General features: G+C 70.4%; 42 protein-coding genes (2 of these 42 only partly in view). 11 read left to right on the top strand and 31 right to left on the bottom strand.

Annotated features, from left to right (window positions below; all coding sequences use genetic code 11):
• The 7 genes from mycP (GFH49_RS21855) to eccB all read right to left on the bottom strand — a co-directional run.
• The coding region annotated (gene mycP, locus GFH49_RS21855) for a type VII secretion-associated serine protease mycosin (RefSeq protein ID WP_268867517.1) crosses the window boundary (this coding region is incomplete at its 3' end): on the bottom strand, positions 1–1,098 show 1,098 of its 1,301 nt. 203 nt of the annotated region lie to the left of the window's left edge.
• A 124-nt stretch (positions 1,099–1,222) separates the two neighbouring features.
• Entirely contained in the window at positions 1,223–2,662 is a 1,440-nt protein-coding gene (locus tag GFH49_RS21850) for a hypothetical protein (protein ID WP_155057788.1), read from the bottom strand.
• Positions 2,663–2,700: 38 nt separating this feature from the next.
• Positions 2,701–3,045, bottom strand: a complete 345-nt coding sequence (locus tag GFH49_RS21845; RefSeq protein ID WP_155057787.1) for a DUF2563 family protein — start codon at positions 3,043–3,045, stop codon at positions 2,701–2,703.
• A 93-nt stretch (positions 3,046–3,138) separates the two neighbouring features.
• Positions 3,139–4,413 (bottom strand): type VII secretion-associated serine protease mycosin, encoded by a 1,275-nt coding sequence (mycP, locus tag GFH49_RS21840; RefSeq protein ID WP_155057786.1) that lies wholly within the window; start codon positions 4,411–4,413, stop codon positions 3,139–3,141.
• 287 nt (positions 4,414–4,700) lie between these two features.
• Positions 4,701–4,985 (bottom strand): WXG100 family type VII secretion target, encoded by a 285-nt coding sequence (locus GFH49_RS21835; protein ID WP_155057785.1) that lies wholly within the window; start codon positions 4,983–4,985, stop codon positions 4,701–4,703.
• A gap of 97 nt (positions 4,986–5,082) precedes the next feature.
• Positions 5,083–5,394 (bottom strand): WXG100 family type VII secretion target, encoded by a 312-nt coding sequence (locus GFH49_RS21830; RefSeq protein ID WP_155057784.1) that lies wholly within the window; start codon positions 5,392–5,394, stop codon positions 5,083–5,085.
• A gap of 223 nt (positions 5,395–5,617) precedes the next feature.
• Positions 5,618–7,201 carry a type VII secretion protein EccB gene (gene eccB, locus GFH49_RS21825; protein ID WP_155057783.1) on the bottom strand — a complete coding sequence of 528 codons (1,584 nt, stop codon included), beginning with the start codon at positions 7,199–7,201 and terminating at the stop codon, positions 5,618–5,620.
• Between the two features lie 444 nt (positions 7,202–7,645).
• Here eccB and eccE point away from each other — a divergent pair, with 444 nt between their 5' ends.
• From eccE to GFH49_RS39450, 3 genes are all read left to right on the top strand, one after another.
• Complete coding sequence (gene eccE / locus GFH49_RS21820) at positions 7,646–8,959, top strand: type VII secretion protein EccE (RefSeq protein ID WP_155057782.1); 1,314 nt, start codon at positions 7,646–7,648, stop codon at positions 8,957–8,959.
• On the top strand, positions 8,959–9,789 hold the full coding sequence (locus GFH49_RS21815; RefSeq protein ID WP_155057781.1) for a hypothetical protein: 831 nt from the start codon (positions 8,959–8,961) through the stop codon (positions 9,787–9,789). The genes eccE and GFH49_RS21815 overlap by 1 nt, the downstream gene beginning before the upstream one ends.
• A 182-nt stretch (positions 9,790–9,971) precedes the next feature.
• Positions 9,972–12,920, top strand: coding sequence for an SCO5717 family growth-regulating ATPase (locus tag GFH49_RS39450; RefSeq protein ID WP_196218076.1), 2,949 nt, complete (start codon positions 9,972–9,974; stop codon positions 12,918–12,920).
• 154 nt (positions 12,921–13,074) lie between these two features.
• On the opposite strand, the gene GFH49_RS21805 is transcribed toward GFH49_RS39450, so the two are convergent.
• The 9 genes from GFH49_RS21805 to rimP all read right to left on the bottom strand — a co-directional run bounded on the left by GFH49_RS21805 (position 13,075) and on the right by rimP (position 25,336).
• The gene (locus GFH49_RS21805) at positions 13,075–14,034 is read right to left on the bottom strand and encodes a bifunctional riboflavin kinase/FAD synthetase (protein ID WP_155057780.1); all 960 of its coding nucleotides are present in this window, start codon (positions 14,032–14,034) and stop codon (positions 13,075–13,077) included.
• A gap of 130 nt (positions 14,035–14,164) precedes the next feature.
• Positions 14,165–17,860, bottom strand: a complete 3,696-nt coding sequence (locus GFH49_RS39445; protein ID WP_230396410.1) for a trypsin-like peptidase domain-containing protein — start codon at positions 17,858–17,860, stop codon at positions 14,165–14,167.
• A 254-nt stretch (positions 17,861–18,114) separates the two neighbouring features.
• A complete protein-coding gene (truB, locus tag GFH49_RS21785; RefSeq protein ID WP_155057779.1) occupies positions 18,115–19,020 on the bottom strand; it encodes a tRNA pseudouridine(55) synthase TruB in 906 nt (301 codons plus the stop codon).
• Entirely contained in the window at positions 19,017–19,463 is a 447-nt protein-coding gene (gene rbfA / locus GFH49_RS21780; protein ID WP_155057778.1) for a 30S ribosome-binding factor RbfA, read from the bottom strand. The genes truB and rbfA overlap by 4 nt, the downstream gene beginning before the upstream one ends.
• Before the next feature lie 39 nt (positions 19,464–19,502).
• Positions 19,503–19,796 carry a DUF503 domain-containing protein gene (locus GFH49_RS21775; RefSeq protein ID WP_155057777.1) on the bottom strand — a complete coding sequence of 98 codons (294 nt, stop codon included), beginning with the start codon at positions 19,794–19,796 and terminating at the stop codon, positions 19,503–19,505.
• Positions 19,797–20,113: 317 nt separating this feature from the next.
• Positions 20,114–23,254 carry a translation initiation factor IF-2 gene (infB, locus tag GFH49_RS21770; RefSeq protein ID WP_155057776.1) on the bottom strand — a complete coding sequence of 1,047 codons (3,141 nt, stop codon included), beginning with the start codon at positions 23,252–23,254 and terminating at the stop codon, positions 20,114–20,116.
• 146 nt (positions 23,255–23,400) lie between these two features.
• Positions 23,401–23,712, bottom strand: coding sequence for a YlxR family protein (locus tag GFH49_RS21765; protein WP_155057775.1), 312 nt, complete (start codon positions 23,710–23,712; stop codon positions 23,401–23,403).
• A gap of 101 nt (positions 23,713–23,813) precedes the next feature.
• Positions 23,814–24,824 (bottom strand): transcription termination factor NusA, encoded by a 1,011-nt coding sequence (nusA, locus tag GFH49_RS21760; RefSeq protein WP_155057774.1) that lies wholly within the window; start codon positions 24,822–24,824, stop codon positions 23,814–23,816.
• Between the two features lie 2 nt (positions 24,825–24,826).
• Positions 24,827–25,336, bottom strand: coding sequence for a ribosome maturation factor RimP (gene rimP / locus GFH49_RS21755; RefSeq protein ID WP_155057773.1), 510 nt, complete (start codon positions 25,334–25,336; stop codon positions 24,827–24,829).
• Positions 25,337–25,530: 194 nt separating this feature from the next.
• Here rimP and GFH49_RS21750 point away from each other — a divergent pair, with 194 nt between their 5' ends.
• From GFH49_RS21750 to GFH49_RS21740, 3 genes are all read left to right on the top strand, one after another.
• Positions 25,531–26,040 carry a hypothetical protein gene (locus GFH49_RS21750; RefSeq protein ID WP_155057772.1) on the top strand — a complete coding sequence of 170 codons (510 nt, stop codon included), beginning with the start codon at positions 25,531–25,533 and terminating at the stop codon, positions 26,038–26,040.
• Positions 26,037–26,498, top strand: coding sequence for a ferritin-like domain-containing protein (locus GFH49_RS21745; RefSeq protein ID WP_155057771.1), 462 nt, complete (start codon positions 26,037–26,039; stop codon positions 26,496–26,498). The genes GFH49_RS21750 and GFH49_RS21745 overlap by 4 nt, the downstream gene beginning before the upstream one ends.
• Positions 26,499–26,806: 308 nt before the next feature.
• Complete coding sequence (locus GFH49_RS21740; protein ID WP_155057770.1) at positions 26,807–27,697, top strand: aminoglycoside phosphotransferase family protein; 891 nt, start codon at positions 26,807–26,809, stop codon at positions 27,695–27,697.
• A gap of 109 nt (positions 27,698–27,806) precedes the next feature.
• On the opposite strand, the gene GFH49_RS21735 is transcribed toward GFH49_RS21740, so the two are convergent.
• From GFH49_RS21735 to dxr, 6 genes are all read right to left on the bottom strand, one after another.
• Positions 27,807–29,510 carry a proline--tRNA ligase gene (locus GFH49_RS21735; RefSeq protein ID WP_155057769.1) on the bottom strand — a complete coding sequence of 568 codons (1,704 nt, stop codon included), beginning with the start codon at positions 29,508–29,510 and terminating at the stop codon, positions 27,807–27,809.
• 72 nt (positions 29,511–29,582) lie between these two features.
• Entirely contained in the window at positions 29,583–30,149 is a 567-nt protein-coding gene (locus GFH49_RS21730) for a GNAT family N-acetyltransferase (RefSeq protein WP_155057768.1), read from the bottom strand.
• A 63-nt stretch (positions 30,150–30,212) separates the two neighbouring features.
• On the bottom strand, positions 30,213–31,061 hold the full coding sequence (locus GFH49_RS21725; protein ID WP_196218075.1) for a GNAT family N-acetyltransferase: 849 nt from the start codon (positions 31,059–31,061) through the stop codon (positions 30,213–30,215).
• Positions 31,062–31,274: 213 nt separating this feature from the next.
• The gene (ispG, locus tag GFH49_RS21720) at positions 31,275–32,432 is read right to left on the bottom strand and encodes a flavodoxin-dependent (E)-4-hydroxy-3-methylbut-2-enyl-diphosphate synthase (protein WP_155057766.1); all 1,158 of its coding nucleotides are present in this window, start codon (positions 32,430–32,432) and stop codon (positions 31,275–31,277) included.
• 203 nt (positions 32,433–32,635) lie between these two features.
• Positions 32,636–33,940, bottom strand: a complete 1,305-nt coding sequence (locus GFH49_RS21715; RefSeq protein WP_155057765.1) for a site-2 protease family protein — start codon at positions 33,938–33,940, stop codon at positions 32,636–32,638.
• Positions 33,937–35,196: a 1-deoxy-D-xylulose-5-phosphate reductoisomerase gene (gene dxr / locus GFH49_RS21710; protein WP_155057764.1), complete on the bottom strand. Its 1,260-nt coding sequence runs from the start codon at positions 35,194–35,196 to the stop codon at positions 33,937–33,939. Before dxr ends, GFH49_RS21715 begins: the two co-directional genes overlap by 4 nt.
• 188 nt (positions 35,197–35,384) lie before the next feature.
• On the opposite strand from dxr, the gene GFH49_RS21705 reads away from it, so the two are divergent.
• On the top strand, positions 35,385–35,840 hold the full coding sequence (locus GFH49_RS21705) for a lamin tail domain-containing protein (RefSeq protein WP_155057763.1): 456 nt from the start codon (positions 35,385–35,387) through the stop codon (positions 35,838–35,840).
• Between the two features lie 14 nt (positions 35,841–35,854).
• Here the strand turns inward: GFH49_RS21705 and GFH49_RS21700 are convergent, their stop codons facing one another.
• Positions 35,855–37,822 (bottom strand): acyl-CoA dehydrogenase family protein, encoded by a 1,968-nt coding sequence (locus tag GFH49_RS21700; protein ID WP_155057762.1) that lies wholly within the window; start codon positions 37,820–37,822, stop codon positions 35,855–35,857.
• A gap of 344 nt (positions 37,823–38,166) precedes the next feature.
• On the opposite strand from GFH49_RS21700, the gene GFH49_RS21695 reads away from it, so the two are divergent.
• The 3 genes from GFH49_RS21695 (at position 38,167) to GFH49_RS21685 (ending at position 42,793) form a co-directional block, all read left to right on the top strand.
• Positions 38,167–39,174, top strand: a complete 1,008-nt coding sequence (locus GFH49_RS21695) for a LacI family DNA-binding transcriptional regulator (RefSeq protein ID WP_155057761.1) — start codon at positions 38,167–38,169, stop codon at positions 39,172–39,174.
• A gap of 288 nt (positions 39,175–39,462) precedes the next feature.
• A complete protein-coding gene (locus GFH49_RS21690; protein ID WP_155057760.1) occupies positions 39,463–41,508 on the top strand; it encodes a glycoside hydrolase family 31 protein in 2,046 nt (681 codons plus the stop codon).
• Positions 41,509–41,605: 97 nt separating this feature from the next.
• Positions 41,606–42,793 (top strand): sulfotransferase family protein, encoded by a 1,188-nt coding sequence (locus GFH49_RS21685; RefSeq protein WP_155057759.1) that lies wholly within the window; start codon positions 41,606–41,608, stop codon positions 42,791–42,793.
• A gap of 30 nt (positions 42,794–42,823) precedes the next feature.
• On the opposite strand, the gene GFH49_RS21680 is transcribed toward GFH49_RS21685, so the two are convergent.
• From GFH49_RS21680 to GFH49_RS21650, 7 genes are all read right to left on the bottom strand, one after another.
• Entirely contained in the window at positions 42,824–43,540 is a 717-nt protein-coding gene (locus GFH49_RS21680; RefSeq protein ID WP_155057758.1) for a glycoside hydrolase family 12 protein, read from the bottom strand.
• Positions 43,541–43,578: 38 nt separating this feature from the next.
• Positions 43,579–45,906 carry a glycosyl hydrolase family 95 catalytic domain-containing protein gene (locus tag GFH49_RS21675; protein ID WP_155057757.1) on the bottom strand — a complete coding sequence of 776 codons (2,328 nt, stop codon included), beginning with the start codon at positions 45,904–45,906 and terminating at the stop codon, positions 43,579–43,581.
• The gene (locus GFH49_RS21670; RefSeq protein WP_155057756.1) at positions 45,903–47,867 is read right to left on the bottom strand and encodes a beta-galactosidase; all 1,965 of its coding nucleotides are present in this window, start codon (positions 47,865–47,867) and stop codon (positions 45,903–45,905) included. The genes GFH49_RS21675 and GFH49_RS21670 overlap by 4 nt, the downstream gene beginning before the upstream one ends.
• Entirely contained in the window at positions 47,867–50,050 is a 2,184-nt protein-coding gene (locus tag GFH49_RS21665) for a WD40/YVTN/BNR-like repeat-containing protein (protein ID WP_155057755.1), read from the bottom strand. Before GFH49_RS21665 ends, GFH49_RS21670 begins: the two co-directional genes overlap by 1 nt.
• A gap of 119 nt (positions 50,051–50,169) precedes the next feature.
• Positions 50,170–51,105 carry a carbohydrate ABC transporter permease gene (locus GFH49_RS21660; protein ID WP_155057754.1) on the bottom strand — a complete coding sequence of 312 codons (936 nt, stop codon included), beginning with the start codon at positions 51,103–51,105 and terminating at the stop codon, positions 50,170–50,172.
• Positions 51,102–52,136, bottom strand: coding sequence for an ABC transporter permease (locus tag GFH49_RS21655; protein ID WP_155057753.1), 1,035 nt, complete (start codon positions 52,134–52,136; stop codon positions 51,102–51,104). Before GFH49_RS21655 ends, GFH49_RS21660 begins: the two co-directional genes overlap by 4 nt.
• Before the next feature lie 27 nt (positions 52,137–52,163).
• Positions 52,164–53,846, bottom strand: a complete 1,683-nt coding sequence (locus GFH49_RS21650) for an extracellular solute-binding protein (protein WP_155057752.1) — start codon at positions 53,844–53,846, stop codon at positions 52,164–52,166.
• Positions 53,847–54,201: 355 nt separating this feature from the next.
• Here GFH49_RS21650 and GFH49_RS21645 point away from each other — a divergent pair, with 355 nt between their 5' ends.
• Positions 54,202–57,021: a glycoside hydrolase family 3 C-terminal domain-containing protein gene (locus GFH49_RS21645; protein ID WP_155057751.1), complete on the top strand. Its 2,820-nt coding sequence runs from the start codon at positions 54,202–54,204 to the stop codon at positions 57,019–57,021.
• Positions 57,022–57,157: 136 nt separating this feature from the next.
• Here the strand turns inward: GFH49_RS21645 and GFH49_RS21640 are convergent, their stop codons facing one another.
• A protein-coding gene (locus GFH49_RS21640; RefSeq protein ID WP_155057750.1) for an aldehyde dehydrogenase family protein crosses the window boundary here: on the bottom strand, positions 57,158–57,671 show its 3' end. 932 nt of this gene lie beyond the right edge of the window; only the last 514 of its 1,446 coding nucleotides appear in the window; its start codon lies beyond the right edge, outside the window; its stop codon occupies positions 57,158–57,160.

The following is a 57,671-nucleotide window of genomic DNA, read 5'->3' as shown; positions in this document are numbered from 1 at the left end:
CACCGCGAAGAAGATGGCCATGACGACCACGACGGCTGCGATGCCACCGGCGATGACGAGGACGTTGCTGGAGGAGGACTCCTCCTCTTCGGCCTGGTTTGAGGTGTCCGTTTCCCCAGAAGACGAGTCGGACGACTGGAGCTGGCCTAGAGGGTTCTCCTTGGGGCCGGCGGGGATGTCCATCGTGAGCGCCGAGTACGGCCGAACGATCCCGTAGCCGTACTCCTCGTCGGGTGCCTTCAAACCCTCGTGGTGCGCAAAGGTGGCCGACTTGATCAGGCGATTGATTACTTGGCCTGCGGAGAGGTCGGGGTACTTAGAGCGAACCAGGGCCGCAGCGGCAGATACGTAGGCAGTAGCATCTGAGGTTCCGTCAGAAAGGCTGTATCCCTGCGATGACTCGGGGTCTGCGGAAAGAACTTGGACGCCGGGGGCCATGAGGGTGAGCCCTTTGCCGCTATTGGAGCCAATCCACCGGTTTGCGTTTTCATCGATAGCACCGACAGAAATAACGCCGGGCAGTGCTGCTGGCTCCTCAACAGCAACAGCTCCATTATTTCCTGCGGCTGCAACAACCACGACATCGCGGGCTTGTGCGTATGCAATCGCCTCGCGACCTTCACTTGAAGTCTTGCCGCCATCAGCACCAAAGGACAAATTGATGACCTTCGCGCCCTGGTCGACCGCGTACCGAACAGCAGTACTCCACACGGCATCTGGATTCTTGTCGTTTTCCTTTTGATACGTGCGAAGCGGCAAGATCTTGGCCTTGGGTGCCAGTCCGATCATACCGGAGTCGCGTCCCGCACCATGACCATGTGCAGCGATAACGCTTGCCATAGCAGTCCCATGCCCGAAGACGTCCTCTTTGGCGCTCCCACCGCCAGTAAAGTCTCTTCCTTCGAGGACCTGGCCGCTGAGATCAGGGTGATCGGAATCGACTCCAGAGTCGACGACAGCAACCGTAACGCCCTCTCCTTGGGACTCAGCCCAAACGTCTTCTGCTGCGAATGCGTTCAGGGCCCATTGTTGATCTCTGACGTAGTCCGCCGATGCAGTTGGGGCCGTAGTGAGGAGCAGAGCTCCTGTCAGTGTCACGACTCCCGCCGTAGGCCAGACTCGCTTGAAACTCACTTCTTTGCTCCTCACTCAACCACGACTGGTTCCGCCAGTCATCATGCGAGTGAGCCGCACATTCGCTCCGTGCGGCTCACTCGTGCGCCTACTCGATGGTCCGCGGTACGTTCCGGTTGCGGTCCTCTTCCGAGATCCAGGTCTCTTCGTCCTCGACCAGGTAGTCGGGACGCTCGCCTTGGCTATTCTCGTCGTTGGTCCGTCGACCGTTGCGACCGCCCATACCGCCAGCCATTGCACCAGCTCCGCGCTGGGTTCCGCCGCGGCTGCCATGCAGACCAGCACCGCCACCGGCACCCTTGCCCGTGATGCCCTTGGCCGCTCCGACCACACCACCACGGGACTTCGCTAGGGCTCCACGCCCGCCAGCGCCAGCACCGCCTCGGCCAGCTGCGCCAGCTCCCGCGCCGCCCATGCCGCCCATACCGGCTCGGCCTCCGCCACCGCGGCCTGCTGCGGCACCAGTACCCGCTGCGCGACCGCCGCCCGCGACGCCGCTACCGCCCCGTGCGGGTGTACCACGCCCGACGCCAGTCCCTCCGCCAGGAGCCACGATGCCAGGGCTTTGAGCACCGCCGGTCCCAACGCCGCCCCCACCGACGCTGGTGCCCCCGGTGCCAGAGCTAGGCCCGGTCCCCGTCAGGCCGGGAGAAATGCTGTCCACCTTTGTCTTGGCGGTCGGGAGTTGCGTACCTCCTGTAATGCCTTGATCACGTGGCACCGTTGGGGCCGGCTTGACGCTCGTAGTCGGACCTGCGCTCCACGGCTTACTACCTGAGCCCGCGATTCCCGGTCGGGACGCACCAACTCCACCAGGTGTGACAGGTGGTGAGTACTCCACATCACCATTGGGCTCCTTGATATGGCCCTTGTCGTCCTGGTACGCGCGGTTGTTCTCCAAGTTCCGAGTGACTCGCATGTAGTTGGCCCCGAGAGTCTCCATCGCCCCGACGGCCTTCAGTTGCACGAACCTGCTGGAACCGATATCGCTCTCATATTCGTGGGCAATTTGCGCGGCGCTCATGTCGCCTCTCGCAAGCGCCTTGTCGGCGTTGGCTCCGGTGGTCGTAATCTCGGTCAGGTTATCAAGACCCTTTTCGAAGGCGCCGGGTTCCTCAAGGCCATCCACTTCAGTCTTCGCGATCCGCAACTGCGCACCCGCGTCAGCCATCTGGGACCTGTTGAGGTCAGCATGCCATGCTGCGTTTCGTAGGCTCTGCGAGATTTTGCGAGCCTGCTTCTCGAAACTGCTGGCTGCTTCACCCTCCCAGTGCTCCAAGACGTTATCGACTGCCTTGTCGAGCAGGCCAGCGACCCCTCCTCCCTCGCCACCGGCGAGAATTTCGTTGACCTTTCCCCAGTGGCGGCCGACCTCTTCGATCGCCCCCGGGTTGGCACCCTCAAGCATCTGCTTGAGCTCTTTGAGTGAGTGGTCGATGAATTGAGTCTTGGTCTGAGGCCGCCCCGGGTCCACAGCGCAGGTGGCATACTCGATCTCGGGCGCAGGCAGTTCCTTGTCACCGGCCATTTTGAACGCTTCCCCTCTCTAGGCGATTCTCGATCGGTCTACTTGGCAAAGTCACCGTTAGATCCTCCGGAATTATCGCCCATTTGTCGCTTGGTCGCGTACTCCTGCTCGGTGTACTTGTCTTTCACCTTGGAGGTGCTCGTGCCGAATGTTTCGATCAGGCTGTGAAGTCCCCCGATCGCGCCCTCAAGCTGAGTCTTCGCGTCATGGTGCGCTGCGTGCAGGTCGCCCGCCTCTTTGAACATGGCCCCGAACGCGCTGGCGGGGATCTCCGTGTTGTACCGCGACGTCTGCCCCGCCTTATCCATATCGTCCAGCAACGTCCACAGCTTCCGGATGACCTCATCCAGAGCGCTCAGATCGACCCGCATCCCGTTGCTCATACCCCGTTGTCCTCTCCCCTGTTCCTCAAGTTGTCAGCGCGCCCACTCGGCGCCCAAGCCATCGCCCAAGCCACCGCCCAACCCGAACTGCTCCTACCCACCAGCCCGACCACCCCGCCGCGCCCGCCAGTCCCGCACAGCCACTCCACTCCCAGCAACCACCAGCGCCAGCGCCGCGCCAATGCCCAAGACATACATGGCGATTCGGCGCTCCCGCTCAGCCTCGGTCTCTCCCATGGTCACTGCCATCGGGACCACCCCATCCCCGCCCGGGGTCGTCACCGGATCCGGTGACGGTGAGGTTCCTGGCGTGGAGTCGTCCGACAACGCGGCGACCGGGTCCACGACTCCCCAGCCGATGAAGCGGTTGGGTTCCCGGCCCGGTCGCTGGGCTGTTTCCTCAAGGTGGGTGGCGATTTGGGCCGCTGTCCAGTCCGGGTGTTTCTGCTTCAGCAGGGCGGCGACGCCCGCGACGTACGGTGCGGCGAAGCTCGTGCCGTCGGCGGTGCACTGGCCGCTCTTGGGGACGGTGGAGACCATGCCGACGCCGGGTGCGGCGATGTCGACGAAGTCGCCGGACTGGGAGAAGAAGGCCCGTTCGTCGTTGCGGTCGGAGGCCGCTACCGCCAGGACGCCGTCGTACGAGGCGGGGTACGTGTTCGCCGACTTGCCGTCCGCTCCGTCATTGCCGGCGGCCGCCACGATCAACGCGCCCTTGCTCACCGCGTTCGCCACGGAGTTCGCCAGGGGCAGGTTGTCTGACTTGTCCGCGGTGTCCGAGGAAATGTTGATGATCTCGGCGCCCGCGGCCACCGCGGCGTCGATGGCGGCTGCCATGGTGGCCGAGTTGCCCTGCTTGTTCTCCCCGCCCGTGTAGCGGTAGGACAGGATCTCGGCCTCCGGTGCGATACCCACGAAGCCTGTGCCCTTCAGGGGGCGCGCTGCGATGATGCCCGCCACCCTTGTGCCGTGGCCTTCGAGGTCATCGGTGGCGGAGCCGCCGACGTAGGACTTGCTGCCGGCCGCCACGGCGCCGCGGAGCTGGGGGTTGGAGTCGTCGACGCCGGTGTCGATCACCGCGACGGTGACACCCTTGCCCGTCGCCTGTTCGCGCAGCTGGTCCAGGAGGACGCGTTGAAGTGACCACGGCGTGGACTTGATGACGTCGCCGCCGAAGACGCACTCCGAGCTGGCCGCCAGGCCGAAGTCGGGATTGTCGGCACCGGCGGAGTCCGCGAGTGCCGGTGGAGCGGATGCCAGGCAGATTCCCATCGCCGCGAGCACACCAAAGGCCCGCTGCAGTGCGCGGGTTCCACCGTTACCGCTGCGCGGACGGGCTGTCAGGCCCTCCACGTCCAGGCCCCTCATGTCCAGGCTCCCAGGGCTTCCTTGCTCACTTGTGTGTGCTTGCTTGACTGCTTGCGGCTTGCTTGGGCTACTACGTCTGCGCCTTGCCGCTTCGTCGACTTCGAACGTTTCGAACACGTCGAAACTGACACATGCGCGGTCGGCAGCCCGTCCACTGCCGTGAAGGTTCGCTGGAGGTGTTGTGTGCGACCCCGTAGAAAGGGGCGGCCCAGCCGACGCCATGGCGCCTGCTGGGCCGATCCTGCGCATGTCATGCCCCTCCGGGCTCACACCCCTCCGGGCTCCGCTCAGCTCCAGGTGCTGGCGTTGCTCTTCTCCGTGGCCTGGTAGTTCTCGGCCGCGCTCTGCAGGGCCGTGGAGATCTTCAGCAGGGTCGCGTGCAGGTCGGCGGCGGTGCGGTCCCACTCGCGCTGCTTGCGCTGGTAGCCCTCCTGCGCCTCGCCTTCCCAGGTGTTGGCGACACGCTTGACCGCGGCCTCAAGGTCGTCAAGCTGCTGCTTGATGCGACCGGCGGTGGTCTGCACGTCGGTGGACGCGTTGGTGATGGTTGCGTAATTGACGAGAATCGACATCGTCGTTCCCTTTCAGGAAGAGTCAGAGGAAATCGGTGGAAAGCTGTGGAGATTGGGCAGAGCCAGGTGGAACCGGTCGGCCGCCCGCACGGCTCGATCAGCCGAAGTCCGACATGATCTTGCTGATCTCGGAGTTCTGCTGCTCTTCCGACGCGGAGTAGTTGCTCCGCGTGGAGTCCACGGCTTCCTTGATGTCGTTGAGGATGTCGCTCATCCTCTTCGCGTCCGCGTTCCAGCGCTCCTGCAGCTGGCGGTACGACGAGGCCGCCGTACCCTGCCAGCCGCCCGCGATCTGGTCGATCACTCCGTTGAGGCGGCGGATCTCGCCCTGCAGCTGACCGTTCACCGTGGTGATGTCGCCGGAGAGCTTGGTCAGTTCGTCCTCTGTTACCCGGAACTGGCCGGCCATGATGAACCTTCCCCCATGTCGTCGTTGATCCGGGAAACCCTTGACGGCCCCGGAGAGGCGTTCCGTTCGTGAACGCCGGAAGCACTCTATCTTCCGCCTGCCCCTTACCCACAGGCAAGGTCTTTCAGTTACAGCATTCACACACCTGCGCGATGCTCAGGCGCACGGCCGCCGTCAAGTCCCGTCGGCCGCAACCTCGTTGGGAAGCCCGCACGCCCGCACCTCACTGGCTCTGCGGCTGTGCCGCGCTACCGGTGTCCAGGGTGGGGCCCTTCGGGATGAACGTCGCCCAAGTCTGCGGCACGAACACGGGGTTGGACAGATCCTCGTAGCCCAGCCGCGTCCGCGCCTTGGCCGTCTCGCTCGCGTCGCCCGACTCGCCCTCCGACGACGAGGACGAGGACGAGGACGAACCGCTGCCGCCGCTTTCCGCCTCGCTGTCGTTGTTCGTCGGCAGCGAGTACCGCAGGCCCGTGTCCGTCAGCAGGTACGTCGCACCGCCGCCGCCCGCCGCACCGGTGACCTCCTGGAAGAGGAGCCCCGAGCCGGAGGAGACATAGGCGCTCAGCGATTCGGCGACGACCCTCTTGGGGTAGGCGGTTCCGGCCCAGGCGGCGAGCTGCGGCTTGCTGTCCGCGCCGATGGTGCCGTCGTAGACGCTGCACGAGGTGGTACGGGCCTCACCGGTCGCGGTGGCCGCGGGATTGGCCTGCCGCGGAACCGTCTCGGGCCAGCCCTTGTCCGCGTAGAACCTGTTCGCCGGGCCGCCGTTGGCCTCGATGACGTCGCGGGTGTCGACCTCGATGGGGTCGACCCCGTCCTTCACCTGGAGCAGAGCGGCGACGAACGGCGTGATGCGGGCGACCTCGTTCGCCAGGACGACGTAGTACTGGGGGCCTTGCGCCTCTTGTGCCGTGAGTACCTGGCCCACGGTGCTCGCCGCGGCGGGGAGTCCCTGGACCGCGGTCGTCGCGCCGGCGGACGGAACGGTCGGGAAGGTGATGTCCTCGCCCTCGTTGAGGGTGCGCAGCCACTCCTCGCTCACCGGCTGCGCCTCGGCCGTGGTGCCGATGACGGCGGCGCGCAGCTGCTCCATGGTGGTGTCGTCGAGACCTGACGAACCGCCCAGCAGGAAGCGGTTGCCCCTGCCGTCGACCAGGTACTCCTGCCCGGTACCGGGGTCCCTGACGTACAGGGCCTCGCGGGGGTCGACCTTCCCCGCGTCGTTCAGCGACTTCGCGTCGTCGGTGTCGAGGACGAAGACGGCACGGTCGATGGCGTCGTCCGTGCCGGAGCCGGAGGCCGGGCGCTCGCACACCGCCCAGGTCTTCGCCTTCTCCGCGTCGTCCTTGGCGGGCAGCCGGTCGGGGGCGTACGGGATACCGAGGGTCGCGCCGTGCGGGATGCCGCTCTTGTCGATCTCCTTGCCGGGGACCTCGATGACGCTGCCCTTGCCCTTGTCGAGGAGGAGCTTGGCGGAGGCGTAGTTGAGGACGGGGTGCAGCGTCCTGGTCTTCTTGCCGTTCGACGTCTCGTCGTTGAGGACGACGTACCGCGTCGTGGAGTCGCTGTCGACGATGATGTACTCGCCGGGAGTGTCCCAGCCCTTGGGCGCCGTGGGCCTGATCACGCCCCAGGCGATGAAGCCGATCACCAGCACCACGCCCACCGCCAGGCTGGGCATCACCGTACGAACGGGACGCGGCGCACCCTCTTCGGAGCCTCCCGGGGACGGCGCCAGAAACGCCGCGACGGTGCGCTTGCGAGCGAACGCGTAGGCGGCGAGCTCATCCCGACGCTTTGCCATGGTCCCCGTGTCTCCCGAATCCTGGTCCCCGTTGGTCCCCGATGGTGCTCGACCGTGCCCGGTCACGCCTGACCGCGCGTCCTGAGGCCGACCGTGAGGCAAACCCCTGAGTCCGACCGTGAGTCGTGAGGCCGCCGCTCCGGCCAAGAAGGCACCCACCGAGCAGGCACCCACTATGCACTGCGCCACGGCGCAGCGATCCATCAGGGTACGGCCGTCCCCGCATCTTCACAGATCATCTTCACAGAGCTTCACGACAGCGCTCCACCATGCGCCACCATGCGGCGCCGGTCCGTGCGAGGCTGGCCAGCCGGGGTCGGTGTCCCCTGCTCCGCTGTGCCGCCTGTGCCCGGCAGCGGGTACCGTGAGCCACTCGTATGGACGATGTGGGCCAATGGACGCCCGACGAACGGCCACCACTTCGCGAAAGGGATGTCCCGGGGGATGACCAGCGCTACGAGCACTCGGCGCGAACGACGCGCACAGCAGCAACCGGACGGTCCCGACCGCGGACGCGCGTCGGCTCCGGCCCCCGCCGCCGCGTCGCTGCGCACCTTGCCCACCCCCGGGGGGATGGGCCCGGTACGGCTGCAGCAGCTGATCCTGGTGGAGTTCGCGGCGGCCGTCATGCTCGTCGCCTGGGTCACCGACGTGTCCTGGCTGCTGGCCCCGGCGGGTGCCGTGGCGGCGTTGCTGCTGCTTCTCGCGGTCCTGCGCCGGGGTCGTCGGCCGCTGGCCGAGTGGTACGACACGGCGCGCGCCCTGAGGCGCCGTCAGCGCGAGGCCAAGCTGCCCGTGCCACCGGGTACGGACGCGATGCTGGCTCCGGTGGTGGAGTGCGATCCGGCGCTGCGGACCTACGACTTCATGTCCCGCGACGACCGTTCGATCGGCCTGATCGGTGACGGGACCTTCCTGACGGCGGTGCTCTTCGTGCAGCCGGCGGACCAGCCGTTGCGCCCGGAGGCCGCCGGGCGGCAACTGCCGCTGAAGCTGATCCAGGAGGCGCTGGAGGTCGACGGGATCCGGCTCGCCTCCGCCCAGGTGGTCCAGCACACCCAGCCGGCGCCCGCCCCGCATCTGCCCCAGCAGTCGATCGCCGCGCGGTCGTACGGCCCACTGCAGGCGCAGGCCGGTTCGCCCGCGCTGCGACTCACCTGGGTCGCCCTGAAGTTGGACCCGGAGCTGTGCCCGGAGGCCGTTCAGGCGCGCGGCGACGGCGTTCCCGGGGCGCAGCGCGCTCTGCTGCGGGTGGCGGACCAACTGGCCAGCCGACTGGCCGGGGCCGGATTCAAGGCGACCATCCTGGACGAGACCGAGCTGGTGCAGGCGCTGGCGACGTCCAGCTGCCTGAACCCTCGCGCCAACGCGCAGCACGGCCAGGACGGGCGTACCCAGCGCCGTACGGTCGAATCGGTACGGACGTGGCGGGTCGACGACCGGTGGCACACGACGTACTGGGTGTCCCGCTGGCCGCAGTTGGGGAACGGCGGTGTGGCGCTGCCCCAGTTGGTGGCGCAGTTCACCTCTCTCCCGGTGCTCGCCACGACGTTCAGCGTGACCTTGAGCAAGGCCGGCAGCCGCGGTGTCTCTTTCGCGGGGCACATCCGTGTCACCGCCCGGGGTGACAGCGAACTCGGCCAGGTGGGACGTGAGTTGGAGCGGACCGCGAGTGCCGCGAAGGTCGGTCTGGTCCGCCTCGACCGGGAGCAGGTCCCCGGAGCCCTCGCCACTCTGCCGCTCGGAGGTACGTACTGATGTCCCACCCCTCCCCGACCATGCCCCCGGGCCAGCCGGGCCGGTCCACCCCCGCGCACGTGGCCTCGCCCTCCGACACCGGCATGATCCCGATCATCCGGACGCAGGAGCCGCGGCAGCAACGGCGCGTCTTCAGCCCGGGGTTCGGACTGCGCGGGCCGCGCCGGAACCGCCATGTCGTCACCGTCGACGAGCTTCCGGCCATCAGCATGCCGATCGGCGACGACGGCGTGATCATCGGAACCGACCGGGCGTCGCAGCCCGCCGTGCTGGGCCTGTCCCGCCCCACCCCTTTCGACGTCGTGCTCGTGGGCGGTCTCTGGCTCGCCCAGGTACTGGCGTTGCGGGTCGCCGCGACGGGGGCGCGCGTGGGCGTGGAGACCGGTCGGCCGCAGGCGTGGCAGCAGTTGGCCCAGTCGGCGGGTGGCGGCCAGCAGTGCGTGACGGTCTACCCGGTGGGACGGGTGCCCGCTCAGGGTCCCTCCGTTTCCAGCCCGGTCGTCCTGTTCCGGGACTGCGGCATCCGCCCGCCGCGCGGCCGGGTGACCTCCCTGCCGTGGCAGGCCGTGGTGACGGTGCTGCCGTTCGTCAGCGAGCACGCGCCGCGCTGGCTGGCTCAGGCCCAACTGGTCGGCATTCAGCGCATTTCTCCCCAAGAGACCGAGATCGTACGGGACACTCTGGGCATTCCGGACGAGCCATTGCAGTACCTTTCGAACCTTCATGACAGCGTCGCCCTGTGGTGCACCCGCAAGCACCGCACCTTCGTGATGACCGAACCCACCGACGCGGAGACGGGCCTGCTCGGCGTCGCCCGCCGGATGGACTGAACGTCTCCGTTTCCGGGCATGGGGTGCGAACCGGCCGTGCCTGCGGGCGCTTTTCCCTAGCGCGACACGAATGATTAGGCTTCTGGTGATGCGGTGACGATCGCAGCCGCGTGGGGTTCGCCACTCGGTCCGCCCGGCCGCGACGACCAATTCAGCAGCAGTGGCTGACCAGGAGGCAAGCAGTGAACAGGGATCGGTCCGACTACAACGGCGGCGGCCCGTCCTCTGACGGGGACGAGAACGAGACCGAACTCACCGGTGAGTTCGAAATCGTCTACACGCCTCCCGCCTGGTACGCCCCGAAGCCGCAGGGCGGCTCCGCAGCCGACGAACCGGGCAAACCCGCGCAGACCTCACCGCCCCCTCCGCCGTCGACCGGATCACCCGCCGTGCCGTCCGCCGGACCACCCGGCGGTCCCGCGCCGCAGGCTCCCCCTCCGAACGCCCCCGCGCCGGCCCAGCCGTACACCTATCGCGCACCCGCACCGCAGCAGCCCGCGCCCCAGCAGCCCGCGCCGGACGCGCCCGGCGCGAGCCAGACCAACCCGGGCGGAACCGACGGCTACGGATACCCGCAGCAGCCCCAGCCGCAACCGCCGCAGCCCGCCCAGCCCCCGTCCTCCCAACCGCAGCAGCCGCAGCAGCCGCAGCCACCCCAGCAGCAGCCGGGCACCGCCGCGCCCGGTGCGTACGGCTACCCCCAGCAGGCGGCAGCGAGCGTGCCCCAGCAGCGCCAGGACACCTCGGGCGGTCACGTACCGGCTCAGCAGCCGTCGACGCCGCCTCCCGCCGCCCCCGGCTTCCCCGTGCTGCGGCCGGTCGACCAGGACTCCCAGGGCGGCGCCTCCCAGGCCGCCGCCCCCGCGCCGGGCACCCCTGACGAACCCGCCCCCGGTGAGCCACTCCCCAACCTCAACCACACCGCCGCCGATGCCGAGGCCGCGCGGCTGTTCGGCGGTGCCGACGATGAGGAGCCGGACGCGGAGCGGAGCGCCGAGGCCGAGCCGGGCGGCGGCTCCGCCGGTCCGGCGCCCGAGGCTGCCGGTACGGTCGAGACGGACGGTAGGGACGGTACGGACGGCCAGGGGACCGCGGGCGCCCCGTCCGATACGGCCCCCTCCTCTACGGCCCCCTCCTCGCCGACGGACGCCGACGCAGCCTCAGCCACAGCCGAAGCAGGGCCGGAAGGCGACCCGCAGCCCCCCGCTCCCGAGGCACCGCCTGCCGCTCAGGGGCAGCAGCCGCAGCAGGAGCCCGCCATGCCGGCGCCCCTGCCCCAGGCCGGTCAGGCCATTCCCCCGCTGCCGCCGGGCTACCTGCCCGCGCAGCCTGCCCAGGGAGCGCCGCAGCAGGCACCCCAGCCCGCCGGTTACGGCTACCCCCAGAACCCCGCCCAGCCCCCGCACCAGGCCCCGCCGCAGGGCGCATTCGGCCCGGCCCAGCCGCCGGCCCCGGCCCCGCAGCCCGGATACCCGGAACAGGGCGGACACCCGGCACCGGCCGACCCGCGACAGGCGCCCCAGCCGCCGCAGCAGCAGCCCGGCCACCCGCAGCCCGCCGGATACGGCTACCCCCAGCAGGCACCCCAGCCCGGACAGCCCCAGCCCGACGGGTACGGCTACCCCCAGAACCCGGCCCAGCCTCCCCAGCCCCCATCCCAACCCCAGCCGCAGCCCGGCTACGGCTACCCGCAGGCACCGCAGCCGCCCCAGCAACCCTCGCCCTACCAGCAACAGCCCGCCCCGCAGCCCCCGGCCCCGCCCCAGCAGCAGGCGCCCCCACAGGCGCCGCCGCAGGCACCTCCACAGCACCCCGCCACCCCACCCGCCGGATACGGCCCCCCGGCCAATCAGCCCCACCAGCCCCACCAGGCCAACCAGGCCAACCAGGCCAACCAGGCCAACCAGGGCTGGACCGCCCCGCCCGGCCCCCAGTCCGGCCCCGGCGCCCCCCAGCAGCAGCAAGCCGCCCCCGGCACCCCCCTCGGCTACAACGCCGCCGTCGAACTGTCCTCCGACCGCCTGCTGCGCAACCAGCCCAAGGCCCGTAAGAACAACCAAAGCCCCTCCCGCTTCAAGTTCGGCGCCAAGAAGGAGGAGGCCGAGCGGCAGCGGAAGCTGGGGCTGATCCGTACGCCGGTGATGTCCTGCTACCGGATCGCGGTGATCAGCCTCAAGGGCGGCGTCGGCAAGACCACGACGACCATGTCGCTGGGCGCCACGCTCGCCACCGAGCGGCAGGACAAGATCCTGGCGATCGACGCCAACCCGGACGCCGGCACCCTCGGCCGACGGGTCCGGCGCGAGACCGGCGCGACCATCCGCGACCTGGTGCAGGCGATCCCGCAGCTCAACAGCTACATGGACATCCGCCGCTTCACCTCGCAGGCGCCCTCGGGCCTGGAGATCATCGCCAACGACGTGGACCCGGCGGTCTCCACCACCTTCAACGACCAGGACTACCGCAGCGCGCTGGACGTGCTGGGCCGTCAGTACCCGATCATCCTCACCGACTCCGGTACCGGTCTGCTCTACAGCGCCATGCGCGGAGTGCTGGACCTCGCCGACCAGTTGATCATCATCTCCACCCCCTCGGTGGACGGTGCGAGCAGCGCCTCGACGACGCTCGACTGGCTGTCGGCGAACGGCTTCGCCGACCTCGTCCAGCGGTCGGTCACCGTGATCTCCGGTGTCCGTGAGACCGGCAAGATGATCAAGGTCGAGGACATCGTCGCGCACTTCGAGACCCGTTGCCGCGGTGTCGTGGTGATCCCCTTCGACGAGCATCTCGCGGCGGGCGCCGAGGTGGACCTGGACATGATGCGGCCGAAGACCCGCGAGGCCTACTTCGACCTCGCCGCCCTCATCGCCGAGGACATCACCCGCACGCAGCAGGGCTTCGGCAACCCGAACGCGCAGTACCAGCAGCCCCAGCAGGGCTACCCGGCCCCCCAGCAGCCCCAGCAGCACTACGCCCCGCCCGGCGGCGCCCCCCAGCCGGGGCAGGAGTGGCAGCAGCCTCCGCAGCAGCAGCCCGGACCGGACCAGGGCTGGCAGCAGCAACAGCAGCCGGCGCCGCCGCCCCAGGCTCCGCAGCAGGGCGTCGTACCGCCGGGCTGGACCCAGGAATAGCGGGAGTAGCAGGAGTAGCGGGAGTAGCGGGAGTGGGCGGCAGCGCCCGACAACGGCGGAGGGCCGGCACCAAGCAAAGTGCCGGCCCTCCGCCGTCCGCGCGAGTCCACCGGGATCAGACGCCGGAATCAGACGCCGGAATCAGAGGGTGGGATCAGACGGTCGGGACCTCCGCAGCCCCGATCAGTTCACGGCAGCGCTTCACATCCCCCGCCATGGCCTCCAGCAGGGCCTCCAGCGAGTCGAACTTCTCCTGCCCGCGCACATAGGCGAGGAAGTCCACGGCCACATGCAGCCCGTACAGATCGAGCCCCACGCGGTCGATGGCGTACGCCTCCACCGTGCGCTCGGTGCCGTCAAACTGCGGGTTGGTTCCAACGGAGATCGCGGCCGGCATGGCCTCGCCCTGTGCGTGCAGCCAGCCCGCGTAGACGCCGTCGGCGGGGATGGCGGTGTGCGGGAGGGTCTCGACGTTCGCCGTGGGGAAGCCGAGTTCGCGGCCGCGCTGGGCGCCGCGGACGACCACGCCCTCGACGCGGTGTGGGCGGCCGAGGACCTCGGCGGCGCCCTCGACGTCCCCTTCGGTGACCAGTCGGCGGGTCAGGGTCGAGGAGAAGGGCTGGCCGCCGCCCGCCTCACCGTACACGTACAAATCGATCACCTCGACCTCGAAGTCGTAGACCTTGCCCTGCTCGGCGAGGAACTCCACATTGCCCGCGGCCTTGTGGCCGAAGCGGAAGTTGGGGCCCTCGACGACCGCCTTGGCGTGCAGCTTGTCGACCAGGACCTTGACGACGAAGTCGGCGGGCGACAGCCGCGAGAACTCGGTCGTGAAGGGGAGGATCAGCACCGCGTCCACGCCCAGCTGCGCCATCAGGTCGGCGCGGCGGTGGTGCGGGGCGAGCAGCGGCGGGTGGCTGCCGGGGCGGACGACCTCGCTGGGGTGCGGGTCGAAGGTGACCACGACGGAGGGAACGCCCAGCTCGCGGGCGCGCTCCACCGCACGCCGGATGATCAGCTGGTGTCCGCGGTGGACTCCGTCATAGGAACCGATGGTGACGACGCTGCGCCCCCAGTCCTGGGGGATGTCCTCCAAGCCACGCCAGCGCTGCACTGTGTCTGCTCCTTGTCGGAAACTCGCCGAACCTGTGTCCGTGTCTGAGCCTGTTCCTACGCAGGTCTAAGGGTGCCATGCCGCGTCCGCCCGGCCCGCATCGGCATCTGGGCTGTGACAGGGCGCACGCTCACGCGGGCACGCGGGGGCCCGCCAGGCTCTCGATCATGCGGCGCGCGCTGGGGCCGACGACCGCCGCCCATTCCGCGGGCGCGTCGGTGAGCCAGCCCGCGACCAGCGTGGCGAAGCCGCGGACCTGGCGGCCCAGGTCGACCAGGGCGCGGTCGAAGCGGGCCGCGCCGTCCGGGGTGCGGACGAGGAGGAGGCCGATGTGACGGACCAGGTCACGGAGGTCGGGCCCGCCGTGCCAGGCGGCGGCGCGCAGGAGGGCGTCGAGGACGGTGGGGGTGCGCTCATGGGCCAGCAGGAAGTCGAGCAGTTCGCGGCGCAGGGGGCGGGAGGCGGGGGTGCCACGAGCGGCCAGTACGGGGGCCAGCGCGGCCCGGACCTGTTCGGGGCCGCCGTCCAGCAGACCGGTGACCAGCGGGAACAGTACGGAACGGGCGACCGGTCCCTGGTCCAGGCGCCGGTCGACGTACGCCGCCACATCCGCCGCCGTCTCCGGCCGCCGCTGCACCGCCTCCCTTACGACACCCGCGACCCGGCGCGCAAGAGTCGGCGTCGTGACATCGGCGAGCGTGCGCAGCGCCTCCCCGCCGTCCGGCCGGCGCAGCCGCTCCCGGAAGGCGTCCAGCACCGGATCCGGGTGGGTCGCGAGGGCGCCGACCAGCGCACCCGGCGGGATGTGCGGATCCCCGGACGCGAAGTGCCGCAGCGCCTGCGGGAGATGGCGGGCCCGGGCCCGCGGATCCCGTACGAGGAGGGCGAGCGCGCCGCCGCGCAGGGTGCGGTCGGCGGGGTGGGCGAGCAGGGCGAGGGCGGCGTAGCGGAGCAGTTCACGGTCAGCCTCGGTGCGTACATGGGGCGCGGCCCGCAGCCCGTACACCGCCGCCGCGGCCCGCCGCGCCGGCCGCGCGTCGTGCGCCCATCGGTCGACGGCCCGGCACATCGCCGACGGCTCGTCCTCCGCCAGTACGTCCAGCAGTTCCTCGGCGCGACGGTGCGCACAGTCGACGAGCACCTCCGTCAGGTCGTCCAGGGCCCGGTGGCGATGCGTGTGCAGCAGCGCCTGCGCGGCCTTCGCGACGGTCGCGTGCGGGGTGGCGGGCAGCGGGCGCTCGTCGTCGAACCAACGGGTGAGATGCGGTTGTACGGCGGTGGGGGCGGCGGCGAGCAGGTGCGCGGCGGCGTCGAGGTAACGGGGGCCGTCGGTGTCGTCCGGGGCGGGGTCGGCGAGGAGGAGCCGGCGCAGGAGGTCGAAGCGGGTGACCTCGGGCAGGGCGAGGGCGGTCCAGAATCGCGGACCGAAGTCGCTGGGAGCCGTGGGGTGTTGCTGCCGCCATGCCACCACGCGGTCGGCGAGCAGTCGCAGGACACCGGTGTACGGCGTCGCGTCGGATACCCGCGGCAGGACTTCTGCCAGGAGGCGGGCGGGCCACCAGGAGCGCGGGTCGGCATCCAGGGCGTCGACCAACTCCTGGAGGCGGGCGGCCAGTTCGGGGGCGCCCCGCTGGCGGGCGAGGAGGAGCAGGGACTGGATCACCGGGCCGATGCGGTGGTGCGGGTCCTGCGGATGCCTGATCAGGGTGTGCAGGGCCTCGGCCAGGTCGAGATGCATGCCCTGGAGCCAGTCGGCGAGTTCCTCGTGGGCGAAGCGGTAGCCGGTGCCTGCGGGGACGAGGAGGCCCTCGGTGAGGACGGCGGACGGCCAGCCGGTGCCGAAGGGGAACAGCGCCTCGAACGACTCCCGGTCCAGTGCGCCCTGGCCCTCGCCGAGGCTGCGGCGGGCGGCTGCGTGGATCCGGCCGGAGACCTGTGCGGCGAGTCTGCGTACGGCGGTGCCGTGCAGTCCGGTTTCGGTGGCGAGGCAGGTGGCGATGCGGAGGCTCATCAGGTCGAGGTGGGCCGTGAAGACGTCGTGGCGGTCGAGGGGGGTCGTGAGGGTGGCAGGAGTGGCGGGGGTGGCGGGGATGGCGGGGGTTCGGGCGTCGGGGAGGGCAGCGAGGACCTCGGAGAGGAGGCGGAGGGTGAGGGGGTGGTGGGCGTCGGGGGTGGTGAGGGTGCCGTCGGGGATGGCGTAGCGGGAGCGGGCGAGGGCTGCCTCGTCGGCGGTGAGGTCGGTCAGGTGGATGCAGGGAGGTAGGTGCGGGTGGGGCCGTGGTGGCCGTCGGGGAGTCTCGCCCCCGCCGCCCCTACCCGTCCCATCCTGAAGGGGCTCCGCCCCTTCGACCCCGCCAAGGGGCTCCGCCCCCTGGACCCCCGAGCGGCCTCCGGCCTCGTCCTCAAACGCCGGACGGGCTGAGATGTGCAGACGCGCTGAGATATGCAACAGGCCTCTTGGGAAGTGAGCCCCCGCCCACTCCCAGTACTCCTCCCTGCACGCCAGCACCAACTGCGCCCCCTTCTCCCGCAGCCACCTCACCGTGCCGTCCGTCCACTCGGGGAGTCGGTCGGCCAGGGGCGGAGGCATGTGCTCGGGACTGTCCAGGAGGAGGAGCAGGGGGCGGTCGGCGTCGTGGGCCACCTGCGCGAGGTGTTCCGGGGTGACGGTTCGGGCCGCTCGCTGCAGTGTGCGGCGGGCCGCGTCCGCGATCGATGTGTCGTCGGCGTGCAGGTCGGCGCCGCGGAGCCAGAGGGTGGGGGCTCGGTGGCGACGAGCGGCCAGGGCGGCCAGTTCTGTCGTACGGCCGGTGCCCGGTGGGCCGACGAGGGCGAGGACGGCCGCGGACGAGTTGGTGAACTCGGCGAACTCCTTTACCGTAGCCGCCCGTTCGACCGGTTCAACCCGTTCAACCCGTTCGACACGTTCGACCGGATCGACCTGTTCGACCGGGGCGAGCAGGTCGACCGGCACGACCGGCACGACCGGCGCGACCGGGGCGACCGGCGCGACCGGGGCGACCGGCGCGACCGGGGCGACCGGCGCGAACAGGTCGACCGCACCCGGCGAGACGTTCTGGCCATGTGACATGGCCGTGAGTTCCAGTACACCGGCCAGGTTGAGATCCGCGCCGTAGGCGGGCACCGTCGCCGCGTTGCGGGCCAGCAGGTCGGCGAGTGGGCCTTCGGTGGTACGGGGCAGGGGCACGGCGAAACCGACGCTGCGGTGGCCGGACTGCAGGGCCGTGCCGAGGACGCCGAGGACGGCGCCGGTCGTGGTGTCGAGGACCGGTCCCCCAGCCGCCCCGCCGCCGAGGCGGAGTGCGTCGCGGCCGGCGGTGCCGATCGCCAACTCCAGGGCGCCGTCGAGGAGATGGAAGCGGTCGGTGGCCGTGTACGTCACGGCGGTCACGTCGAGGACGCGGGCCTCGCGCCAGCATCCCGCGAGGAGGCGGACGTATCTGCCGGTCTCGATCCGGTCCCGGACCGAGACGGGAAGCGGGTCCACGCCGAGTCCCGCGGTGCGGACGAGGGCCAGGTTCAGGTCGGGCAGCGGGGTCACCGCGTCGGCGGTCACCAGGCAGGTGCGGTCGTCGGCGGCACGCACCACCAGCCGGGTCAGGCCGTCGACGGCTTCGTGGCTGGTGACGACCGTGCCCTCGTGGTCGGCGACGAATCCGGTGCCGCGCGGGCGCCCCGCCAAGTCCTGGAGACGGACGAGGACTTCGTCGCGCCCGCGCTCCACGCCCGTGCCGTCGCCCGTATCGTCGCCCGTGCCGGCCGGCGTCCGCTGTCCGCCTCCGGTCCGCGGGCCCCGTCCCGCCATGGTCGAACCTCCCCGCCGTCCACCCATGCTCGTATTCGACCGTAGGCACAAGGTGATCAGCGGGACAGATCGCGCCGCGAACGCGCCCCCTTCCGCTCCCTCGGTTCACTCCGAGCGCCTGCCCGGACGGGTGAAAAGGAGGGGTCCGCTGGATACACCCTAGGGGTGGGGGAACCGAGGGGGACCGTGGAGCGGCGGGCAGAGGACGACCCCGTGCCCGTCGCTCCACGGGAGGGGCAGGGGAAAAGGGCTGCTCAGCCGAAGACGGCAAGGCTCTTCGCCTTGCCCTTCTGCTCCTCGACGAGCGCGAGGAATCCGCCGTCGGGGTCGAACACGGCCACGGCACCCTTGCCCGCGTACTCGTCGGGCATCTCCAGCCGTACTCCGTTCGTCAGCAGCCGGGCCCGCCTGGCGTCCACGTCCCAGCGCGGGAACGCCGCCGCGGCGGCCTCGGCGATCGGCATCACGGTCAGCTCCTCCTGGAGCTGGTCCAGGGTCCGGGCCGAGTCCAGCTTGTACGGTCCCACGCGCGTCCGGCGCAGCGCGGTGAGGTGTCCGCCGACGCCCAGGTCGGCGCCCAGGTCACGGGCGAGCGCCCGGATGTAGGTGCCGGACGAGCAGACCACCGAGACGACCAGGTCGAGCACGGGCGTGCCGTCCTCGGCGACGGCGTCCCGGACGTCGTACACGGCGAAGGAGGAGATGGTGACCTCTCTGGCCGGGATCTCGAAGTCCTCGCCGTCCCGGGCCCGCTTGTACGACCGCACGCCGTCGATCTTGATGGCGCTGACCTTGGACGGCACCTGCATGATGTCGCCGGTGAGCTTGGCGATCCCGGCGTCGACGGCCTCGCGGGTCACCTTCGAGGCGTCGGCCGATCCCGTGACCTCGCCCTCGGCGTCGTCGGTGAGGGTCGTCTGCCCGAGGCGGATCGTGCCCAGGTACTCCTTCTCGGTCAGCGCGAGATGGCCGAGAAGCTTGGTGGCCTTCTCGACACCGAGGACGAGCACGCCCGTCGCCATGGGGTCGAGGGTGCCGGCGTGGCCGACACGTCGTGTCCTCGCGATGCCGCGCATCTTGGCGACGACGTCGTGCGAGGTGAAGCCCGACGGCTTGTCGACGATGACAAGGCCGTCGGGCGTCCGGTTCTTCTGGGTCATTCGGCGGCGTCGTCCTCGTCGTCACCCGGCTTCTTGTACGGGTCCGCGTCACCGGCGTACGCGGCGCCCGCGGACACCTCGCGCACCTTCGCGTCGGAGGCACGCGCCTTGTCGAGGAGGTCCTCGATGTTCCTGGCGGTGTCCGGCAGGGCGTCCGCGACGAAGGCGAGGGTGGGCGTGAACTTCACGCCCGCCGCCGCGCCCACCGCGGAGCGCAGGACGCCCTTGGCGCTCTCCAGGCCGGCGGCTGCGGCTGCCCGCTCCTCGTCGTCGCCGTACACGGTGTAGAAGACGGTCGCCTCCCGCAGGTCGCCCGTCACCCGGGTGTCCGTGATGGTGACGTGCGAGCCGAGCCGCGGGTCCTTGATCCCACGCTGCAGCTTCTGGGCCACCACCTCTCGGATGAGGTCCGCCAGCCTCTTGGCGCGCGCGTTGTCGGCCACTGGTCCGTCTCCCGTTCTTTCCTGTCTTGGTTCTCTGGGTCAGTCGTCGTCACCGTGGAAGCGGCGTCTCACCGACAGCAGCTCCACTTCGGGGCGCCCCGCGACCAGCCGCTCGCACCGGTCCAGTACGTCGGTGAGGTGACCGGCGTCGCCGGACACCATGGCGATGCCGATCTCGGCCCGCCGGTAGAGGTCCATGTGGTCCACCTCGGCCGCGCTCACCGCGTACTTGCGCTGGAGCTCGGCGACGATCGGGCGGACGACGGAGCGCTTCTCCTTCAGCGACCGTACGTCGCCGAGGAGCAGGTCGAAGGACAACGTCCCCACATACATGTGTGTAACCGGTTCACCCGCCGGTACGGGATCGATGGCCCCGCCAGTCAGTCGGCGGGGACATCAAGAACGGTACCGCGCCCCTGCCACAGGGCTCGACCGGGTTTCGCCCGCGGGCTGCGCCCGGCTCCCGCGTCAGCGCCATGGCGGTGTGTGTCCTTGTGCGGGTGCGGGTCGTGTGTGGTTGCCCGCGCCCACGCGGCGGAGCCGCATATCGACACAGCCCCGCGCCCCTTGCGGGCGTTGGACGCCCCCGGTGAGAGAAGGTACTGGCCGACGGGACCGGAGTCCCGTCGGCCAGCAGGTGCCGTCGGCTGTTACACCCGCGGCTTCTCCCTCATCTCGTACGTCGCGATGACGTCGTCGACCTTGATGTCGTTGAAGTTGCCGAGGTTGATACCGCCCTCGAACCCTTCGCGGATCTCGGTGACGTCGTCCTTGAAGCGACGCAGACCATCGATGTTGAGGTTCTCCGCGACCACCTTGCCGTCGCGGACGAGACGCGCCTTGGTGTTGCGCCTGACCTCGCCGGAGCGGATGAGGACACCCGCGATGTTGCCCAGCTTGGACGACTTGAAGACCTCGCGGATCTCCGCCGTACCGAGCTCGACCTCTTCGTACTCCGGCTTGAGCATGCCCTTGAGGGCTGCCTCGATCTCCTCGATGGCCTGGTAGATCACCGAGTAGTACCGGACGTCGACGCCCTCGCGCTCCGCCATCTGCGCGGCACGGCCGGCCGCACGGACGTTGAAGCCGATGACGATGGCGTCCGAGCCCATGGCCAGGTCGATGTCCGACTCCGTGACCGCACCGACGCCGCGGTGCAGGACGCGGATGTCGACCTCTTCGCCGACGTCCAGCTGGAGCAGGGAGGACTCCAGAGCCTCGACGGAACCAGAAGCGTCACCCTTGATGATGAGGTTGAGCTGCTGGACCTCGCCGGCCTTGAGCACCTTGTCCAGGTCCTCCAGCGAGACGCGGCGCGTGCGCTTGGCGAAGGCCGCATTGCGCTCGCGGGCGGCACGCTTCTCGGCGATCTGGCGGGCCGTACGGTCCTCCTCGACGACGAGGAAGTTGTCGCCCGCGCCCGGGACGTTGGTCAGGCCCAGGACCTGGACCGGCGTCGACGGGCCCGCCTCGGTGACGTTGTTGCCGGTGTCGTCGAGCATGGCGCGCACCCGGCCGTAGGCGTCGCCCACGACCATCGTGTCGCCGACCCGCAGCGTGCCCCGCTGGACGAGGACCGTCGCCACGGCACCGCGGCCGCGGTCGAGACGGGACTCGATCGAGATGCCCTGCGCGTCCTGGTTCGGGTTGGCCCGCAGGTCGAGCGAGGCGTCGGCCGTGAGGATCACGGCCTCCAGCAGCGAGTCGATGTGCAGGCCCTGCTTGGCGGAGATGTCGACGAACATCGTCTCGCCGCCGTACTCCTCGGCCACCAGGCCGTACTCGGTCAGCTGACCGCGCACCTTGGTCGGGTCGGCGCCCTCGACGTCGATCTTGTTGACCGCGACGACGATCGGGACGTCGGCCGCCTTGGCGTGGTTGAGCGCCTCGACCGTCTGCGGCATGACGCCGTCGTTGGCCGCGACGACCAGGATCGCGATGTCGGTCGACCGGGCACCACGGGCACGCATGGCGGTGAACGCCTCGTGACCCGGGGTGTCGATGAAGGTGATCGCGCGGTCCTCGTCATTGACCTGGGTCGAGACCTGGTAGGCACCGATGTGCTGGGTGATGCCGCCGGCCTCGCCCGCGATGACGTTCGTCTTGCGGATGGCGTCGAGGAGCCGGGTCTTACCGTGGTCGACGTGACCCATGACGGTCACGACCGGCGGACGGACCACCAGGTCCTCGTCGTCGCCCTCGTCCTCGCCGAACTCGATGTCGAAGGACTCCAGCAGCTCGCGGTCCTCCTCCTCGGGGCTGACGATCTGAACCGTGTAGTTCATCTCGCCGGCGAGGAGTTCCAGCGTCTCGTCGGAGACGGACTGGGTGGCCGTGACCATCTCGCCGAGGTTCATCATCACCGCGACGAGGGACGCCGGGTTGGCGTTGATCTTCTCCGCGAAGTCGGTGAGGGAGGCACCGCGCGACAGGCGAATGGCCTCGCCGTTGCCGCGAGGCAGCATCACGCCGCCGACCGACGGGGCCTGCATGGCCTCGTACTCCTGGCGCCGCTGCCGCTTCGACTTGCGGCCACGACGCGCCGGACCGCCGGGACGCCCGAAGGCACCCTGCGTGCCACCACGGCCACCCGGACCACCGGGACGACCGCCGAAGCCGGGACGGCCACCGCCGCCGCCACCGGGACCGCCGGGACGACCGGCGAAGCCGCCACCGGCACCGCCGCCACCCGGACCGCCGGGACGACCGGCGAAGCCGCCGCCACCACCGCCACCGGGACGACCGGCGAAGCCGCCGCCCGGACGACCGCCGCCACCGCCACCGGGACGACCGCCGCCGCCGGGACCGCGGCCACCGGGGCCACCGCCACCGGGACGACCGCCGGCCGCGGGACGCTGCGGCATCATGCCGGGGTTCGGACGGTTGCCGCCCGGACCGCCGGGGCCGCCGCCGGGACGCGGGGCCTGCGGACGGGGCATGCCCGACGGGCTCGGACGGTTGCCGCCCGGAGCCTGCGGACGGGGACCGCCGCCGGCCGCGCCCTGGGGACGCGGACCGCCCTGGCCCGCACCCTGCGGACGCGGGGCACCGGGGCCGCCGGGGCCGCCATGGCCGCCAGGTCGGGGAGCGCCGCCCGGACGGGGCGCCTGCGGGCGTGCCATGCCGGTGGAGCCACCGGAGGTGAAGGGGTTGTTCCCCGGACGGGGACCGGCCGGACGGGCGCCCGGACGCGGAGCCTGGCCACCCGGACGCGGAGCCTGGCCGCCGGGACGGCGGTCGCCGCCCGGACGCTCGCCACGGTCACCGCGGCGCTCACCGGGCCCACCGGGACGGGCGCCGGGCTTGGGCGCACCGGGACGCGGCGCGGACGGCGCGGGAGCCGACGGCGGGGCGGTGAACTCCGGGGTCGTGGGTGCCGCCGGGGCCGGACGCGGCGCGGGCTTCGGGCCCGGCGTCGGGCGCGGACCCGGAGTGGCCGGCGCGGGCGCCGACGGGGCAGCGGGCCGCTCGGCCGCTGCGGGCTTGGGGGCCGGCGGCTTGGGAGCAGCCGGACGTTCCCCCACTGCCTTGACGGCGTGGGAGGGGGCCCCAGCCTGCGCCGGAGAGGGCGCGGCGGGCCTGGGGGCGGCCTTCCTGGGGGCACCGGGCTTGGCGGCGGACTTGCCGTTACCACCGGCCTGGAAGGCGTCAGTCAGTTTGCGGACAACGGGCGCCTCGATCGTCGAGGACGCAGATCGGACAAATTCACCGAGTTCTTGGAGCTTGGCCATGACGACCTTGCTCTCAACCCCGAACTCCTTGGCGAGTTCGTATACCCGGACCTTAGCCACTTCGCTCCTTTTAGGTCCGGGTTGCGGCCGGACCGTCGCTACTTCATGGGCGTACTCATCGCGTACTCATCGAGTGCTCATCGCAATCTCGACCTACTTCCGACTCGCGAGGTACCAGGGCCGCACGGGGTTCCGCACGACGCGTCTTACGGTGTTGCCTGCTCAGCAAGGTGCTGCTGACAAGCTTCTGTCTCCTCGACGTAGTGGCGCAACGCCTTTGTGTCGAGCGCTCCCGGGGCGCGCAGCGCCCGCGTGAACGCCCGGCGGCGTACCGCCTGGTCGAGACAGACCAGGGCGGGGTGTACATAGGCACCCCGGCCGGGCAGCGTACCGCGTGGATCAGGGACGCATGCGTCCCTGATCGCCACGATGCGCAGCAGATCAGTCTTGGCCGCTCGCTCCCGGCACCCCACACAGGTGCGCTCAGGGCATGCGCGGGCTCGCGTCCGGCCAGACACCCTTAAGTCTACCTCCCCGCGCCGACCTCACCCCTTTGGGGCAAGAATCGAACGGTTCTTCACATGGATCTGTCGTGATCCAAGCCACCGGCGGCCTGGATCTATTCCCGGCCCTGCTCGGACGACCGCTCGGACGACTGCTCGGTGTCCGGACGGATGTCGATCCGCCAGCCGGTGAGCCGGGCCGCGAGGCGGGCGTTCTGCCCTTCCTTGCCGATCGCCAGTGACAGCTGGTAGTCGGGCACGGTCACGCGCGCGGAGCGGGCGGCGAGGTCGACGACGTCCACCTTGGATACCCGGGCCGGCGAGAGCGCGTTCGCCACCATCTCGGCCGGGTCGTCCGACCAGTCGACGATGTCGATCTTCTCGCCGTTCAGCTCGCCCATCACATTGCGCACCCGGCCGCCCATGGGGCCGATGCAGGCGCCCTTGGCGTTCAGCCCCGAACGGGTGGACCGTACGGCGATCTTCGTACGGTGTCCGGCCTCGCGTGCGATGGCGGCGATCTCGACGGACCCGTCGGCGATCTCCGGCACCTCCAGAGCGAAGAGCTTCTTCACCAGATTGGGGTGCGTGCGGGAGAGGGTGACGGAGGGACCGCGGACGCCCTTGGCCACCCGGACGACGTACGACCGAAGCCGCATCCCGTGCGGATAGGTCTCGCCCGGGACCTGCTCCTGCACCGGCAGGATGGCCTCCAGCTTGCCGATGTCGACGAGGACGTTCTTCGGGTCGCGGCCCTGCTGGACCACGCCGGTGACGATGTCGCCCTCACGGCCGGCGTACTCGCCGAGCGTGGCGTCGTCCTCGGCGTCGCGCAGCCGCTGCAGGATGACCTGCTTGGCGGTGGTGGCGGCGATACGGCCGAAGCCGGAGGGGGTGTCGTCGAACTCGCGGGGCTCCTGGCCCTCCTCGATGTCCTCCGGGTCCTCCTTCGCCCACACGGTCACATGCCCGGTCTCCCGGTTGAGCTCCACGCGCGCGTGGCGGCGGCTTCCCTCGGTGCGGTGGTAGGCGATGAGGAGGGCGGACTCGATCGCCTCGACCAGCAGGTCGAAGGAGATCTCCTTCTCCCGTACCAAGCCCCGCAGGGCACTCATGTCGATGTCCACGGCTACGCCTCCTCCTCTTCCTTCATGTCCTTGTGATCCTTGCGGTTGAACTCCACCTGCACCCGGGCCTTGACGACGTCGTCGAGGGCGAGCCGGCGAGTGGTGGCCTTGCGGCCCTTCACACCGGGCACTTCGAGGTCCACACCCTCGTCGTCCACGGTCAGGATTCTGGCGACCAGTTCCCCGTCCTCGGCGAGCTGGAACCTCACCAGGCGGCCGGTGGCACGCACATAGTGGCGGTGTTCCCTGAGTTCGCGCTCGGCACCGGGGGTTCCGACCTCCAGGGTGTACTCCCCCTGCCCCATCGCGTCCGTCTCGTCGAGCTTCGCCGAGAGCGCGCGGCTCACCTCGGCGATCGCGTCCAGATCGGCACCTTCGTCGGAGTCGACGACCACACGCAGCACCCGCTTGCGTCCGACCGAGTCCACTGCGATCTCTTCGAGATCCAGGCCCTGGGAGGTGACGAGCGGTTCGAGCAGTTCTCGCAGCCTCTCGCTCTGGGTGGTGCTCATCCGGGTGACTCCTCGGCCGCGTTTGCTGTTGTGGTTGGGTCGCGTGTCTGGTCAAAGGGTATCCGGTCACGGGGGGTGTTGCCGTCCACCGGAACTCGGTTGGGTGCCGGTGAGTGGAGTCGGACGTTTGCGCGGGTACCGTGATCACGGGCGAGCCGCCCCTTCCCTTCGTACGAGCCCCGAGGACGTCTGCCGTGTCGTTCCCCCCGCCGCCGCGCACCCCCTCGGGTCCGCGCAGAAGGAGCCTGCTCATCTCGGTCGCGGGCAGCGCCGTGCTCACGGGCTGCTCGGCCGAGTCCGACGCCGACGGCACCGGCGGCAGTCCGCCGGCCGCCGACCGGGCACGCGCGCGTGCGGCCCGCGACAGCGACGGACTGGTGGAGCGGTACGACGCGGTGACCGCCGCACATCCGGCGCTGGCGGAGCGGCTGCGACCGCTGCGGGCGGAGGCGGTACGGCATGCGGAGGCGTTCGGCAGGGCGGGCGCCGAGTCCGCCTCACCGACGGCCTCGGCGTCTGCGCCGGCCGCCGTCCCCACCGACGAGAAGGCCGCTCTCGCCGAACTCGCCGCCGCCGAGCGGGCCCTCGCGGACCGGCGGGCCGAGACGCTGCTGGACATGCCGGGCGAGCTGGCGCGGCTGCTGGCGTCCGTGGCGGCGGCCGGGGCGGCACACGCGTATCTGCTGACGGAGGGTGACAGGTGAGCGAGGCCGAGGACGGGCAGCTGACGGCGTTCCAGGCGGCCCTGGCGGCCGAACACGCCGCCGTGTACGGCTACGGAGTGGTCGGCGGGCGGATCGACGAAGGACGCCGTACGCAGGCCAGGGCGGCGTACGACGCCCACCGGGCCCGGCGGGACGCGCTGGCGCGCGCGGTGCGGGACCTGGGCGGAAAGCCGGTGGCCGCGGACGCGGGCTACGCGCTGCCCTTCGCGGTGCCGGACTCCGCGGCGGCCGTCCGCCTCGCCGCGGAGCTGGAGGACGGGGTGGCCGGGGTCTACTCCGACCTGGTGCGCGCCACCGACGGCGAGCGCCGGCGCACGGCCGCCGAGGCCCTGCGGGAGGCGGCGGTGCGGGCGGTGCGCTGGCGCGGCGAGAGCGTAGCCTTCCCTGGGCTCGTCGAGCGGACCACCGCGTCGGCGCCGGCGACGCCCTCGGCGTGACGCCTCGTACTCCGCGAGTGAGCCGTAGGAGCGAGCCGGTGTCGAGAGCGCCCCGGAGGCGAACGGGTGCCCCGGCGGGCAACGTTTGCCCGTCAAGGAGCGGCGTCGGGGGGGTACCTCCCGCCCGAGCCGTGCGAAGCGCGGTTCGAGGGTGGGGGAGCGTGCTCTCGGTGTGCCGGGTGCAAGCCCTCGTACTGGACGTACTTGGGCTTGTGCCGGTGCGGCGAGAGGGCGTGCCGGGCGTCGCGACGGGGCAGACGTTGCCTGCCGGGGCACGAGCACAGAGAGACGAAGGGAACGGCTCGCGTATGGCTTTCGAACCGCCGCGACGTCTGGTCAGGGCGCTCGGCGAGGCGGCACCGGAGGGTGACGACTGGCTGGAGAAGCTGCCCCAGGCGGCTCAGCAGGCCGTCGCGCTACGCGAGTTGACCGTGGAGCGGGTGCAGGTGCCGGGCGGGCGCAGCAGCCTGGTCGTGCTGGTGCGGCTGCCGGACGGTACGCCCGCCGTGCTGAAGCTGGCCCCGCGCCGGGCCCGCCCGGAGAGCGAGCGGGCCGCGCTCGCCCACTGGGGCGGTCTGGGCGCCGTACAACTCCTGGAGCAGTTCACCGCCGAGGGGGTGCTGCTGCTGGAGCGGCTGCATCCGGATGTGTCGGTGCGGTCGCTGCCGGAGGCGAAGGCGTTGCTGGAGGCGGCGGGGACGTTGCGGCGGCTGTGGGTGGAGCCGCCGGGTGAGCATGCTTTCGAGACCGTCGCCGGGCGGACGGGGCGGCAGGCCGTGGCGATGCGGGGCGCGTCCGCGGAGTTTTCGGCACTGGTGAGCGCCGCTCTCGACGCACGGGAGTCACTGCTGGCCGCGCCGCCTGAGGAGCGGTTGCTGCACGGGACGTTCCGGCAGAGCAAGGTGCTGGCCGGGGAGCGGATGCCGTGGTTGGCCGTGGGGCCGGACCCGGTGGTCGGGGAGTGCGCGTTCGATCTGGCCCGGCTGGTACGGGACCGGGTGGAGGATCTGATCGCCTCTCCGTCGGGCGCGGCGACGACCCGCCGACGGGTCAAGCGGCTCGCGGAGTCGCTTGAGGTGGATCAGGAGCGTCTGCGGGGCTGGACGTTGTTCCGGGCCGTGGAGTCGGGCGTGCGGGCGCTGCGGGTCGGGCGGCCCCGGGACGCGGAGTTGTTGCTGGAATTCGCCGGGTGGCTTTGAGGGTCGCGGTTCGTCTGCGAGTGCGTGGGAGACCGGTCGCTCCCCCATCACGGCGGAGCCGCAGGTCGATACAGCTCCGCCGTCCTTACGCACTCACGTCGGGTTCAGGTCACGCGGTCAGGCGGGCGATCGCCTCGTCGACCGTCAGTTCCTCACGCTCGCCGGTCCTGCGGTCCTTCAGCTCCAGGACGCCCTCGGCGGACCGGCGGCCCGCGACCAGGATCTGCGGTACGCCGATCAGCTCGGAGTCCGTGAACTTCACGCCCGGGGAGACGCCCGCGCGGTCGTCGACCAGGACGCGCAGCCCGGCCGCGGCGAGCTTCGCCGAGACGTCGAGGGCCAGCTCGATCTGGAGGGCCTTGCCCGCGGCGACCACGTGCACGTCGGCCGGGGCGACCTCCTTCGGCCAGCACAGGCCCTTGTCGTCGGCGGACTGCTCGGCGAGGGCGGCGACCGCGCGGGAGACGCCGATGCCGTACGAGCCCATGGTCACGCGGACCGGCTTGCCGTTCTGGCCGAGGACGTCGAGCTTCAACGCGTCCGCGTACTTGCGGCCCAGCTGGAAGATGTGGCCGATCTCGATGGCGCGGTCCAGCTTGAGGCCGGTGCCGCACTTCGGGCAGGGGTCGCCCTCCTGGACGACCACGACGTCGACGTACGCGCCGACCTCGAAGTCACGGCCCGCGACGACGTTCTTGGCGTGCGTGTTCACCTTGTTGGCGCCCGTGATCCAGGACGTGCCTGGGGCCACGCGCGGGTCGGCGAGGATCTTGATCTTCTCGTCCAGGCCCTGCGGGCCGGCGTAGCCGCGGACCAGGTCCGCGCGCGCCGCGAAGTCCGCCTCGGTGACCATCTCGACGACGGCCGGGGTGAAGTGCGCCTCGACCTTGTCCATGTCGACCTCGCGGTCGCCGGGGACGCCGATGGCGACGATCTCGCCGTCGGCCTTGACGAGGAGGGTCTTCAGGGTGTCGGAGGCCGGGACGCCGAGGTGGGCGGCGAGGGCCTCGATGGTGGGGGTGTCCGGGGTCGGGATCTCTTCGAGGGCGGGCACGCCTGCGGCGTCCACCGGCTTCAGCTCGTACGAGATCGCCTCGGTGTTGGCGGCGAAGTCGCAGTTCGGGCAGTCCGCGAAGGTGTCCTCGCCGGCCTCGGCGGGAGCGAGGAACTCCTCCGACTTCGAGCCGCCCATCGCGCCCGCGGTCGCGGCGCAGATGCGGTAGTCGAGGCCGAGACGCTCGAAGACGCGCTGATAGGCCTGGCGGTGCAGGGCGTAGGACCGGGCGAGGCCCTCGTCCTCCGTGTCGAAGGAGTACGAGTCCTTCATCAGGAACTCACGGCCGCGCAGGATGCCGGCGCGGGGGCGGGCCTCGTCGCGGTACTTGTGCTGGATCTGGTAGAGGATCACCGGCAGGTCCTTGTACGAGGACGCCTGGTCTTTCACGAGGAGCGTGAAGATCTCCTCGTGGGTCGGGCCGAGGAGGTAGTCGCCGCCCTTGCGGTCCTGGAGGCGGAACAGTTCGGGGCCGTACTCGTCCCAGCGGCCCGTCGCGTCGTACGGCTCACGCGGCAGCAGGGCGGGGAGCAGTACCTCCTGGGCGCCGATCGCGTCCATCTCCTCGCGGACGATGCGCTCGACGTTGGCGAGGACCTTCTTGCCCAGGGGCAGCCAGGACCAGATGCCGGCGGCGGTGCGGCGGACATAGCCTGCGCGTACGAGCAGCTTGTGGCTGAGGACCTCGGCGTCCGCCGGGTCGTCGCGCAGCGTCTTCGCCATCAACTGGGACATGCGCTGGACCGGTGCGTTCGCCATGTTTCTCGTACTCCTGCTGCGTAAGGGTGATGGCAGGAGGTTAGCCGGGCGGTACGGGGCGGCGGAAATCGGTCAGCGGCGGCGGAGGGGGAGCTGGGCGCCCATCACCGCGTACGGTTTCGGGGCGCTGGGGAAGAGGACCTGGCGGGCCAGGTCCTGGTAGCCGAGGGAGAAGTAGAGGCCGCGGGCCGGGCTGTCGGTGTCGATCGCGGAGAGGATCGAGCGGGGTTCGTCGGCGGTGTCCGTGATCCTGGTGATCAGGGAGCGGCCGATGCCGCGGTTCTGGTAGCGCGGGTGGACATGCAGTTCGGTGATCACGAAGGAGTCGTCGAGCCAGTCCGCGTGGCCCTGGGCGCGGAGGTACGGCTCCACGACCGTGGACCACCAGTGGGTGCGGTCGTTGGGCATGCCGTAGACGAACCCGACGAGACGGTTGGCTGCGGTGGCGCCGAACGCCCTTGCCCCTGGATGGGTCATGTGCCGCAGGACGATCTGACGGCGTACGGCGACCTCGTCCGAGCCGAGTCCGAAGGCGATTGCCTGAACTGCCAGTGCCTCGTCGATCCTTGCGGAGAGGTCCAGGGGGCCGATCACGATGTCTTCGGGGTGACGGTGGCCGTGACCGGGAAAACGCAGCATGTCGGGGAGACTACAGGGGGGTTCGGGGGTTGGTCGCGCGCGGGCTGTCAGGGCTGAGTACGTTCAGAACAGGACACTCATGAACGCGCCGACCTCGCTGAAGCCCACCCGCCGGTACGTCCTTCTCGCCGCCGTGTTGAAGTCGTTGACGTAGAGGCTGACGACCGGGGCGACGTCCGCCAGGGCGTAGCGCAGTACCGCCGCCATGCCCGGGGCCGCGATGCCCATGCCCCGGTACTCGGGGGCCACCCACACTCCCTGGATCTGGCAGGCCCGGTCCGTCGCGGCGCCGATCTCCGCCTTGAAGACGACCTTGCCGTCGGGGCCGAGGCGGGCGAAGGAGCGGCCGGAACCGACCAGTTCGGCGACCCGGGCCTGGTAGAGGAGGCCGCCGTCGCCGGCCATGGGTGAGATGCCGACCTCCTCGGTGAACATCGCCACGCAGGCCGGCATGATCGTGTCCATCTCGTCCTTGCGGATGCGGCGGACGTAGGGATCCGGGGGGATGCCGGCGGGGAGGCGGTCCGTGACCATGAGGGGCTGGTGGGAGCGGACCTCGCGGGCGGGGCCCCAGCTCGGTTCGAGCAGGCGCCACAGCTGGGCGGTGGCGTCGGCGGGGCCGACGATGGAGGAGCAGCGGCGGCCGGCCCGTCTCGCCCGGTCCGCGAAGGCACGTACGGCCCTCGGTGTCGCGCAGATCGGGACGAGGTTGGCGCCCGCGTAGCACAGGGACGTCAGCATGCCGTCCTCGTACCAGCCCCACATCTCGCCGCCGAGCCGCCACGGGTCCAGGCCGGCGATCTGCACCCGGGACGCCACGAAGGCGTTCGCGACCGGCTCGCGGTCGAGAACGGCGAGCGCGGCGTCCAGGTCGCTCGGTTCGAGCACCCGGGAGGTGGTCTGCGTCAACACGTGCGGGGGCCTCACCCTAAGGTCTGCTGATCTCCGCACTGTACCTGCGGAAGCGGGGCCGCGCCGCCCCGTGGAGGTGGCCGCCTGCTCCCCCGTGACCGCACGTGCCGACGACCGTCCCCAGCCGCCCGCTCCGTCCTGAAGGCCTCGTCTTCAGACGCCGGACGGGCGGGATTCCGGGGACCGGCGTCGAGAGAGCGCCGACAGGGCCCGTCAGCCCGCTACCGCCACCGACGGCTCGCCCGATTCCACACCGTCTGCCTCCATCTGTTCGGCCAGCTTCATGGCCTCTTCGATGAGGGTTTCTACGATCTTGGACTCCGGGACGGTCTTGATGACCTCGCCTTTGACGAAGATCTGGCCCTTGCCGTTGCCGGAGGCGACGCCGAGGTCGGCCTCGCGGGCTTCGCCGGGGCCGTTGACGACGCAGCCCATGACGGCTACGCGGAGGGGGACCTCCATGCCGGTGAGGCCTGCCGTGACTTCCTCGGCGAGCTTGTAGACGTCGACCTGGGCGCGGCCGCAGGAGGGGCAGGAGACGATCTCCAGGCCACGCTCCTTGAGGTTCAGGGACTCCAGGATCTGGAGTCCGACCTTCACCTCCTCGGCGGGGGGCGCCGAAAGGGAGACCCGGATCGTGTCGCCGATGCCCTGGGACAGCAGCGCTCCGAACGCCACCGCCGACTTGATCGTGCCCTGGAACGCCGGGCCCGCCTCGGTGACTCCGAGGTGGAGCGGGTAGTCGCACTGGGCGGCGAGCTGCTTGTACGCCTCGATCATGATGACCGGGTCGTTGTGCTTGACGGAGATCTTGATGTCCCGGAAGTCGTGCTCTTCGAAGAGCGATGCCTCCCACAGCGCCGACTCCACCAGCGCCTCGGGCGTCGCCTTGCCGTACTTCTGCAGCAGGCGCCTGTCCAACGAGCCCGCGTTCACGCCGATGCGGATCGGGGTGCCGTGGTCCTTGGCGGCGCGGGCGATCTCCTTGACCTTGTCGTCGAACTGCTTGATGTTGCCGGGGTTGACGCGGACCGCGGCGCAGCCCGCCTCGATGGCGGCGAAGACGTACTTCGGCTGGAAGTGGATGTCCGCGATCACCGGGATCTGCGACTTGCGGGCGATGGTCGCGAGGGCGTCCGCGTCGTCCTGCGTGGGGCAGGCGACGCGGACGATCTGGCAGCCGGACGCGGTCAGTTCGGCGATCTGCTGGAGGGTCGCGCCGATGTCGGACGTGCGGGTCGTCGTCATCGACTGCACGGAGACCGGGGCGTCCCCGCCCACCGCCACGGATCCGACCTGGATCTGCCGGCTCTTGCGGCGTTCGGCGAGCTTGGTCGGAACGGACGGCATGCCAAGAGAAATCGCAGTCATCTGCTGTGCAACCCCAAGTCGTGGATCAAGTCCGGTTCCCGTCAAGGTCGGGCTCCAGGCTTCGAGATTACGGCACCTGCCTGGGGCCGGGCACATCGCGCCCGGCAAACCCACTCAATGGAGAACGGCCCGGCACGCCGGGAGGTCCGGGAGATGGACCCCCGGAGAACACAGCGTGTCAGGCCGCCACCAACTCCGTATGACTAGGAGATTCTCACCGGGTTGACCACGTCGGCCACCAGGACGAGCAGGGTGAAGCAGATGAAGACCCCCGCCACCACATAGGCCACCGGCATCAGCTTCGCCACATCGAACGGGCCCGGGTCGGGGCGGCGCAGCACCTTCGCCAGGTTGCGGCGCAGGGACTCCCACAGCGCGCCCGCGATATGGCCGCCGTCCAGCGGCAGCAGCGGGAGCATGTTGAAGAGGAACAGGGAGAGGTTGAAGCCCGCCACCAGCATCAACGCCATCGCCAGCTGCTGGGTCGCCGGGACGTCCAGGGTGAAGATCTCGCCGCCGACGCGGGCCGCGCCGACCACGCCCATCGGGGAGTCCGCCTCGCGCTCGCCGTCGCCGAAGGCCGCGTCCCACAGGGCGGGGATCCTGCTGGGCAGGGCGGCGAGGGAGTCGACGGCGTCGCCGACCCGGTCTCCCATCCAGGTCACGGAGGAGCCGAAGTCCTGTTTGACGATGCCGGTGGCGGCGCTGAAGCCGAGGAAGCCCGCGGTGACGTACTCGCCCTCGACGATCTGGCCGCTGGAGTCCTTCTTGGCGACCTGGTTGGCGACGATCTCCGCGCGCAGGGTGACTTCCTCGCCGTCGCGGTCGACGACGATCGGGACCTCCTTGCCGGGGTTGGCGCGGATGAGGTCGGACAGCTCGTTCCACTCGTCGGTGCGCACGCCGTCGAAGGAGACGATCTTGTCGCCCGCCTTGAGGCCCGCGGCCGCGGCCGGGGAGGCGGCGTCGGACTTCTCACACGTGTCGCGGTTCTCGCTCTGGGCGATGACGCACTGGGAGACCGAGCTGACGGTGGTGGTCTGCTGTGAGATGCCGAAGCCCATCAGGACGGTGAGGAACAGCCCCACCGCCAGGACCAGGTTCATGAACGGGCCCGCGAACATCACGATGACCCGCTTCCACGGCTGGCGCGTGTAGAAGAGGCGGTTCTCGTCGCCGGGCCGCAGTTCCTCGAAGGCCGCCGAGCGGGCGTCCTCGATCATGCCGCGCCACGGTGAGGTCGAGCGGGCTTCGAGGCGGCCGTCGGGACCGGGCGGGAACATGCCGATCATGCGGATGTAGCCGCCGAACGGGATGGCCTTGATGCCGTACTCGGTCTCGCCCTTCTTCCGCGAGAAGATCGTCGGGCCGAAGCCGACCATGTACTGCGGCACGCGGATGCCGAAGAGCTTGGCTGTGGACAGGTGCCCCAGCTCGTGCCACGCGATCGAGACCAGGAGGCCCACCGCGAAGACTCCTATGCCGAGGATGAACAACAAGGTCGTCATGCACGGGCCTCCGCCGTCTGTGCCGCCAGTTCTCTCGCCCGGGTCCGCGCCCAGGCCTCCGCCTGGAGGACGTCCGCGACGGTGAGTGAAGTTCCCGTGCGCGGGGTGCCGTGCTCGTCCACCACCCGCGTCACGGTTTCCATGATGCCGTTGAACGGCAGCGCGCCGGCCCGGAAGGCCGCCACGCACTCCTCGTTGGCGGCATTGAACACCGCCGGGGCCGTGCCCGCGAGCCGGCCCACGTGCCGGGCGAGCCCGACCGACGGAAACGCCTCGGTGTCGAGCGGGAAGAACTCCCAGGTGGACGCCTTGCTCCAGTCGAACGTGGGCGCGGCGTCGGGGACGCGTTCCGGCCAGCCGAGGCCGATGGCGATCGGCCCGCGCATATCGGGGGGCGTCGCCTGGGCGATCGTGGATCCGTCGGTGAACTCAACCATCGAGTGGACATACGACTGGGGATGCACGACCACCTCAATGCGGTCGAAGGGAATGTCGTAGAGCAGGTGTGCCTCGATGACTTCCAGCCCTTTGTTGACCAGGGTCGCGGAGTTGATCGTGATCACCGGGCCCATCGCCCAGGTGGGGTGGGCGAGGGCGTCCTCCACGGTCACCCGGGCCAGGTCCGCCTTCGTACGGCCGCGGAAGGGCCCGCCGGACGCCGTGACGACCAGCTTCCGCACGTCGGCCCGTGAACCGGACGCCAGTGCCTGGAACAGCGCCGCGTGCTCGGAGTCGACCGGGATGATCTGGCCGGGCTTGGCGACCGCCTTGACCAGCGGGCCGCCCACGATGAGCGACTCCTTGTTGGCGAGTGCGAGGGTGCGGCCCGCCTCCAGGGCGGCGAGGGTCGGGGCGAGGCCGATCGAGCCGGTGATGCCGTTCAGCACGGTGTGGCAGTCGGAGGCGGCGAGCCGGGTGGCCGCGTCCGGTCCGGCGAGGATCTCGGGGAGCGGCTCCCCCGCGCCGTACTCGGCGGCGAGGGCCTCGCGCAGCGCCGGTACGACGTCCTCGCGGGCGACCGCGACCGTGCGGACGCGCAGCCGGTGCGCCTGCTCGGCGAGAAGGGCGGTCCGTCCGCCGGCGGCGGAGAGTCCGGTGACCCGGAACCGGTCCGGGTTGCGCAGGACGAGGTCGATGGCCTGGGTGCCGATCGACCCGGTGGAGCCGAGGATGACCACGTCTTTCGGACCGTCGCCCGACACCGGGTCGTAGACGAGGTGCGGATCGGCCAGGGCGCGGGCTGGACTGTCGCTCATTCCTCCATTGTGGCCGTATCGGGTGTACGGAATGACAGGGCGCCCCACGGGTGGGTGCCTTGTCGGTTCTTGGCGGTGATTCGAGCAACTTCCGCCATTGTGAAGTTCTCGTGAAGGTCGTGTGATAACTCTTCTGTCCTGGCCGGCGGACGACCGGCCGTCGGAAGACATCCAGGGGGGATTTCTCCATGCGCATACGCGCCGCTTTCGCCGTGCCCGCACTCGCGGGCGCCCTGGCCCTCACCGGCTCCGTACTCAGCACTCCGGCCCAGGCCGCCGGGGGCGTGGTCATCCGCCACGTCTGGTTCGACAGCCCGGGCTCGGACACCGGCTCCAACACCAGCCTCAACGGCGAGTGGGTGGAGATCAAGAACACCAGTGGTGCGGCGGTCTCGCTGAAGGGCTGGGTCCTGAAGGACAAGGCCAACCACCGGTACGTCTTCCCCAACGTGAAGATCGGGAAGGGCAAGACGATGAAGGTGAGGACCGGTGTCGGCCGGGACACCACGGCGAACAAGTACCAGGACCGCGGCTGGTACGTCTGGAACAACACCAGCGACAAGGCCACGCTGACCAAGGCGAACGGCACCACGGTCGACACCTGCTCCTGGACGACGTCGGACCCCAGCGACAAGTGGTGCTGAGGTCCGGCTGACGCCTACCTGATCGGTCGGTGCACGTTCTCCTTCCGCGAGGGCCCGGGGGTTGGGTCCGCGATCCACGGGCCCTCGCCCGACGGGTCGACGATGCCTTCCTCCAGCCAGGTGTAGGCGCCGCCGAGGACTCCCTTGACGACCTTGCGGTCCAGGTCGTCGGTGTTGGTCCACAGGCGGCCGAAGAGCTCGTCGATCCGGATCCGGGACTGGCGGCAGAAGACGTCGGCGAGCTGGTAGGCCTCGCGGCCGTGGTCGCCCTGGCTGCGCAGGAGTTCGGCCCGGACGCAGGCCGCGCTCATCGCGAACAGCTCCGCGCCGATGTCGACGATCCGGCCCAGGAAGCCCTGCTTGGTCTCCATCCGGCCCTGCCAGCGGGACATGGCGTAGAAGGTGGAGCGGGCGAGCTTGCGGGCGGTGCGCTCGATGTAGCGCAGGTGCGGGGAGAGATCGACGCCGTGGTTGAACTCGCCGTACGCGCGCGGGTTCTGGCCCGGTCCGGCGACCAGCTTCGGCAGCCACTTGGCGTAGAAGACCCCGGCGTTGCCGGCCGCCTTCGCCTTGTCCTGGAGGGACTTGTCGGGGTCGATCAGATCGCCGGCCACCGACAGATGGGCGTCGACCGCCTCACGCGCGATCAGCAGGTGCATGATCTCGGTCGAGCCCTCGAAGATCCGGTTGATGCGCAGGTCGCGCAGGACCTGTTCGGCGGGGACCGCGCGTTCGCCGCGGGCGGCGAGCGACTGGGCCGTCTCGAAGCCCCGGCCGCCGCGGATCTGGACCAGTTCGTCGGCCATCAGCCAGGCCTGCTCGGAGGCGAAGAGCTTCGCCAGCGCGCCCTCGATACGGATGTCGTTGCGGTCCTCGTCGGCCATCTGCGACGACAGGTCGAGCACCGCCTCCAGGGCGAAGGTGGTCGCCGCGATGAAGCTGATCTTCGACCCGACCGCCTCGTGGTGCGCGATCGGCTTGCCCCACTGCTCCCGGGCGGCCGACCACTCGCGGGCGATCTTCAGGCACCACTTGCCGGCCGCGACGCAGGACGCGGGGAGCGAGAGGCGGCCGGTGTTCAGCGTCGTGAGTGCGATCTTCAGACCGGCGCCCTCGGGGCCGATGCGGTGGGCGGCGGGGACCCTGACCTGGTGGAAGCGGGTGACGCCGTTCTCGATGCCGCGCAGGCCCATGAAGGCGTTGCGGTTCTCGACCGTGACGCCGGGCGAGTTGGTCTCCACGACGAAGGCGGTGATGCCGCCCTTGTGGCCCTCGCTCCTGGGCACCCTGGCCATCACGACGAGCAGGTCGGCGACGACGCCGTTGGTGGTCCACAGCTTGACCCCGTCGAGGACGTACTCTCCCCCACTCTCGAATTCGCTCGAGCGGGAGGTGCCCCCATCGTCCGGCACCGCGCTCGTCGCCAGCCGTGCCGGGTCGGAGCCGACGTCCGGCTCGGTGAGGAGGAACGCGCTGATGTCCGTGCGGGCACAGCGCGGCAGGAACTGCTCCTTCTGCTCCTGGGTGCCGAACAGTTTCAGCGGCTGCGGTACGCCGATCGACTGATGCGCCGAGAGCAGCACCCCGATCGCCGGGCAGGCCGAGCCCGCCAGGGCCAGCGCCTTGTTGTAGTACACCTGGGTGAGGCCGAGCCCGCCGTACTTGGTGTCGATCTTCATGCCGAGGGCGCCGAGCTCCTTGAGCCCGTCGATGACGGCGTCGGGGATCCGGGCCTCGCGCTCGATCAGGGCCGCGTCCACCTTGGTCTCGCAGAAGTCCCGCAGCTTGGCCAGGAACTCCTCGCCGCGCTGCACCTCCTCGGTGGCCGGGGTGGGGTGCGGGTGGACCAGGTCGAGCCGGAAGCGGCCCAGGAACAGTTCCTTGGCGAAGCTGGGCTTGCGCCAGTCCTGTTCCCGGGCGGCCTCGGCCACCTGGCGTGCCTCGCGCTCTGTGACGGAGGGCTTGGTGGGTGCTGCGGACATGAGGCTCACCTCGCCGCGAATAGGGGGATCTTGGGGCCGCACGTTACTGACTGGTGCTACTGGATCGTTACTACCCGATACCGGACGACCCCACCACCCCTCGCGCGGTCCACCTCCGTTCCGTAGCCCCCCGCGGCCGGTCGTGGTAGGCAGGAGCCCGCACCCCGGGAAGGCCGATCCGGGACGAACCACCCGGCGCCCCGCGCCCTCCGGCAAGTCCGAGTCGAAGCGCTTCGACAACCTATGGACACCCACCCCCGGTAGGGCTACTGTCGAACCACCCCCACCCCGCCGAAATCCGCATCGCGCATTGTCGAAGCGCTTCACAACACTTGGAGAGCTGGATGGTCACCCTTGCCGAGGTCGCCCAGCACGCCGGAGTCTCGGCGAGCACGGTGAGCTATGTCCTCAGTGGCAAGCGGTCCATCTCCACGACCACCCGGCAGCGGGTCGAACAGAGCATCCGCGAACTCGGCTACCACCCGAACGCGGGCGCCCGCGCCCTGGCCAGCAGCAGGTCGAACATCATCGCGCTGATGATCCCGCTGCGCACGGACATGTACGTGCCGGTGATGATGGAGATCGCCATCGCGGTGGCCACCACGGCCCGTACGCACGGGTACGACGTCCTGCTGCTCACCGGCGAGGAGGGCCCCGACGCCGTACGCCGGGTCACCGGCAGCGGGCTCGCCGACGCGATGATCCTGATGGACGTCGAACTCGACGACGAGCGGCTGCCGTTGCTGCGCGGCACCGACCAGCCGTCCGTGCTGATCGGACTGCCCGCCGACACCACCGGCATGACCTGCGTCGACCTGGACTTCAGGGCGACGGGCGCGCTGTGCCTGGAGCACCTGGCGATGCTGGGGCACCGCGACATCGCTGTCATCGGCGAGGCGCCCGCGGTCTACGAGCGCCACACCGGGTTCGCCGAGCGCACCCTCGACGGACTCCGCGGCCGTTCCCAGGAGTTGGGGGTACGACTGCTGCACCGCCCCTGTGACGGCGGATACGACGCCATGGCCGTGACCCTCGCCCGCATCCTCGACGAGCGCCCCGGCACCACGGGGTTCGTCGTACAGAACGAGTCGGCGGTCGAACCGCTCCTCGCCCTGCTGCGCCAGCAGGGCCGCGCCATCCCCGAGGACGTGTCGGTGGTCGCGATCTGCCCCGACCAGGTCGCCACCCAGGCCTCGGTGCGGCTCACCTCGGTCGCCATCCCCGCCCAGGAGATGGGCCGGCACGCCGTCGAGCACCTCGTCGCCAAGCTGGACGGGCGGGGCAAGGACGAAGTCGTACTCATCGCCCCCGAGCTGACGGTCAGGGCGAGCTCGGGGCCGGCGTCGGCATGACGACTGCCGACGCCGGTCATGTGCCCTTGCCGGGGCACCCCGTGCTCACGCCCCCCTGAGGAGCACGCCTCTTGAACCCTCCCCCGTTGGTGCAGGGGGATTCCTGGCTCACGCCGCTCGGTCGCTCAGCGAACGCCCGAGTCATACGCGATCAGCACCAGCCGGGTCGGAACCAGCCCGGTTGCCCCGAAAGACAAGGAGGTTGCGCGTGCTTGGCTCTCGCCGCACACGTTGCGTAGCTCACCGGATCAGCTGGGTAACTGCCCGCGACATGGTCGGAGGTCACCGGTGAGCCGGTCTGACGAAACCCAGCCCGAGGTCAGCCTCGCGCAGTCGTCCCCCACCGTCGGCACGTTCCGTGAGCGGGACGGTGCGCTGGAATGGAGCGGCCGCCAGGAGACCGTACGCATCGAGCCGTGGGGCCCGGACGCGGTGCGGGTCCGGGCCCGGCTCGGCGGTCCCGTGCTCGACGGACTGCCCGGCGCTCTGCCGGCCGAGGCTCCGGTGACCGAGGCCACGGTCAAGGCCGGGGACGGAGAGGGCCGGCTGACGGTCGGCGCGCTGACCGTCGAGGTGAACGCCGAGGGGATGATCCGGTTCCTGCGGACGGACGACCTGTCCGAGATCCTCGCCGAGGAACGCGCCCACTTCTGGTGGCCGGGCCCCCGCCTCTACACGGCCGTCGGCAACGGCCACCACCGCCTGGAGCAGCGCTTCGCCGCCTATGAGGACGAGAAGCTGTTCGGTCTCGGCCAGCACCAGCACGGGCGCCTGGACCAGAAGGGCCTGGTCCTGGACCTGGTCCAGCGCAACGCCGAGGTCGGCATCCCGGTCCTCACCTCCAGCCGCAGCTACACCCTGCTGTGGAACAACCCGGCGATCGGCCGCGTCGAGCTGGCGGGCAACGGCACCCGCTGGGTCGCGGACTCGGCCCGCCAGATCGACTACTGGATCACCGCGGGCACCAGCCCGGCCGACGCCCAGCGCCGCTACAGCGCGGTGACCGGCCGCACCCCGATGCTGCCGGAGTGGGCGGCGGGCTTCTGGCAGTGCAAGCTGCGCTACCGCACGCAGGACGAACTCCTCGCGGTGGCACGGGAGTACAAGCGCAGAGGGCTGCCCATCTCGGCCATCGTCTGCGACTTCTTCCACTGGACCCACCTGGGCGAGTGGAAGTTCGACCCGAAGGAGTGGCCGGACCCTGCGGCGATGGTGCGGGAGCTGGCGGAACTGGGCATCAAGCTCGTCGTGTCGGTCTGGCCGTCGGTGTCCCCGCTGAGCGAGAACCACCCGGTCATGGAGCAGCGCGGCTACTTCATCGGCACCCAGTACGGCCCCGTCGCGCACGCCGACTGGCCCGACAAGGAGGTCGCCTCCACCGTCCAGGTCGCCTTCTACGACGCCACGAACCCCGAAGCGCGGGAGTTCATGTGGTCGAAGGTGAAGGCGAACTACCTGGACCCGTACGGCATCAACGCCTTCTGGCTGGACGCCTGCGAGCCGGAGCTGAAGCCGGGCTTCCAGGAGAACCTGCGCTACTGGGCGGGCCCGGGCCTGGAGGTCGGCAACATGTACCCGGCCGAGAACTCCCGCGCCTTCTACGAAGGCCTGGCCGCGGAGGGCGAGTCCGAGGTCGTCACCCTCAACCGCTCGGCCTGGGCGGGCAGTCAGCGCTACGGCGCCGCCCTGTGGTCCGGCGACATCGGCACCGACTTCGCGACCCTGCGCCGCCAGATCGCGGCGGGCCTCAACACCGCCCTGTCCGGCATCCCGTGGTGGAACACGGACATCGGCGGCTTCCACGGCGGCGACCCCACCGACCCCGCGTACCAGGAAGTCATGGTCCGCTGGTTCCAGTTCGGCGCGCTGTCCCCGCTGATGCGTCTGCACGGCTTCCGCGACCCCGGCATGCCGCTGGGCCCGGAGATGACCGGCGGCCCGAACGAGGTCTGGTCCTACGGCGAGAGGGCCGGCGCGATCCTGGAGCAGTACCTGCGGCTGCGCGAGCGCCTGAAGCCGTACGTCCTCCAGGTCATGCGCGAGGCCCACGAGGAGGGCCTGCCCGTCATGCGCCCCCTCTTCCTGGAGTTCCCCGAGGACCAGGCGACCTGGTCCGTCGACGACTCCTACCTCTTCGGCCGGGACCTCCTGGTCGCCCCGGTACTCACGGCGGGCGCCACGGCCCGCACGGCGTATCTCCCGGCGGGCGCGACATGGACGGACGCGTGGACGGGTGCGACGTACGGCGGCGGTACGACCGTGACGGTCGACGCCCCTCTGGACCGCATCCCGCTGTTTCTGCGGGACGGGGCGAAGCTGCCGGTGACGGAGTAGCGGCGCCGGGCGAGGGCGGTGGTTCGGTCAACTTCTCTGTCTTGCAGACTTGTTCGCTGACCGCGTCGTCGCGTGCCGGAGAAAGGAAGCCCTCCTCGTGCCCTCCGCTCCCCTCCCTGTGACGCTGGCCAATCTGTTGCTGCGGCCCGCGTTCGGCTCCCGGCGCGACCCGGACCGGACCTTCGACCGGATCGCCGCCGAAGCCGGGCAGACGGACGGGGACGAGTGGTTCGTCGACGGCTTCCGGTCGCTGCTGCGCGAGTGGGCGGCCGACGAGGACCTGTCGCCGGTCGGCTGGCAGTCCGCGCGGGCCCACGTCCGCAGGCACCTCACCAACCGGGCCCGGATCCGGCGGCTGATCGCCGAGCATCCCGCCATCGAGCAGGAGCCCATCGAGAAGCCGGTGTTCGTGGTGGGGCTCCCGCGCACCGCCACCACCCTCACCCACAGCGTGCTGTCCCTCTCCGGCGAGCACCGCTGCCCCCGGCTGTGGGAACTGCTCGCCCCCGGCCTCGACCCGTCGCCGCGCGAACGGCAACGGGCGATCACATCCGCACGCCGGACGCTGAACGGCACCTATCTGCTCACTCCGCGCTTCCGCGACATCCACCCCATGACCGCCGAGGGCCCTGAGGAGTGCACCTTCCTCCTGCCGCACGCCCTGGTGCCGCTGTCCCAGGCCCATCTGCCGGAGTACCACGCCCGGCAGTTCGAGCGGGACTTCACCCCCGACTACCGCCACCTCAAGCAGTGCTTCCAGGTGCTCCAGCACGGCCGCCCGCGCCGCCGCTGGATCCTGAAGTCCCCCATGCACACCGGAAACCTGGACGCCCTGCTCGCCGTGTTCCCCGACGCCACGCTCGTGTGGACGCACCGCGACCCGGCGACCGCCGTCGCCTCGTTCTGCAGTCTGGTCGAGTGCGGCATGGTCCTCTCCCGGCGCCACGTGGACCTGCCCGCCCTCGGCGCCACCTGGCTCGACCTGCTGAGCCGCTCCGTACAGCGAGGGCTCGCGGCCCGTGCCGACATGCCCCACGGGTCCCTGGTCGACGTCCCGTACTCCTGGCTCGGCTCCGACCCGGCCGCCGGCGCCCCCAAGCTGTACGAGGCCGTCGGCGCCCGCTGGACCGACACCGGCACCGCCCGGCTCCCCGAGGTCGCCACCCGGCTCAAAGGCAGCCGCCCCCACCGGTACGACCTGTCCCGCTACGGCCTCACCCGCACGGGAGTCGAGTCCGCCTTCGCCGACTACAACGCGCTGCGGGCCGAGGTCGACCGTGCCTGACGGCACGGACCGGCCCCGGCCCGGTGGCGGTCAGCTGCTGCTGACCGTCAGGTTGTTGGTGACGAAGTCGAGGCCGCCGGAGGACGAGGTGATCTCGTAGCCGAACTGGACGTCGCCGATGGTCTCGTTGCTGGACATCCAGCCCTTGGTGGTGGAGACCCAGTTGAGGATCGGCTTGATGTCCACGTTGCCGGAGGTGGAGTCGGACGTCCGCAGGAACGAGAACACCTCATTGGCGCCGTTGTTGCCCCGGTAGACGTTCCAGGTGTGGCCGCCGAGGGTGACGCTGCCCTGCGAGGTGCCGAGCGGGCCGACGGCTCCGTTGTAGTTGACCCAGAGCATGATCTCGTAGTCGTAATCGGTGTCCCAGATGTCGTACGACGTGTTGTACGCGCCGGACGACGGGACGGTGACGTTGTAGCTGCTGGTGAGCGATCCGAGGGAGGCGATGGTCTTGTTGACCACCCTCTTGGAGTTCGGGTAGGACTTGATGCCGCCGGTGTTGGGGTGGTCTGCCCAGACGCCCCAGTTGGTACCGGAGTTGGCCCAGACGCACTGGCTGCCGGCGCCGGAGCCCCAGATGTTGTTGTAGAGCGTGTAGCCGTTCAGGCTGGTGTTGCCCCACTGGTCGCAGGAGTTCCAGACGGCGGCCTGGGCGGGGGCGGAGGCGAGACCGACGGTGGCGCCGAGGGCCATCGCCGGGGCCAGTACGGCCATGGTGAGCTTGCGGAGTGTGTTCTTTGCCATGGTGTCCCTTCCATGGGTGGGGGGAGTTGCGGGGGTGACTACCACGCCCCCGGATGGAGGACGTGGTCTTCTCCGGCGACGAGGTCCAGTGGCCGTGCGCCGGAGGAAGTCCGGAGTTCTACGCGGTGTGTGCGGGTGGGACGTATGACGGCGGTCGCCTGTCGTGGGCTCCAGCTCAGGTCGACTTCCGCCCCGAACCTCGTGCGGATGCCGCGGAGTTCGCCTCTCGGATACGCCGCCGGGAGCGCGGGCAGCAGCACCAGCCGGTTGGGGGTCGACTGCACGAGCATCTCGATGACGACGGCGGGCAGCGTGTGGGCGGCGTCCGCGTTGTAGACGTCGAGGTCCGGGTAGTGCGAACTCATCAGCGAGGTGTGGAAGCAGTCGGCCTTGAGGACCTGGCCGAGGGCGTGCGCCACACGGTCGCCGTCGCGCAGGCGGGCCGCGACGAGGGCGTGGTGGAGGTGGCCGTGTGCCGAGTCGTTCTCGGCGCCGCGGAGTTCGAGGGCGCGGTGTGCGGCGGCGGCGAGGTCCGGGGTGTCGTAGGGGTTGATCTCGTCGAGCGGCCAGACGCCGTAGAGGTGGCTGAGGTGGCGGTGGTCGTAGGTGTCGGCGAGTCCGGGCCAGGCCCATTCCGCGAGTGCGCCGTCGTCATTGGTCCTGTGCGGCGGAAGCCTGTCGGCGAGGGCCTGCCACGTTTCCGCCTTCTCCGGGTGGTACTCGGCGGCCGTGCGCAGGGCGTGCCGGGCCGCGGAGAGGTCCATGGCCGCGTTGATCGCGCCCCAGCTCGCGTTCGCGGGCCGGTTCTCGGGTGAGTAGGAGGGCACGACGACGACGTGTCCGTCGTCATCGGTGCGGGTGAGGAAGTCCTCGTAGAACAGGGCGACTTCGGCGAGCGCGTCGGCGGTGCGCGGGTCGCGTTCGCCGCGGGTCTCGTCGTGGTCGACGAGCGGCTTGAGCAGCCAGTCGGCCCCGGCGGTCCACAGGTGCAGCGGGTATTCGCGGCTGTAGTGGTACGTCAGCCCCGACTCGCCGTCGCTGTGGGCGGGGGCGACGGCGCCCCGGGTGCCGAAGACCGCGCGGGCGTTGTCGCGCCAGTGCGGCAGCTGACGGTCGATCAGGGCGGCGAGGGCTTCGGTGACTTCGGGGAGCGCTGCGGCTGCGGCCGATGCGGTCTGGAGGTTGACGTTGGCGTCGTTGGTGAACGCGCCCGACCACGCCGTGTTCCAGTCGCCGGTCCACAGGCCGGTGAGGCGGGGCGGGCACAGGCCCGCGGCGGACAGCAGGTGGTAGCGGCCTGCGGCGAAGAGGCGTTCCAGCAGGGCCGGGCTCCCGGGGTGTCCGAGCAACTCGGAGCCCGGCAGGGCGCGTTCGGCGGGGTTCGCGTCCAGGTCGAGCGTCACGCGCGCGTAGGCGGTGCGGTGCAGGGCGGTGTGGCGGTCCAGCAGGCGGGTGTACGGGTCGCCGCCTTCCGGTGGTATGCGCTCCGCGGGGTGTGCCGCGATGGGGCGTCGATCGTCTGCGGCTGCGTCGTGGCTGGTCGCGCAGTTCCCCGCGCCCCTTCGGGGCGCTGCCAGGTCCCGCAGGGCCCGGGACAGGGCGGGTAGGTCGGCCTCGCCGGTGTGGCGCACCACGCGGGTCAGCAGCAGGACCGAGTCGGCGCCGGCGACCCGGAGTCCGAGCGGTGTGAGCGTCCTGTGGCCGCCGGTGACGATGACCAGCGTGACGCCCGTGTACGCGCGGTCGCCGCCGGGGTAGCGGGCGCGCAGGTTCAGCAGGGCGCCGTCGGCGGTGGGGACGGCGCCGTGGCCGACGGCCAGGTCGTGCGGGGCGCCGGGGAGGCGGTGGTCGAGGGCGATGGTCAGGTCGGCGGCGGTGACCTGCTGGACGATGACGTCGTCGGCGCGGGAGACGAAGACGCGGCTGGCCCAGCCGTCGCTCTCGGCCTGGGTGACGCCGGTGGTGAAGTCGACCGAGCGGCGGTAGTGCGTGCGGGTGCCCGACGCGCTCCGCAGCCGTATCCCGAAGGCCGGATGGAAGGGCTGCGCCCACGTCAGGTCGCGCCCGTCCGTGAAGGTCTCCGCCGCCCGCGTCTCCCCGGCGAGCAACCGGTCCTGGAGTTCGGGGAGTCGGGAGGCCAGTTCGGGCGGGCGGGCGCTCTCGCTGCCGTTGGGGCGCACGAGGGTGTGGTGGGTGACGACGACTCGCTCATCGTTCGGATCCCCGAACACAAGGGTGCCGTGATGGCCGTTGCCGCTGAGGAAGCCGTCCTCCCAGCGGGTGGCGGGGGCGGGCTCCCAGGTGCCGTGGACGGGGCCGGCGGCCGCATGGGCCGGCTGGGTGGTGGTCGCTGTTCGGGCTGTCATGGGCGCAGGACCGCCGCTCCGTAGCGCGCGAGGGTGAGTCGGCCGGTGACCCTCTCGCCGGTCAGCAGGTCGCGGTGGGTGCCGGGGACGTCGACGGTCACCGGCTCGCGTCCGTGGTTGAGGACGAAGAGCAGATCGCCGCGGCGGACGGCTTCCACGCGTGCGGGCAGGCCGTCGAGCACGGGCCGGGCGCCCGCGTCGGCGGCGATGCGGGAGAGCAGGTCGCGCAGGGCGTCCGGCTCGGGGAGGGTGGAGACGTACCAGGCACGGCCCTGGTGGAGCACGGCGGGCAGACCGTCGAGTTCGCCGCCCTTGTAGGGGATGGCCGTCGCGCCGTCCTCGGCCTCGATCTCCTCCGACCACAGCGTCCCACGGAACCCGTCGCACTCGACCGTCTCCCCCGCGTCCAGCGGCCACCACTCGTGCAGGGTGCGGATGCCGAACAGTTCGCGCAGCCGGGCGTCGACGCCGCCGGGACGGACCCGGTCGTCCTCGTCGGCGATGCCGGTGAGGAAGCCGCAGACGAGGGTGCCGCCGCCGCGGACGTACGCGAGGAGGTTGTCGATCGCGGTGTCCGTGAGGAGGTAGAGCTGCGGGGCGAGGACGAGCTTGTACCGGGTGAGGTCGTGCTCGGGGTGGGCGAAGTCGGTGGTGAGGTGGGCCTCCCAGAGGGCGCGGTGCCAGGCGCGGAGGAGGTCGGGATGGTCGACGTGGGTGGAGAGGCGGCCGTCCTGGGCGCCGGCCCACCAGGAGTGCCAGTCGTGCAGCAGGGCGATGTCGGACTGGATATGACCGCCCGTCACGTCCCCACTGATCTTGTGCAGTTCCGCCCCCAGCCGCTTGACCTCCTGGTACGTACGGCCCTCCGCCCCCGCGTGGCTGACCATCCCCGAGTGGAACTTCTCCGCGCCCTGCCGGGACTGCCGCCACTGGAAGTAGCAGACGGCGTCGGCGCCGCGGGCCACCGCCTGCAGCGACCAGAGACGGTTCAGCCCGTGCGGCTTGGGGTGGTTGACGCCCCGCCAGTTGACCGGTCCGGCCGCCTGCTCCATCAGCATCCAGGGGCCGCGGGCCTGCGAACGGGTCAGGTCCTGGACGAGGGCACCGCTCTGCGCGCCGAAGGGGTCACGCGGATCGGGATAGAGGTCGACGGAGACGACGTCCTCCTCGGCCGCCCAGCGCCAGGCGTCCTGCCCCACCCACAGCGGCATGAAGTTGCTGGTGACCGGGGTGTGGGGAGTGTGCCGCCGGACGATGTCCCGCTCGGCGACGTAACACTCCAGCAGCATGTCGGAGGTGAAGCGCCTGAAGTCCAGTACCTGGGTGGGGTTCTTGAGGTAGTGGGCGTGCCGGGGTGGCAGCACCTCGTTCCAGTCGCCGTAGCCCTGGCTCCAGAAGGCGGTGCCCCAGGCGGTGTTGAGGGCGTCGAGGGTGACGTACTTGTTCTTCAGCCACCGGCGGAAGCGGGCGGCTGCCTCGTCGCCCCAGTCGTAGGTGCAGTACTCGTTGTTGATGTGCCACATGGTCAGGGCGGGGTGACTGCCGTAGCGGGCCGCCAGATCCTCGGTGATGGCGGCGGCGTAACGCCGATAGGCCTCGCTGGAGTGCGAGAAGTGCTGCCGCCCGCCCCACCATTCGACGCGGCCGTCCTCGTCGCGGGGCAGGGTCTCGGGGTGGAGGCGGCCGAGCCAGGGCGGGGGCGAGGCGGTGGGGGTGGACAGGACGACGCCGATGCCGTTGTCGTGCAGCAGATCCATGAGCCGGTCCAGCCACCCGAACTCCCTTGCTCCCGGCCGGGGTTCGAGCTTGGCCCAGGAGAAGACGCCGAGGGTGACGGAGTTGACGCGGGCCTCCTTCATGAGGCGTACGTCGGCCGGCCAGACCTCCTGAGGCCACTGCTCGGGGTTGTAGTCGCCGCCGAAGAGGATGCGACCGCGGGTGGCGTCACCGAGCTGCGGCATCAGACAGGCTCCCCGTACTGGATGCCCCGCCCGTTGGTGGCGAGGTACACGCGGCCGTGGATGCGTGGATCACCGACGATGACCTCGCCGGTCCAGCCCCACTGATGGGCGTCGTCGTTGATCCGCACCCATGTCTTCGCCCGGTCGTCCGAGCGGTAGACGGCGGTGATGGCCTCGGTGGCGCCGACCTGGTAGATCGCCGGGTAGTCGGCGCCGTCGGCGGCCCTGCCGAAGCCGAGGGTGTAGGAGGCCCAGCAGCTGTCGACCTTGCTGAAGGTGGCCCCACCGTCGACGGACCGGTGGAGTCCGTTCCACTTGGTGCTGAGCCAGAGGTCACCGGATCTGCCGGGCGCGGCGACGAGCTTGAACTGGCTGTCGCCGGAGGGGAGTCCGCCCGCACGGGCGGTGAAGGTCCGGCCACTGTCAGTGCTGGCGTATAGCGTTCCCGTATCGGTGTCGTACGCGTAGAAGAGCGTCGGGTCGGCCGGGTCGGCGACCGGCGTGGCGCCCTTCGGGAAGGAGGAGACCTCGGACCAGGTCGCGCCGTTGTCGGCCGAGCGGTGAGCGGCGTACTTCGTGCCGTCCCAGTGCACGAAGGTCCACAGCAGCACACTGCCGTCGGCGTTGGTGGCGATCGGCCCCGGTGCGTCCTTGGCGATGTCGGGCTGGGCTGCGAAGGGCGCCCAGGTCCGCCCGCCGTCGTTCGAGTGGGCGCCGTTGCCGCTGTCGCCCCACCCGGTGCGCACGACGTAATCCGCTCTGCCCGCGGCCTGCGCGAGTCCCGTCGCCGACCCGAACACGGGGTTCGTCGCCATGCCGCGCGACGGAGACGCGGTGAGCCGCTCGTGGTACATCACGCCGATGTCCCCGAGTCCGCTGATCAGATGCGCCTCCCCGACCGGAGGCGAGATCAGCTGCCGCACGGAGCTCTCCTCCAGCCCACGGATCTGCGGGGCCCAGTGCCTCAGGTCCCGCGTTCCGTAGAGGGTCGCGCCGGTGCCGTGGACAAGGTGCTCCGAGTCGTACGGGTCGAGCGCCAGCGCCTGGATCCACCAGCCGAACTTGGGCTGCTCTTCACCCCAGTTGAGGAAAGGAGTCTCGGACACGTCGAAGACCGCGGAGTCCTTGAGGGATGTCCAGGTGCGACCGCCGTCCGCCGACCGGAACAGGGTGTCCACGGCGGCCCAGCGGTTGTTGGTGGACACGACCACCGTGCCGGGGCGGCGGGCGTCGACGGCGGCGCCGCCGTAGCCGAAGGCGTCGCTGCCGCCGGGCCGGACCGGCGTCACGTCGGCCCACGCGCCGGTCGCGGTGGCCAGCTTGTGCACGCTGCCGTCGGACTGGCCGTTGGGCCCCGGTGCGTTCGCGTACGTCACATACAGCGCGCGGGTGTGACGGTCGTACGCGGCGCGGATCGGCACCTCGGCCGAGGTACCGGTGGGCCGGCCCGGGACGGCTTCCCAGGTCGTTCCGTCGGCGGTGCGGTACAGGTTGTCGCCGCCGTCGCCCCACCCGGCGTAGACGGTGCGACCGGCGGCGACAAGGAAGGTGACACCCTGCCCACTCGCGCTCGGGGCGGGCGGAAAGCCGCTCACGGCTGCCCAAGTGGCACCCCGGTCGGCCGACTTGAGCAGCCCGTCGTGCCGGGTACCCAGCCACAGCGTGTCGCTGTTCCGCGGATCGACGAGCAACCGCTCACCGGTCCCCCGCCCGTCCTCGTTCGCCCCGAGCTTCACGGTCAGATCGGTACGGGTCCAGGTGGCACCACGGTCGTCGGACCGCAGCACGGCACCGTTGCCGGCCCACGACTGGGCGTAGGTACCGAGCGCGAGATACAGCCGGTCAGGGTGGACGGGATCGACCGCCATGGCCTCCACACCGAGGAGGTTCCAGTCGTCCCACCCGAGGTGATCGGTGAGCGGCGTCCATCGGGCGCTCCGGTCGTCCCACCGGTAGGCACCGCCGATGTCGGTACGGGCGTAGGCGAGCCCGCGGACGGACGGGTGGAAGAGCACACCGGTGATGAATCCGGTGCCACCGATGACGACGGTGCGCCAGCGGTAGGGGGGCGCTTCGGCTTCGGCGGCGTGTGCACGCGCTTCGAAAGAGGGAACGCCGGCGAGCGCACCGGCGACCGCGGCCCCGGCAAGAACGGCTCGTCTACTAGGTCCAGACGTGCGCATGACAGACCTCGATCTATGAATTGGGGGAAGTAGAGATACGCCAGGGGCGCGGGGAACTGCGCGACCAGCCACGAACAACCCGCAGCCAGAGGACAACGCACACCCCCGTGCTCCCCCGGTCAGCCCTTCACCGCACCGGTCAGCATGCCCTTCTTGAAGTGCCGCTGGACGAACGGCGACAGCACGGCCACCGGCAACAGCGCCAGCACCATCACGGCCATCTGGATCGCCAGCGGCGACAGCTGCCCCGTGTTGATCTGCGTGGCGATCCCCACCGGCCGTTGCTGCTCCTGCACAAGCTGGATCATGACGTTCTGCAACGGCATCATGTCCTGATCGCTCAGATAGATCGACGCGTTGAACCACGCGCTCCAGTACCCGACCGCGTAGAACAGCGTGATCACCGCGATCACCGCCCGCGACAGCGGCAGCACGATCTTCCAGAGGATCCGCCAGTCCCCCGCCCCGTCGATCCGCGCGCTGTCGATGAGTTCCGGCGAGATCCCCATGAAGAACCCGCGCAGCACCAGGATGTTGAACACGCTCACCGCACTGGGCAGGATCAGCGCCAGATAGGTGTCGGTCAGCCCCAGCGCCTGCACCAGCAGATACGTCGGGATCAGCCCGGCACCGAAGAACATGGTGGCCAGCAGCGTCATCAGGATCCCCCGGTGCGCCAGCGACCCGCTGCGCGAGAGGCCGTACGCGCACAGCACCGACACCGTCATGCTGAACAGCGTGCCGACGACGGTGACCCCCAGGCTGACCAGGGTGGCCCGCTGCACCTGGCCCCCGCTCAGCAGTTCCTGGTAGGCGACGAAGGTGATGTCCCTGGGGATCACCACCAGACCGCCGACTTCGTCGATGGTCTTGCGCGAGGAGAGGCTGGTGACGACGACGATCCACAGCGGGAAGAGAATCGTGAAGCAGGCCAGGGTCAGCAACAGTCCCTTGCTCGCGAGGCCGGCCTTGGAGGGCTCCTCCTCCCAGGTGGGCCGGGGCGGGGCGGCCCAACGGCCGGGCTGCTTCACCGGCTTGTCGAGTACGGCGCTCACTTCTGGTACACCCCCTGCTCACCCATCAGATGGGCGACCTTGTTCGCGGTCAGCACGAGGGCCAGACCGACCATGCCCTTGATCAGGCCGGCCGCCGCGGCATAGCTGAAGTCCTGGTTTCGGATGCCGTTCCACCACACATAGGTGTCGAGGACCTCGGCGGCGCCCGGTCCCACCGCGTCGCGTTGCAGCAGCAGTTGTTCGAAGCCGACGGTCAGCGCGTCGCCGACGCGCAGCACCAGCAGCAGGGCGATGACGGGGCGCAGGGCCGGCAGGGTGATGTGCCACATCCGGCGCCAGCGGCTCGCGCCGTCCATCGCGGCGGCCTCGTACAGGTCGTGCGGGACGGAGGCGAGCGCGGCGAGGAAGACGATGATGCCCCAGCCCGCGTCCTTCCAGATGCCCTCGGCCGTCACCAGGAACTTGAAGATGTCCGGGTCGGTCATCAGGTCGAAGCCGTCGTAGCCGTGCTGGCGCAGGGTCTGCGCGATGATGCCGGCGCCGCCGAAGAGCTGCTGGAAGACCGCCACGACCAGTACCCAGGAGAAGAAGTGCGGGAGGTACATGATCGCCTGAGCGACCGCCCGCACCCGCGGCCTGACCACGCTGTTGATGAGCAGCGCGAGCAGGATCGGGATCGGGAAGAACAGCACGAGCTGGAGGAAGAACAGCACGAACGTGTTCTGCACGGCCTGCCAGAAGGCGGAGTCCTCAAAGATCCGCTCGAAGTTGTCCAGGCCGACCCAGGGGCTTTCGAACATCGCGACGAAGCCGTTGTCGCTGAGGTACGGGTCGTACTCCTGGAAGGCGACCACGTTGCCCAGGATCGGTATGTAGTTGAACACCAGGACGAGCAGGACCGCGGGCAGCGTCATCAGGATCAGGGTGCGGTCACGTCTGAACCTGAGCCTGAGGCTCAGCTTCCCCGAACGCCCCCGGTCCTTGGCGCCGGTGGCGCCGCCGGACGCCACCGGAGTCTCATCCGTCTTCTCGGCCTCGGCCTTGCTGCGAGGCACCGTGCTGTGCGACACGGCCGTTCTCCTTGCCTCAGCCTCGCGTCAGTTCGCCGAGCCGTTCTCGTCCAGCAGCTTCCGGTACCAGTCGCGCAGCCCGTCGCCTCCCTGGGACTTCCAGTCGGCCACGGCCTGCTGGACGTCGCTGATCTTCTTGCGGCCGCGGACCACGTCGTCCTCCAGCTGCTCGAAGTCGTTGGCGAGGTTGGTGTAGCGGTTGGGCTCGGTCACGGTCAGACCGTAGAAGGACGACTTCTTCGTGAAGGCGCCCATCCGCTGCTGCCACTCGACCTGGAGCCTGGCGATGTCCGGCAGGTCGGGGTGGGCCAGGTAGGCGGCCGGGTCGCCGGTGTAGTCGAAGGCGCCGAAGACCTCGTCGTTGCCCTCGGTGGTCTTGCTGGGCATGCCGTCCTGCACCGTGTAGTCGGTGCCCTCCACGCCGTAGACGGTGAGCATGTACTCCTTGGTGCCGTACGGCGCCGCGCAGAAGTTGGCGATCGCCAGGAAGTCCTTGATCTGCTGCTCGGACGCTTTCTCGCTGACGAAGGTGAAGATGCCCGCCGGCTGCGTCGCCCACAGGGTGGGGTCGCCGCCGTCGGGGCCGAAGATGTCGAAGGCGCCCATCTCGAAGTCGGCATTCTGGGTGCGCTGTTCGGCCGTCGAGGAGTGCCAGTAGTTGATGTCGCCGTTGAAGACGAGGACCTGGCCCGAGGTGAAGCGGTTGGACGAGTCGCCGTTGACGGCCCTGGCGTCCGGGTGGACCACGTCGGCCTCGTACAGCTTGCGCGTCCACTCCAGCGCTTCGAGGTACTCGTCGGTCTCGATCCGGTTGACGAGCTTGCCGTCCCTGAGGTCCCACCACAGCGCCTTGTCACTGCCGTTGAGGACGCCGTAGATGTTCAGGGCGGTCCACTTCATGTCGTCGCAGGCCCACACCTTCGCCCTGGCGTTGGTGGCCTCCTTGGCCCAGGACAGGAACTCGTCAGGGCTGGCGGGCAGTTCGTAGCCCTCCTGCGCGAAGAGGTCCTTGCGGTAGTAGGGCACGATGTTGGTGACGTACGAGGCCGGCATGGGGATCGCGCGGAGCTTGCCGCCGAAGATGGAGCGCTGCCAGGCGTCCGTCGGGACGGCCGCGAGGTTGGGGTAGTCCTTGACCTTGTCGCCGGAGAGGTAGGGGCCGAGGTCGGCGAACTTGGCGTTCACGGCGCTGGGTATCCGGCCGACCAGGTTCCAGCCCGGGACGACCACCACGTCGGGGACGTCGCTGGAGGCGAGGACGGCGCCCAGTTTCTGGTCGTAGGTGTTGCCGTCCTGGTTCTGCCAGCTGACCTTGACTCCGATGGCGTCGTTCATGGCCGTGTAGTACGGGTTGTCGCCGGACGGCGGGCTGCCCCACATCGGCGCCATGATCTTGAGCGAGCTGCCGGTGCCGAGCTTCTTGGGTACCGAGGTCTTCAGGGAGTTCAGGTCGATCGGCTTGGTGAAACCGGCCGCGGAGCCGTTCTTGGACGCGATGTCCGGTGTCACGACACCCGACGCCACGAACGTCGGAAGGATCTTCTGCGCTTCCCTGCCGGACGTGGTCCCGTCCCTGTTCTCCTCCTGGGAACCCCCGCAGGCGGCAAGCAGCGGCATCCCCCCGCCCACCGCGACGGCGGCGACCGCCGTCGAGGCGAGGAAGCTTCTCCGGCTGGGAGCGGCGGAGGCGGAAGCGGCGTTCGGCGTCATTGCGTCAACCCTTCGTGGCGCACCAAGGACACCCGGCGGGGGCCGTCGGCTGCGGTGTCTTGAGTGGAACTGGCTGAGCTGAAGCGATCCTTCGGCCACTACCGGTGCGACCAAGCCGGTGGGACCAAGCCGGTGCGGACCAGTAGTCGAAGCGCTTCGATGTGCTGTGAGATTAAGTGAACACTCGGGGGTGCACAAGGGCCGCATCCAAGATTCCTCCCAGGTATGGGAGGTGACCTTTTCTTATGCACTGCTTGAAGTGGAGGTGTTGATCTCTTGACACCCACCCTGAAGTCGAATGAGCATCGAAGCGCTTCGAAAGCATCGCACCGATCCATCGCAAGGGGATCCCACCGTGACCGCACACACGGCCTACACACCGCCTTTTCGCGATCCACACCTGCCGTTCGCGAAGCGCATCGACGATCTGCTGTCGCGCCTGACCCTGGACGAGAAGACCGGACTCCTGCACCAGTTCGCCCCGGCCGTCGAGCGTCTCGGCGTCGCGGCCTTCCGCACCGGCCAGGAGGCGCTGCACGGCGTGGCGTGGATGGGACCGGCGACGGTGTTCCCGCAGGCGGTCGGCCTGGGCGCGACCTGGAACCCGGATCTCGTACGGCGGATCGGCGACGCGGTGTCGAAGGAGGTCCGCGCGATGCGCGCCCATGACGACCGCGTCGGCCTCAACGTCTGGTCCCCGACCGTCAATCTCCTGAGGCACCCCCTGTGGGGCCGCAACGAGGAGGGCTACTCGGAGGACCCGAAGCTCACCTCGGCGATCGCCACCGCGTACACGCACGGACTGCGCGGCGACCACCCGGCGTACTGGCGCACCGCCCCCGTCCTCAAGCACTGGCTCGCCCACAACAACGAGACGGACCGCGCCGTCACCTCGTCCTCCGTCCGCCCGCGCGTACTGCACGAGTACGACCTGCGCGCCTTCCGCGAGACGGTTCAGGCGGGCGCGGTCGCCGGGGTCATGCCGGCGTACAACCTGGTCAACGGCCGCCCGAACCACGTCTCGCCGTATCTGCGCGAGCAGCTGCGCGCCTGGACCGACGACGACCTCCTGGTCTGCTCGGACGCGGGGGCGCCCTCCAACCTGGTCGACTGCGAGCACTACTTCGACACCCACGAGGAGGCGACCGCGGCGGCGCTGCTGGCCGGCGTCGACAGCTTCACCGACCACGGCACGGACAGTTCGCAGATCGTCGCGCGGATCCAAGGCGCCCTGGACCAGGGCCGGTTGACGGAGGCCGACCTGGACGCGGCGGTCCGCCGCCAGCTCTCGGTCCGCTTCCGGCTCGGCGAGTTCGACTCGTACGACGAAACCGGCGCCTTCGACACTCCGGAGCACCGCGCGCTCGCCCAGGAGGCGGCCGAGCAGGCGATCGTCCTGCTGAAGAACGACGGCATCCTGCCCCTCGCCCACGACACCCGCCTCGCCGTCGTCGGCCTGCTCGCCGACGAGTGCAAGCTCGACTGGTACAGCGGCACGCTCCTGCACCGCTCGACACCACTGGAGGGCCTGTACGAGCGGTTCGGCGCCGAGCGCGTGGAGTTCGCGGAGGGCGTGGACCGCGTACGGCTGCGGACGTCGGACGGTTCCTGCCTGTACGTGCCGCCCGCGGACGGCGCCGACGAAGCGCGCGGCGCCGAGGGCGCGCTGGACCCCGCGCTCCTCGCGGGCCGTACGGACCTCCCGCCGCTCACCACCGACCCCACCGGCACCGAACTCGCGCTCGTCGACTGGGGCGAGGGCGTCCTGACCCTGCGGGCCCCCGACGGCCGCTACCTCTCGGTCGCCGGCGACGGTCGCGTGCGGGCCTCCGCCGAGCAGCCCGGAGGCTGGGTCGTCCAGGAGACGTTCCGCCTGGAACCGCACGAGAACGGACACCTCCTCAGGCACGTCGGTACGGGCCGCCACGTCTCAGTCGCCGCCGACGGGGTGAAGGTTGCCGAGGAGGACCTGGAGGTCTTCCGGGTGGAGATCGTGGAGCGCGGCGAGGACGCGGTGGCGCGGATCGCCGCCCAGGCGGACGTGGTCCTGGTCGTCGCGGGCAACGACCCGCACATCAACGGCCGCGAGACCGAGGACCGTACGACGCTGCGCCTGCCCGACTACCAGGAGCGCCTGCTGCGCGCGGCCCGTGCCGCGAACCCGGCCACGGTGCTGACGCTGGTCTCCGCCTACCCGTACACGGTCGAGACGGCCGCCCTGCCCGCCCTGCTGTGGACCGCGCACGGCGGCCAGGCGGCCGGCACCGCCCTGGCCCGGGTGCTCGCCGGTGACGTCTCCCCCGCCGGCCGCCTCCCGCAGACCTGGTACGCCGACGACACCGACCTCCCCGGCCTGCTCGACTACGACGTGATCGGCGCCCGTCAGACCTACCTCTACTTCGAGGGCACGCCCCTGTTCCCCTTCGGCCACGGCCTGTCGTACGCGTCGTTCTCGTACACCGACCTGTCGGCCCGCGTCGAGGGCGAGACGGTGCACGTCTCCTTCAGCGTCACCCACACCGGTGATGTGACCGCCGACGAGGTCGCCCAGCTCTACACCCGCGCCGTGGACCCCTCGGTCCCGCGCCCGCGCCGCGAACTGGTGGCCCACCGCCGGATCACGCTCACCCCGGGGTCGAGCGAGCGGCTGACCTTCGAAGTCCCGCTGTCCGCCTTCGCGTTCTGGGATGTCGCGCACGGCCGGTGGCGGCTGGAGCCGGGCGCGTACGACGTATTCGCCGGCGCGTCCAGCGAGGACATCCGCCTGCGGACGACCCTCGTCCTCGACGGCGAGCCCGCCGCGCCCCGCCCGGTCGCCCGACGCGGCCTGGACGCCGCCGACTTCGACGAGCAGAGCGGGTCGGTCATCGTGGACCGTACGAAGGCGGCGGGCGACGCGGTGACACCGGCGGGCGACCGGGTGGCCGAACTCGTCTACCGTGCCTGCGACTTCGGGCCCGGTGTCACCCAGGTGAGTGCGACGGTGGCGGGCCGGGGTGTGGTGGAGGTGTCGCTGGACGGCGGCCCCGCACTGGCCGTGCTGGAGGCGGACGCGGGGGCGGGCCCGTACGACTACACCACCCTCGGCGCGGGTCTGGTCACCGCGGGCGTGCGCGACGTGCACCTCAGACTGCGCGGCCCACTGCGGCTCGCGCACGTCGGCTTCTCCGGTTGAGGGTCCGGGGCAGGCCGGCACGGAGAAGGGGTCCGGCACCGGAAGGCATCGGTGCCGGACCCTTTCGGAACTCTATATGAAAATGGTTCCCATAAGCTAGAGGGTCGTGAGCCAGAGAGGGCCAGAGGGCCATGAGTCAGAGAGTGAGGCCCGTGAGGACCAGCACCCGCTCGTAGGTGTAGTCGTCCATCGCGAACCTCACGCCCTCACGGCCCACACCGGACTGCTTGGCGCCGCCGTACGGCATCTGGTCGGCGCGGTAGGACGGCACGTCGCCGATGACGACACCGCCGACCTCAAGGGCGCGGTGAGCCCGGAAGGCGACCTGGAGGTCATGGGTGAAGACGCCCGCCTGGAGTCCGTACTTGGAGTCGTTGGCGGCGGCGAAGGCAGCCGCCTCGCCGTCCACCCGCTGCACGGTCAGGACGGGTCCGAAGACCTCCTCGCAGGAGATCGTCGTGCCGGCCGGTACGTCGGTGAGGACCGTCGGCGCGTACGAGGCGCCGTCGCGCTTGCCACCGGTGCGGAGCGTTGCCCCGGCGTCGACGGCCTCCTGGACCCAGGCCTCCACGCGCTTCGCGGCGTCCTCGCTGACCAGCGGGCCGACGTCGGTCGTGTCGTCGCCGGGGTCGCCGGTGACCTGGGCCTCG

This window comes from Streptomyces blattellae, assembly GCF_009709555.1.
Classification (GTDB): Bacteria; Actinomycetota; Actinomycetes; order Streptomycetales; family Streptomycetaceae; genus Streptomyces; species Streptomyces blattellae.
Note: the sequence above shows the minus strand (reverse complement) of the source record. Positions and strands in the feature narration are given on the sequence as shown.

Coding starts and splice junctions, on each gene's coding strand:
- GFH49_RS21850 (WP_155057788.1), bottom strand. CDS start 2,662: ATGGCCGGTGACAAGGAACTGCCTGCGCCCGAGATCGAGTATGCCACC.
- GFH49_RS21845 (WP_155057787.1), bottom strand. CDS start 3,045: ATGAGCAACGGGATGCGGGTCGATCTGAGCGCTCTGGATGAGGTCATC.
- mycP (WP_155057786.1), bottom strand. CDS start 4,413: ATGAGGGGCCTGGACGTGGAGGGCCTGACAGCCCGTCCGCGCAGCGGT.
- GFH49_RS21835 (WP_155057785.1), bottom strand. CDS start 4,985: ATGTCGATTCTCGTCAATTACGCAACCATCACCAACGCGTCCACCGAC.
- GFH49_RS21830 (WP_155057784.1), bottom strand. CDS start 5,394: ATGGCCGGCCAGTTCCGGGTAACAGAGGACGAACTGACCAAGCTCTCC.
- eccB (WP_155057783.1), bottom strand. CDS start 7,201: ATGGCAAAGCGTCGGGATGAGCTCGCCGCCTACGCGTTCGCTCGCAAG.
- eccE (WP_155057782.1), top strand. CDS start 7,646: ATGACCAGCGCTACGAGCACTCGGCGCGAACGACGCGCACAGCAGCAA.
- GFH49_RS21815 (WP_155057781.1), top strand. CDS start 8,959: ATGTCCCACCCCTCCCCGACCATGCCCCCGGGCCAGCCGGGCCGGTCC.
- GFH49_RS39445 (WP_230396410.1), bottom strand. CDS start 17,860: ATGGCGGGACGGGGCCCGCGGACCGGAGGCGGACAGCGGACGCCGGCC.
- truB (WP_155057779.1), bottom strand. CDS start 19,020: ATGACCCAGAAGAACCGGACGCCCGACGGCCTTGTCATCGTCGACAAG.
- GFH49_RS21775 (WP_155057777.1), bottom strand. CDS start 19,796: ATGTATGTGGGGACGTTGTCCTTCGACCTGCTCCTCGGCGACGTACGG.
- rimP (WP_155057773.1), bottom strand. CDS start 25,336: ATGAGCACCACCCAGAGCGAGAGGCTGCGAGAACTGCTCGAACCGCTC.
- GFH49_RS21740 (WP_155057770.1), top strand. CDS start 26,807: ATGGCTTTCGAACCGCCGCGACGTCTGGTCAGGGCGCTCGGCGAGGCG.
- GFH49_RS21735 (WP_155057769.1), bottom strand. CDS start 29,510: ATGGCGAACGCACCGGTCCAGCGCATGTCCCAGTTGATGGCGAAGACG.
- GFH49_RS21730 (WP_155057768.1), bottom strand. CDS start 30,149: ATGCTGCGTTTTCCCGGTCACGGCCACCGTCACCCCGAAGACATCGTG.
- ispG (WP_155057766.1), bottom strand. CDS start 32,432: ATGACTGCGATTTCTCTTGGCATGCCGTCCGTTCCGACCAAGCTCGCC.
- GFH49_RS21715 (WP_155057765.1), bottom strand. CDS start 33,940: ATGACGACCTTGTTGTTCATCCTCGGCATAGGAGTCTTCGCGGTGGGC.
- dxr (WP_155057764.1), bottom strand. CDS start 35,196: ATGAGCGACAGTCCAGCCCGCGCCCTGGCCGATCCGCACCTCGTCTAC.
- GFH49_RS21705 (WP_155057763.1), top strand. CDS start 35,385: ATGCGCATACGCGCCGCTTTCGCCGTGCCCGCACTCGCGGGCGCCCTG.
- GFH49_RS21700 (WP_155057762.1), bottom strand. CDS start 37,822: ATGTCCGCAGCACCCACCAAGCCCTCCGTCACAGAGCGCGAGGCACGC.
- GFH49_RS21695 (WP_155057761.1), top strand. CDS start 38,167: ATGGTCACCCTTGCCGAGGTCGCCCAGCACGCCGGAGTCTCGGCGAGC.
- GFH49_RS21680 (WP_155057758.1), bottom strand. CDS start 43,540: ATGGCAAAGAACACACTCCGCAAGCTCACCATGGCCGTACTGGCCCCG.
- GFH49_RS21675 (WP_155057757.1), bottom strand. CDS start 45,906: ATGACAGCCCGAACAGCGACCACCACCCAGCCGGCCCATGCGGCCGCC.
- GFH49_RS21670 (WP_155057756.1), bottom strand. CDS start 47,867: ATGCCGCAGCTCGGTGACGCCACCCGCGGTCGCATCCTCTTCGGCGGC.
- GFH49_RS21665 (WP_155057755.1), bottom strand. CDS start 50,050: ATGCGCACGTCTGGACCTAGTAGACGAGCCGTTCTTGCCGGGGCCGCG.
- GFH49_RS21650 (WP_155057752.1), bottom strand. CDS start 53,846: ATGACGCCGAACGCCGCTTCCGCCTCCGCCGCTCCCAGCCGGAGAAGC.